This is a genomic window from Segatella salivae DSM 15606 (assembly GCF_000185845.1).
Taxonomy (GTDB): Bacteria; Bacteroidota; Bacteroidia; order Bacteroidales; family Bacteroidaceae; genus Prevotella; species Prevotella salivae.
The window spans coordinates 2296071-2353741 of sequence record NZ_GL629647.1 but is presented as its reverse complement, the minus strand read 5'-3'; the positions used below and the strand labels follow the sequence as shown (position 1 = coordinate 2353741).

The window sequence follows — 57671 nt, the reverse complement described above, 5'->3', positions numbered from 1 at the left end:
CCAATGTCATTCATCCTTGGTGTCAATCTAAACTTCTAACTTTAAGAATTGTATGAAAAAATATTTCAAAACTATACTTCCGGCAGCAACTCTTTTGCTGTCAATGGGATTAAGTTCATGTATAGGTGACCTCGACGTTACACCCATAGATCCAAACAAGAACACTAATCCTAAATCAGATCAGCTATTTACTAAGTGCTACGCTGACCTCGCATTGGCTGGTCAAAGCGGTCCCGATGGAGACTGTGATATCGATGGTTTAGACGGCGGTACGACTGGTTTCGTGCGCCAACTATTCAATACCAACGAGCTGCCTACAGACGAAGCAATCTGTAACTGGGGTGATCCTGGCATTGCAGAGTTTAATTATATCAGCTTCGACTCTAACCATCCTATGGCTAAAGGCTTTTATTATCGCCTGTACTTTGGTGTTACTATCTGCAATCAATACCTTGCAACATTTGCTGATGTAGATGAAACAAAGACTGCAGAAGTGCGTTTCTTGCGCGCATTGAACTATTATCACCTGATGGATCTCTATGGAAACGTTCCATTTACTGAGCAAGTTTCTGCCAAAGCAGCACCTCAATATACACGCAAACAGATGTATGATTTCCTTGAAAAAGAGTTGCTTGAGATTGAGCCTAAGCTCTCTGCAGCCACTCCAAAGAAATCAACCGACGCTGGTTATGGCCGTGTTGACAAAGCTGCTGCATGGATGTTACTTTCTCGTTTGTATCTCAATGCTCAGGTTTATACAGGAACTCCGCAGTGGCAAAAGGCTGCTGAATACGCTAAAAAGGTAATGGATTCCAACTATAAGCTTTATACTGGCGCAACCAAGAATGGCTGGACAGCTTATCAACAGCTTTTCATGGGCGACAATGGAGAGAATGGTGCCTCTGTAGAAGCAGTCTTCCCTATACTCCAAGATGGTAAGAAGACAGCCTCATGGGGTTCAACTTTATTCCTGATAGCAAGTACTTTTGATGCAGGAGTCACTGTAAATCCCAACGGAGTAGCTGGAAACAACACATCAGAGAACTGGGCTGGTAACCGCGCTCGCAAGAGTTTAATTGATAAATTCTTCCCAAATAACAACGCACCTTACGTACATGCCAACCAAATGGCAGCCGCTGCAGGTGATGACCGCGCACTCTTCGATGCCTTACAAGCCGATGGAAACAAGCGCAACATAGACCAAGCAAACGCTGATCAGATAGGCGTCTTCTCAAATGGCTTTGCAGTTGCCAAGTTCACTAACTTCCATTCGGATGGTACTGCAGGTCATGATGCTAAATTTTCTGATACAGATTTGTTCCTCATGCGTGTTGCAGAAGCTTATCTTACCTATGCAGAAGCAACGGCACGCCTTAATGGTGGACACACAACGACTGAGGGAACAGCTGCTATTAACGCTCTACGCAGACGTGCACATGCCCAAGAACGTACTACCGGTAGCTACACTTTAGACGACATTCTCGATGAATGGAGCCGTGAATTCTACTTTGAAGGACGTCGTCGTAGCGACCTTATTCGCTTCGGACGCTTTGGTGGTAACACCAATTATACATGGCCTTGGAAGGGTGGCGTGCATGAAGGTACGCAAGTTCCTGCTACAAAGAACATCTATGCTATACCGACAAGTGACGCCATTGTCAATCCAAACATCAAACAGAATCCTGGTTATTAATTCAGCATTTTAGGAAAGGAGACTCGCTCTCCCTTCCTATTCGAACAATTTATAAAATTGAATCACAATGAAAAATATATTGAAGTCTACTTTGTTACTCATGTGTGGAGCCTTCATTTTGGCCTCATGTGCAGACGACAACGACTCTAATCCTGTGCTGCAAAAGCCTACTTCGTTCGTCCTGAACACTCCCGCTTTGGCAACAAATGGTACATACGACCTTGCAAACTCTACGTCAGTAGAACTTACTTGCACGCAACCTAACTACGGGTTTCCTATCACAACAAATTATACTATCGAGGTAGCGACCAAGGCAGATATGTCGAACGCTACGAAGATGAGCACGAGTTTCAAGACTGCAAAGATTGATGTTGATGCGGCAGAAATGGCTGCTGCACTGACCGAGCAGGCTCTTAAGGAAGGTAAAACAGAAGCCGATTTCCCCATAGACATCCCTGTTTACATCCGTGCTAAGGCTACTCCAATCACTGCAATGGGTTCAGAAATCGACAGTTTGAAACATAGTTATGCGATTGAGTCAAATATTATCACGCTCAAACACGTTCATCTGGCTTTCTCATTACCTCCTGTAAATCTTCCCGAACATATCTATATTACGGGTAATTTCAATAATTGGTCTTGGGATAATCCATTGGATATGGTTATGGTTAATGGCTCTACCCACGTTTATTGGCATCTTGTTTACATTGATGATAGCGGTATCAAGTTCAACACTACAAAGAAATGGGATGGCAACGAAAAAGGCTTTGCCGGCATAACTGTAAATGCTTCCAGTGAATTGGGTAGCGAAATCAAGAGCCACGATGGTAATATTGCTTCGTCAAATCCTGGTTGGTATCTCATGATTGTAGATGCAAAGGTAGAAGGACGCGATATTAAGTATGATGTCACCTTCAACAAACCACAGGTTTATTTGATAGGAACTGCGACATCAGGAGACTGGACTGAGAATCAAGCCGACCAGCTATTTACAGTCCCAACAACAAAAGAAGGTCAGTTCGTTTCACCTGCTTTCGCTAAGAATACGACTGGAGATGGCGGCCTACGTGCCTATGTTAAGCTCCCCGGAACCGACTGGTGGAAGACCGAATTCATGGTATTCGACAAGAAGATCAAGTATCGTGGCACTGGTGGTGACCAAGAACGTATCAATGCTACGGCTGGACAGAAGCTCTATTTGAACTTCGGTAATGAAACGGGAGAAATCAAATAATCACCTAACAGATAAACAATAACACAATGAAAAAGTTTTCATTATATATCACAATCGCACTTGCAAGCCTCTTCTTTGGGTCTTGCAGTGACGATTATACAGACTGGGCAAACCCTCAATCGTATGCACAGGAAGACGCAATCAACCTACCTGGCTTCAAGGCTACAGCCACAAATGCTATCGATTTGAATCAACCTGGGGCACAGGTAAAGGCATTTACACTCAACGAAGCAACCCTTCCCGAAGGCTATAAGCTTGAGAACGCTCGCATAGAACTAACTGCCGACGGGGTAACTGATGCCAAAACAACAAGCGTTAAGGCCTCTGTTGCAGGCTTAGTTGACAGCACTTCTATCCAAAAAATAGTTGCCGATGCTTTCGGACTACGCCCTACTCCACGCACACTTAATGCCCATGTGTTTGTCAATGCCGTTAAAAACGGACAGGCAGCTTATATTGATGCAGGCACAACTAAAGTTGTTGTAACTCCTAAAGCGCCAAAGATTGACACCGAATATTACTTGACTGGTAATATCAATAACTGGAAAAACGATAACGATTCCTATCCCGTTAAGAACAGCGGTGCCGATGTTTACACTGATCCTGTATTCAGTATTACACTCACAGAGGCACAAGTTGCAACCTTAGATAAGGTGGAATTCAAACTCACTCCAAAGTCAAAGATAGGCACAGGCGACTGGTCTGAGTGCATCGCTGCAGCCAAAGAAGAGGGCAAACTCTCTGCAAACAACGCAGGCGGCAACTTGAGTTTCGACATTGTTCCTGGTGCAAAGGTCTATAAACTCACTTTCAACTTGCTTGATCAGACATGGAGTTGCACCCCACTTAGCTTCGATGACTATCTCTATATGGCTGGAAATGCAAATGGTTGGAAGCATATTGACTACCTCTATGGTAAGGAACATGACGGCAAATACACTGGTTTCATGTATCTGGATCAGCAAGGTTTCAAGTTCTGTACACAGCCTTCATGGAATGGTGACAACTATGGCGCAGGCCTTTCTACTACAGGTGGCAACATCATCATAAGCGAACCAGAAGGCTACTACAAAGTAGATGTCGACCTTGCCAACTCTACGATGAGCCTCACTGCTATCACTCGCATCGGTGTTATCGGTGATGCTACTGTAGGAGGTTGGGGAAGTGACCAGGCAATGACTTACAATAAGACCGACCGTGCATGGGAGATTAACAACATAGTACTATCGAATGGTAGCATAAAATTCCGTGCAAACAACGGCTGGGACATTAATTGGGGCGGCACCGTTAATAAGTTAACTACAGACAACGGAGCTAACATCGCCGTTACAGCAGGTACATACAACATCAAGTTCTATGCCTGGGCTGATGGTAAAGGCAAGTGCGAAATCACACCTGTTGCCCCTGCTAAGCGTCGTAAATAAAAGAAAGAATTACCTGTTTTACAGGATTTTCATGAATTAAAGAATGAAGATGGCCCTTGGATGTGATATCCGGGGGCCTCTTTTTTATGCTCCCTTCATGCCTAATCACATACGAATGAAAAACCTATTACACTCCTCTTGTCGTAAATTTTCATTCATAGCGGATGATAACATAAATCGTTTGACCAAAACCCACACTGTATTTTCACTTCCATATAGACATAAATCGTTCCTCCTTTTATATTGGAAAGTGCCTCCATTAAGATAAAATCAATCCATGAAAACTATCTTCTTGTAATACAATCACTTACAAACAGCCTATCAAAACCATGCAAACAACCTCACAATTGCAGGCAAATTACCACACGCTTTGCATCACTTTATCACGTGTTTTGACGCAAATCATTTTATCATTACTCATGGGTTAAATAATAATGTAGATAGAAACGCAATACCATAGCACACAATTTGATTGCAAACAAAACTCACAGTGGTACATATCGCCGTAGGTATTGCGCCGGTATCCCAATGGATGTATTTGGCATTGCGAATGTTGTAACGACGCAACTCGGTACGAGTTGTGCTTTTGATAGCCCGGGGTTGGCGAGGAACGAGCCTACCCCGGGTGAGCGTTTGCATTGGGATTCAACGCCATAGGTGTTGAGCTTTTTCCAAGAAAGCATGGCTATAGTGATGGAATTAATGGTGGATTACGCTTAGAAAGCGTAACACCTATGGCGTTGTTCCCCACACACAACACCTCAACCTTGGGTAGCCTGCGCTATCGTTTGGCACCCCCGGGGAAGCATCCGCAAGGAGATTCAATGCTGTATGCATTGAGATTATTAGGAGAACACATCGTTTTCGTCTCCTCATATGTTTCTATTTTAGGGCCGACTCCATAATTTTATTTGCGTTATCAATGCGCTCTTGTGTCGGAGGTTCAACGCCTTTGAGGGGATAATCAAGGTGAAGTTCGTCGTATTTATACGTACCTAAGGTGTGATAAGGCAAGATATCAATGCGCTCAATGTTATGAAGCGTGTTGAGAAAAGCGGCAAGTTCGTGCAGATATTCATCGTTGTCAGTGATTCCCGGAATAAGAACGTGACGTATCCAAACAGGCTTTTGAATCTCAGAAAGATAGCGGGCACAATCAAGGATGTTATGGTTTGTGAACTTTGTTAGCTTGCGGTGTTCCTCATCTCGAATGTGTTTGATGTCTAATAGCACTGTATCGGTGACCTTCATCAGGCGTTCAAACTTCGTGAACCATAAGCCATTGCGTGTAAATGGCTGGGCCGATGTGTCAAGACAAGTATTGATTTGTCGTGCGTGGGCTTTCTCTAAAAGCTCTATTAAGAAGTCTATTTGCAGCAAAGCCTCGCCTCCGCTGATCGTAATTCCACCCTTTTCGCCCCAATAAGTGCGATAACGTTCGGCCTGATCCAATAGTTCATCGGCCGTCATGGGCTTTACTTTGTTTTGTTTCCACGTATCAGGATTGTGACAAAACAGGCAGCGCATGGGGCAGCCTTGCAGGAAAATGATATATCGAATGCCTGGACCATCGACAGAACCAAAGGTCTCTATGGAGTGAACATAACCCACATGACCTTGTGAAGAGCGTGTTGACGAGCCTTGAAGTGCATTATCCTTGTTCATGATTTCAAAATGTTTATGTCCTAATTTGAAAGGACGCCCTCCGTCACTCCCTTTGAACAGAAAGGACAGAGGGCGCATATAGTAACCCTATTGAGAAGTTTTGGTCTATAGTCTGCCGTGAGCCTGGCGTGCAATCACATCGAGTTGTTGCTCTCTTGTGAGGTCAATGAACTTCACAGCATAGCCACTTACGCGGATAGTAAAGTTCTGATATTCTTCCTTTTCGGGGTGTTCCATCGCGTCTTTCAACTTATCTACGCCGAAGACATTAACGTTTAGATGGTGTGCTCCCTGGTCAAAATATCCGTCCATCACGCCAACTAACGTGCGAGAACGCTCCTCATCATCGTGTCCTAAGGCATCGGGTGAGATGGTTTGTGTATTAGATATACCATCAAGAGCATACTCATAAGGAAGCTTAGCCACAGAGTTCAGCGAAGCTAACAAGCCATTTTGTTCTGCGCCATAAGACGGATTAGCTCCTGGTGCCAATGGAGTTTCGGCACGACGACCATCGGGCATGTTACCAGTATACTTGCCATATACGACATTAGAAGTAATGGTTAGGATGCTGGTTGTAGGCTCAGAGTTGCGATAAGTGTGGTATTTCTTAATCTTGTTCATAAAGGTTTTCAACAGCCATACAGCGATTTCGTCAGCTCGTTCGTCATCATTTCCATAACGAGGGAAGTCACCTTCTGTCTTATAGTCCTTGGCAAAACCCGACTCATCGCGTATAACATGCACCTTAGCATACTTGATTGCGCTGATAGAATCAACCACATGACTAAAGCCTGCGATACCCGTTGCGAAGGTACGGCGTACATCTGTGTCGATAAGTGCCATCTCTGCAGCCTCATAGAAGTACTTATCGTGCATGTAATGGATAAGATTTAACGTCTTAACATAAATGCCAGCAAGCCAGTCTAACATATCATCGAAGCGGGGAAGGAACTCATCATACGAGATGATGTCACTTGTAATGGGTCGGTAAGCAGGCCCAACTTGTTCGCGTGTTCGACCGTCTACGCCTCCATTTATGGCATAAAGCAGCGCCTTAGCAAGGTTAGCACGCGCACCGAAGAACTGCATTTCCTTACCTGTTTGCGTAGCACTTACACAGCAACATATCGAGTAATCGTCTCCCCAAATGGGTCGCATCACATCGTCATTCTCATATTGTATCGAACTGGTTTTAACCGAAATCTTCGCTGCATAAAGGCGGAATGCCTTAGGAAGTCGGCTGCTATACAACACCGTAAGGTTCGGTTCAGGTGATGGTCCCATGTTTTCGAGGGTGTGAAGGAAGCGGAAGTCACTCTTTGTTACCATCGAACGACCATCTATTCCCATACCAGCCACTTCGAGAGTAGCCCAAACTGGGTCTCCAGAGAACAGCTGATTATAAGACGGAATGCGTGCAAACTTGACCATTCTAAACTTCATCACGAGATGATCGATAAGTTCTTGTGCCTCCTCTTCAGTCAGTTTACCCTCCCGAATGTCTCGTTCCATGTATATATCAAGGAAAGTTGAGATGCGACCAACGGACATTGCCGCGCCGTTTTGAGTCTTAACAGCGCCAAGATAACCGAAATAGAGCCATTGAACGGCTTGAATTGCGTCATTAGCAGGCTGAGAAATATCGAAGCCATATATGGAAGCCATCTCCTTTAAGCCTTGTAATGCACGGATTTGCATGGCTACTTCCTCGCGAAGACGAATCACTTCATCAATCATTTCGCGGTCACCCATGTTCTGAAGGTCGCGCTTTTTCTCTGCAATCAAATAGTCGATACCATACAAAGCAACACGACGATAGTCGCCAACAATGCGTCCTCGTCCGTACGTATCAGGCAAACCAGTAAGTATATGGTTATGACGCACGTGCTTCATCTCATCAGTATACGCGTCAAAGACACCGTCATTGTGGGTCTTTACGTATTGAGAGAAGATGTGATGTAGCTTTTCTGACGGCTGATATCCATAGGTAGTACAAGCTTGTTCGGCCATTTTTATCCCCCCATAAGGCATGAAAGCACGCTTCAATGGCTTATCCGTTTGCAAACCAACTACGCGTTCTAAGTCCTTCGTTTCAGGGTCAATGTAACCTGGTCCGTAAGTCGTGAGCCCAGAAACTACTTCAGTTTCCATGTCAAGAACTCCGCCTTTGGCCCGCTCTTCCTTTTGAAGTGCGCGTAGTTTCTGCCACAATGTCTCAGTAGCATGGGTCGGTCCTGCTAAGAAAGTCTCATCCCCTTCATAGCTGGTATAGTTATTCTGAATGAAATCTCGTATGTTAACTTCAGATAACCACTTGTTTCCTTTGAAACCTCTCCATTCTTTTCTCATCTTAAAATCCTTTTAGTTTATATCTTGAAAACTTTATATTACGGCGTCTGTCAATGCAGAAAGCAAGACAAAACGCCGTTCCTCCCTTCATCATTCGTTTATCCGCGAATCATGGTTATCATCATCTTAAAGCGCTCTTCAGCTTTAACCGAGTGATGAGCACCACTTGGAATGATGAATGTTTCACCCGCTTTGATGTTGAAAACCTGTCCTTCTACGTTCAGTTGCATTACTCCTTCAATGACTTGTATAAGCGCATCGAAGGGTGCAGTGTGTTCCGATAGTCCCTGACCAGCATCAAAACTAAACAAGGTTACAGTGCCGGCGTTACTATGAATGAACTCCTTACTGACCACACCACCATTAGTATAATCGATAACTTCTGCTGCTTTAAATACTTTTCCTTTTTCAATTGTAGCCATAATAAATTTACTTTAATAGATAAATACTTTGTTTTCATGACCTCGTTGAGGTCATTTCCTTTTCTCATATATGTCTTCAGCAATTATAATGCCGATGATTTTACAGTAACAAATGTGACGATATTCCCACATTTTAATGTCAGTTCATGACTTCAGTTGTTGCAAACCACACCGCTATATGCCGCCCAACACGCCATCATACCATGGATATCAGAATGGGGCCTGACACTCAAAGTGTAATCTTTTGCCTGTTTTTGGATGGTCAAATGCCAGTTCTTCCGCATGAAGAAAAAGCCTTTGCGCCCCAGTTCCATAGAGTTCATCACCTCGAATGGGGTTGTTGAGCCCCTCAGCATGTGCACAATGCATGCGAAGTTGATGCGTCCTACCCGTTCGCGGATATAACTTCACACGACAATCATCCATAAATTGATAGTCAGTTACCGCCTCTTTGCCATGCACTTTATCGACAATTTGCCGTGGACGGTCAGTCAAATCAGGACGCAACGGCAAACAAATCTGTCCATGCTTTGCCCCTTTGTGTGGCACCGATAGCAAGGCAACATATTGTTTTTCCACGTGATGTTGCTTGAACTGTTGTTGCAGATTAACATACGATTCAACATTAAGTGCCACAACAAGTAGCCCACTTGTGGCCATGTCGAGACGGTGAACAATCAGTGGACCCGTTGCTTCGGGATGACGATGCAACACAAGCGAGCGCACACTTTCACGCTGATTTTTCCCTGGAACGCTTAACATCCCCGCGGGTTTACACACAACTGCGATGTCATTATCCTCGTAAATCCATTCCAAAGTCTGATGCGTCTCTTGCTCTAATGGGTTGGTTTCGACTTCAATTCCATGCAACATCCACCGCAATATCGGTTTACATTTGCCGTTACATGCCGGATAATATTGCAAATGATGACGTATTTCTTCCCGTGGACTGGCTCCCCACCAGAACATAGCCATACTGATTGGCTGCATCTGATGACGGAAAGCATATTGCAAAAGCTTTGGTTCACAACATTCACCACTACCTGCAGGCGGCACCATTGGATAGAAAATATCGAGTAAGTTCTTTTGATTTCCTTTGTCATCAAACATCAGAAAATGACTGAAAAGCCATCGTTGCAGTGCATCACTCCGTTGATGTCGTTCCGTCTTTAGGGCGTTGATATCGGCTTCTATGGCTTCAACCATAGCGCTCTTTGCTGCAATTTGTTGAGCGAACTGCTTTTTCTTTCGATGCAATTCGGCTTTTAGGAACTGCGAACGCCTTATCATTTCGGGTGTCAACACTTGTGGTCTGCCCTCTTTTTCACGTTTAATCTCCACCTTAAAAGCCTCAATCTCCCTTTCTGCCTCATCCACTTCGTCGTGCCATTGCTGCCTTGCCACTTCCAATTCACGGCTATTTTCAAGGGCATTAATACGCTCGTTGAGTGCTGAAATCATAGCTTCGTGCTGCTTGAAATAGCCATTTGGCTGCAAATAGTCAAACACTGCTGGCACAAATCCGGGCCAATCGCTTCGGCCATTAATCTGTCCGCTGTAGCCCGAGAGATAGCCAATGTCGCGCCCTTTCTTTACAATCAGCACGCCAAACATCTTTCCTTGGTCTATTTCGGCTTTGAATTCAGGTGCCGATGCTACTATTTTGCGCTGCACTTCGCTTGCTGCTGCACGACAAAGCGCATCTGGTTTATAGTAGAACGGATTGTTCATGCGTTCCGGAAGCACATGCGTTGAGGCATCAAGTGGATGGAATATCATTTCAAACGGCTTCGATCTATTATCTCAATTGTCTTTCCATCTACGCGAATAACACCCTCTTTCTCAAATTCACTGAGTACTCTTAGGAGCGAAAACTTCTGTATTCCAAACGAGTCGGCTATCTCTTGACGACTTCGAGTAAGGCGAATGGTGTTGGAGTTTTGCTCTCCTGCACGCTCAAGTAGCAGGTAAGCAACCTTTTCTCTGACTGTAAACAGACTCAGAACCTTCATCTTATGCGTCAAGAACACATCGATATTCGACAACGAACGAATATAGTTCATGCGAATATCTGCGTCATCATCAATAAGCTTTTTCAGTGTTTGGGGAGTCATTCTCAGTAGTGTCACCTCGGAATCTGTCTCTACACTCACGGGCATACTATTGTTTTTAGCAAAGATAAAGGCTGGTGCAATGAGGTTACCCGGCCGAAGTCGTGTCACCTCCACTTGCTTTCCACTGAGTGAAACCATACGGCAGATGAGACTTCCGCTAAGTACTATGTCGGCAAACCTACAGGGCATACCAGCCAAAGTGTACACATCGCGCGGTGCAAAGTTTATGATTTGGTAGCTGATATTGCCCAATGCGAGGTCTATACTGAGTGTACTCATGCCCGCAAAGAGTGGACATTTCTGCAAGACTTGCATCATTTGGTCGTTTGTCATGCTTTGGATTGCGATTTGTTATAATAGTGCAAATTTAGTAATAAAAAGCCTATTAATGATTCACTACACCGAAAAAAGCTATAACTTTACCGAGAAATAAGTATTGATTTATGATGAAAAGAACAATTATTGGTTGGTTATTCATGTGTTTTGCGATAGCAATGAGCGCACAAAACCTAAAGTTTAAGGATGGAAAATTCAAGATAATACAGTTTACGGACTTACATTATAAGTTAGGAAATCCTGCATCTCGTCAGGCAACTGATTGCCTTTATGAGATTGTAAAGGCTGAACAGCCCGACTTAATCGTCCTTACTGGCGACGTAATCTATTCCAAACCGGGAGACATGTGCCTACAACAAATCCTCAATATCATGTCTGATTTAAAGGTTCCTTTCTGTTATCTCTTGGGCAATCATGACCCAGAACAGGGCACGCCTGTAAGCCAATTGTATGACCAAGCGCAACAAAACACTTACTGTGTACAGCCAAAACGCAATGGAAACGCACTTGACTTCGCGTTGCCAATCAAGTCGTCTGACGGCGCAAAGACAGCCGCTGTGATTTATGGAATGGATACACATGAGTATTGTAAGATGCCTGGTGTGGGTGGATATCAATGGCTTACGTGGAATCAAATCGGTCGTTATCGCAACTGGGCTGCCTCATTCAAGCGTGAGAATGGAGGCAAACCTATACCTGCTTTGATGTTTATGCACTATCCATTACCCGAATATAACGATGCCGTTGCCAACACTCAAGTGACTCTTATCGGTACAAGAATGGAACGAGCTTACGCACCTAATCTCAATAGTGGTATGTTTTCAGCCCTCAGATCAATGGGCGATGTGATGGGAGTCTTTTGTGGTCATGACCATGATAACGACTACTCACTGATGTATTACCATGTACTCTTGGCGCATGGCCGCTTTTCTGGTGGTAACACGGAGTACAATCATCTTCGTAATGGCGCACGCATCATCGTGCTTTATGAAGGCCAACGCAAGTTCGATACCTACATTCGTGAGCGTGGAGGGCAAGTGCTCTATCCTACAACCTACCCAAATAGCTATGAGAAAGACGACTGGAAGAAACGTGACGGCACGCGATAAATGACATCAAAAGCTGTGATTTTCCATGCGATTTATAAAAGAATATAACATATATGTGGCTTGTTTATGACACGTTATCATTGATATTCCAATGAAACGCGCCACAAATAATGATTTAATGTGATTTTCCCAATGCCATAGGTGTTGTAGTTTTTTGACGCAATCCAGCATAAATTTTAGCGTGAAAAAACGACAATCATGATATAAAAAGAACGTTTCAACGCTGTAAGTGTTGCGCTTTCTAAGCGCAATCCGCTATGAATGCTCTCGCTATAACCATGCCTTCATAGAAAAAGCTCAACACCGATGGCGTTGAATCCCCTTGCGAATACTCACCCGGGGTAGGCTCGTTCCTCGCCAACCCCAGGCTATCAAAAGAACAACTCGTACCGAGTTGCGAGATGAGAACATTCGTAGTGATAGATGTGTTCATTGGAATAATAACACAATACCTACGGCGTTACATGGCCGCAACATTCACTATAACAAATACATTCATTGCCAAAACATAACAACACAAATGATATTGGTGACTAATGAAATTTACCTTGTTGAAGGGTTAATTGGGAATAACAAACCTGTTGATATTAAACTGGAAAATGATATGACGCAAACGACCGGGTGATTTGACGCATTTCAGGCGATGAAATGACGGAGATTACACGATAAAATGAGGCATATCGCGGTGTGAACCAATCACTATCCCGCCATGGAATTACACAAAATAGCTGATGAAGGATTTGATTCTGTGCTGTTGGCATAGTGGATTATCATTGCACTTCGCCAAAAATCCTTTCATTTTCGCCCTGCACTTACCTAAACATTTCAAGGCTTAAAACGCACTAAGAAAGGCTTTTGATGAATAAAAGTAACGCGCGTCATTGTGCAACAGAACTCATAATAAAGCAACAGACATGAGGTTTTATGCGTAAATTTACCTACATTTGCACTACAATTAACAAAGAAGTGTAATCTAAATCGTAACTAAAAAATGACTCATTATATTATTTCAGCCATTATTTTTGCCTTGGCCCTCATCACAACGCTTTGCAGTCTGTTCATTGAAGACAAAAAAATTGAAGACGAAGAAAAGCGGAAAAAGAAGATAATAAAAGATGCTATATTAGCTATAGTATGGACTTTTTTGCTGATATCCCACATCATTTACATCATGCATGAGCGTTAAACATAGCACAAGATTCGTTTCCTCACACAAGGTTTTGTATGGAGGAAACGAATCATATGTATTGTTATTCTGCGAATTTCTTTAGTTCATACAAGGCAGGTGTAGCCTCTCCACTCTCACTATCGAATAGAGGTGCATTGTACCAATTGCTCATTTGTGTATTAAACGCATTAAATTCAGGCCACCACCAGAATAAACCTGTCACATGTTTATGGCCCTTTAGCATAGTGATGAGGTCTGAAGTGAAACGTTGTTGGCCTTGAAGTGAGTAAGGATATTGGCTAGAATAGTCGAAAGTTGAACCTCCAACACCCCACTTATAAGGGTAACCCGTTTCAACAAGCATAATGTTTTTGTTCGCAAAAGCCTGCTCTAAGCGCGATATAGCAGCGTCGAGTTCGTTCATTGAACCATGGAAATAAGGATAATAACTCAAGCCAATGACGTCGTAATCTATCTTGGCTAACTGCATCTGTTGATAGAAATTCATCAATGCTTGATAATTAGCGTTGTCGTGTTGTTGGGAAGTTGACACGCGCTCGGTATGCAAAATGATTTTTGCTTTGGGGCAAACCTCTCTACAAGCTGTGGTTGCTGCCCGCAAGAGTTGTGTGAAACGAGCCCAATTTTCCTGTGGAGATGTGGGGTAACAAACCTTTGCTGATGCCTTGTTTACTCCCCAAAGCATTCCATAACTGATTTCATTTCCCGTCTGAATCAACTCTGGTGAAACGCCGTTTTCATTCATTTTCTTCAACACCTCCGCTGTATAGGTCTTGATTTTTGCAGCTAATTGTGCATCATTTAGACTTGCCCAAGCCTTCGGAGTCCATTGTTTTCCGGGGTCAGCCCACGTGTCAGAGTAATGAAAATCGAGTAGAATCTTGAAGCCAGCAGCCTTGATTTGTTTCGCCAAAGGCAAGATATAAGCGAGATCTTGGCATGCGTTTGCATCGCGATCTTCACCTTGATAGTCGGCAGGATTTACGAAAAGACGAAGTCGCATGGTGTTCCAGCTAGCCTTCTTAAATAGTGCAAGCGGACTCGTTGGCGTTCCTTTGTCTTTATAAATGGCATGCGCTTGTTCATATTTCGGTAGCAGTGAGATGTCACCCCCTACGTATTTCACCCCTTCTTCGATAGGCGTTGTGTTGGGTTTCTGTGTTGGTTTCTTCTCTGGTGCAATTTCATTACTGCCACAAGCAGTAGTAATGGTTAGCAATGTAAATGCTAAAAGGACAGTTGTTCGTATCAGTTTTTTCATTATTTTGTTTGTTTTTTTCGGATGCAAAGATACAAAAAAACTGATAAAAGCCTTAGAAATTCGGAAATCTTTCATCGTGGTTAGCCTTCACTGCCATACATTCCATCTCAATAAGCCAGCCTGGTCGGCACACGGGAGCATGGAGAAGGACATAAGGAGTATGAGGGAATTGCTCATGAAACATCGTAGAAACCACTGCATAATCAGCTGGGTCACGCAGATAAACGAGGGCAAAGGCGATATCATCAAAGTGCATTTCGGCCTCATCGAGTATGGCATCAACATTCTCCCACATGCGTTTTACCTGACGTTTGATATCATGCGGATAGACCACCTGTCCCTTATTGTCTATACTTGCAGTGCCCGACACGAAGACATGTCGGCGATCTCCGTAGTCGATTTGCGTCGCTCTTTCGAAGCTTACGCCATATTCGCTCGTGCGATTCATGTGATCAAGCGCGTAGAGAAAAGTCATTTGGTTGGGCAAAAGACCTTTAATGGCGTAGGCATCCATACATACTGACACCTTCGAATCAGCCACTCTACCTCCTATTCCAGTACTCGATATGTAGTGTGTATTGGCAGTTAGGTCTTGAGTTACAAACACTTCATTGCGTGCTTTCACGACACCTTCATAGTTGTTATCAATGTCGTTGACGAAAAACCAGGTGCGAACACAGTTGTCTTTCAACGTACATTCGTTCTCTATCAGACGCATCACATAGTCTTCAAGCAATCGAGTTGTTTGATATTTTGAGTTGGATGAAGAGATGGTTTCACCTGCAATCCAAAGATATTCGTATGCTCCGTGCGTCACACGAGACACCCCTTGGGCGCAGTTTTGATTCTTTATGCCTTTTAAAACATATACCCATAGCGCCACTTTTGTACCATCTAATGGTGGCTGTTGAATCACAGAGAGCGCACAATCACATTCATCGGTGGCATAAACCTCGTCTTCTTGATTGGCAGCATCACTGAGAAAGTAACGTTTCATGACGGCTTCAGCGCCGGGCATCAACTGATTTCTCAGTTCATTATAACGCGAAATGACTTCTTGAAGCTGTGTCGTGAAGGCAGCATTTGGGTCGGATGCATGGATGATAAAAGAGGCTTCATCATTTATCTTGGTGCGAAAGGCCTCGCTTGGACCCTCAGAAATGAGCATAGGCAGGCTTGAAGTGCGTGGAGAAGTGAGGTTAGAATACTCCTCTTGAGTATTTTTCTGTATCATAAGCTATTATTAATTATTCTCTATTTGGTTTGTATTCTCATTATCACGCAAGTGCTTTCACCCTTAATTTTGCCTCATCTCTTCGTAAGAAAAAGGCGAAAAGGCCTCATTTAAGCATAGCTGTGCATGCCTCCCAACACATAGTTTACGCCGAAATATGTTATGACTATCGTCAAGAAAGCTATCGTTGTATAGATGTGATAGTATTTAGGCGTGCGCAAAGCAGGTACACTTTGCAAGTGAAGAAGCACCGCATAAACCATAAAAGTGATAAGCGCCCACGTCTCTTTTGGGTCCCATGACCAGTAGTTTCCCCAGCTAATGTTGGCCCAAATGGCACCAATGAAGATGCCAAGTCCCAGCGTTGTCATGGCAGGATAAAGGAAAATGCGACTCAAAGTCATTAAAGCCGTAGACTGTTCCAGTCCTGTTTGGGGACAACCACGCATGCGTTGTAACGCGGAAAGAATCAAAGCAGTGAGTCCGCAGATAAAGGTTAGGGCCAAAAGTGCGTAACTCATCATGATGATACTCACGTGAATACTCAGTAATGGGCTATTCAACACGGGCATAATATGGCCGATTGCGGGGTCCATTTGACCGATATGGCTCACCAAAAGAAAGAAACCACTGAGTAAAAAGCCAAAGGTGATGATGAGAAGTCGCAGAGAACGCATAGCAAAAGCCATCACTATAGTGATCAACATGCTAAACCACGCAACGGAAAGCATGGACTCATAGCCATTGCTTAAAGGGATATTGTCGCTTATTATCCATCGTAAGGCCAGCGCAAATGTTAGCACTGAGAATGAGATGACAAGCAAAAGGATGAGCAATCCGTGAAGTATTGACGGACGAAGCCCAAGAAGTTGCGTCTTGGAGGAAGTCAATCGGCGAATCACTAAGCCCATAGTGAAGAATCCAAGACATAGGTTTAAGATGAAAAGTAGAGTGGAAAAAGGAATGTTATTGTAGCATTTCTCTGCCTTAAACTGCATGTCAGTAGGGAGCGATTCGCCTGCATTGTGCTGCTGATAGCTACGAAGTTGCTCAATGAGTTGAATAGCATTGGCCTCATCATTCGCTGCAACGGCTTGGTAGAGTGCAGGAAAGTAGCTCTTGATTAACAGGATATCATTCTTCGGAAGCTGCTTAGGATACTGCTCAAATGGCGAGAACCATTGCGTCTTTCCATGTCGAAACGTGTGCGGAAATAGGGCAAGTGGCGTTCCCTTTTGCAGCGACATGATGACTTGAAGCTTATTATCCATGTCATAACAAGCCTTGTGTAGTGCGTCCTGTTGACCTTGTTGATAGTCATAAGCATATTGACCCAGGACGTATTCTCCATTTTGAAAGAATGCCTTTACATTCGTATATTCGGGTAATCCGAATGTTTCGCGCATCTCTTTACTCTTGATTTGCACGATAGGTTCACGATTCCACGCATCGCCAAAGAATATCCAACTCATCAAGATTTGAGTGGCATCAGCGCCTTTATAGCTTCGTTTGCCATAGATTTTCTTCACAAAATCTAAGGCGAAAGTCTGCAAAGGACAGATTCGTTCGTTATAGTTGATATAGAGATCTCCAAACTTTTCGGCTACGGGTTGAGCCACTACAGGGGCTGAAATAGATTCTTCGGCCGCATGAATGGCTGTTGAAAATCCAAAGATTAGCAACAAAGTGGCTAATGATTTCTTAAGCACCGGACTGCGAAGCAACTTTCTAAATGTTCCTTTTGCATCGACAAGAAGCCATAAAAGCGAAAAGAACAGCAGACCATAACCCGTATATGTGACCGGAAGTCCATAGGGATCACTATTCACACTGAGGTAACTTCCGCGGTTATCTGTGTCATAACTCGCTTGGTAGAAACGTGTACCATGGTAGTAAAATACCTTATTCATCGACACGGTTGCACGTGTAATTGTCTCGCCATCTGTTATGACAAAGTGAGTCATATAATCCGAAGCAGCTTGTGTTCCGTCGTGATATTGTATGTCGAAATGGTCCAAACGAACCGAAAAAGGCAGTCGATGTGTACGCGATTCTGACATGGAAACCATTTCTGTATAGACGTTAGTTGGCTGGTCACCCCTTAGGTGTATCATCCCCTTAAAACCTGTTGTATGGGTTAAAAAGGCTCCAACAAGGATGACTATCATCGACAAATGAAGTAATAAAAGATTCCATTTCCGGAGATGAGATTTGGCAATATAGACCACACCTACAGCCACAAGAAGAGCCCAAAGCAGGCTAAACCACCACGCACCATATATATATTGCGAAACAAAGGGCGTCGAATTAAGATGCTCAATAATGGTGGCCGCTGCCATCACTACAATCAAAACTACATAGAAAACGAATGTTATTTTCTTAATCATTATGTTGTTGTATAAAGTCGTTTGCTTGTTCAAGCTGTTTACTTAGATTGTCTAAAGCCGCTATAGCCTGTTTAATGGTCGGGTCATTATAATGCTTTACAAATGGTTCGGGCACAGCATTGATGGCTTGAAGCGTTTTATCGAACGCCTCTCTCACGGCTTTTGAGATTGCCGGATTACGCACATTAAACCATGCATCGAAGGCATTGTTGTCATTACCAAACCATAAACTACGAATGCTTTGCAAGTTATCGCGAAGGTCTTCCAATGAAGTGTGACTATAAGGTGACTCAATATAGTCGGCATCTTGATGTTCAAACGGGTCGCCAAACTTAGTCCTTGCCATCTCATCCGATAGCCCCATCATGCCATTATCGCCTGTAAGTATGACCTGAGCTGCCCGTTGTGGCGTGTAAACGGCAAGGAAATAGTCGCGATAATCGGCTCCTTTTGGCGCACGATAGGATAGGTTTGCAGCATCAAGAATGGCTGTAAACTCGGTACCGGCACTGGCATTCCATCCGCAATAAAGCTGGTAACAACGCAGTCGAAGATTGGCAGATAAGGTCTTGGCATACTTGAGTTCACGAGCCGTTATGTCTGCAACAGGGCGTGGTTTTCCGTCTCTAAAGATAACATATTCAATGCCATGCCAGCCCACAATGCCTGAAGCCCAACGCTCACTATCGTCAAGTGGGTCATTGCTTTGCATGAGTTGTTGGAACCGAACGCGGTCTAACGGCCACGAGTTAATGTCAGCATCCACCGTGAAGTGGGCGTTGGCACCAAAAAAGAAGGCTTCGCTCTTCTCATAATCTCCACGAGCTTTGAGAAATAGTTGGCACACTTTCTCCAACTGCTCTTGCGTCATTGTCGACGTTTCAAGTGCAGATAGAGCCTCATAAAAGGTTGAAGTGTTCGTTGCCAACACTTTATATTGCGCGCGAATGACACCATCTATATCGTTCGTTATTACCTGTTCGAGGGATAGTTTGTTGCTTTGCTGACCATCATCTCCACCCTTTTCGCTACACGAAGAGAGGATAATGGAAAGAAATAACAATGCAAATGTGAGAGGTTTGAAATGTAGTTGAATCATGAAGAAAAACAGATTAATGTATAATACCTATGAGATAAGAATCTAAAATGTGTCACTTTACAACGCGAAATGGTGCATATTACAGGATAAAATGACGCATTTAGCACTGCAAAATGGCACATTTCAGAATCTTGTTTATAACGAGTTGACAGCTAATGAATTATGTATTGCATCACCATTAGCTCTACTCCACTCGCCCTCCCCACCCTTGGGGAGGAGTCGAGTGTGGGTAATATTAAATTGCATTGATGAAAGCTACGACAGCATCTCTATCGGCTTTCTTCAATTTATAGAACTTTTCAGCGGCAAAGTAGGCATCACTCTGCTTGCTATATGCATGCCACATGATAGCCTCTATTACGTTATGAGCGCGACAATCGTGTAATCTTGAGCCCTCACCTGTCTCTTGTGTCGACAAGCCGCGACCCCAAAGAGGTGTTGTTCTGCACCATCCTGTGCGGATATCATTAACCATGAAGAGGCGATGTTGTACCAAATCGGTGTATGGCCAGATAGTAGTGCCACTATAATCTGGTAGGCCATGGCCTATAGAAGCATATCTACGGCTGATAGGATCTACCCAACTGTTGTCTTTTTTGATAGTCCATGAAGGACGATGGCAGGCAGTACAGCCCATTTGATAGAACAGTTCTTTTCCTCGTTGCACCTCTTTTGAGTCGAGGTTACGGGCCTGTGGCACACCAAGTCCCTTATGCCATACCGAAAAAGCATAGTAATCTTCGTCTTGCATCTCGTCTTGTCCGTTCCAAGGTGCCATATCTACGAAGTATTGTTTATACTTTTGTTTGTTTGCTTCGGTAGGAGTGTTGAGACTTAACAAGTCATTTACCAACTTCTTTATACCTGCTTTGGTGCCATCTCCATAGTAAGGATGAAGCAAAGATGACGGATTTTGGCCCTGCTCTTGTATCTCTTTGATAACACTTTCGTCTTCACTCATGGCCTTAGCCCATGCAGGTGTGGTGTAGAGATAGCGGCGATCACTGCGTGTTACGTTGGTAATGTTCCAAATAGCATTGACACCTGGGCCGTCAAGTAGAGCCGCACGAGTCATCGCATAGGTAAACTTCTTGATGCGTTTTGTGCCATCTGCCAGCTTATACCATGCTGAAGCGGCCCAATCTTGGGCTGCAGTGTCCCACATACCAGGGTTGAGTTTCACGTGGGGATTGGCTGCTTCACGTGCATACTGCACCTTCATTGAGTCTTGATCAATGGCATCAAGCAAGCCAGAACCATACATACCAATCGTAGATTCAAGGCGTACCTCATAGTTGGTAGGCTTAGGATTGGTGTTGAAAGCACTCTGTTCGATGGTTACTTCAGGATAAGATAACTCAAATTTCTCGCCATCAGGGAATTGAGTTGCAGACAAACCAGAAGGCATAGTGCCTGAAAGCGTCTTCCATTGCATGTGGATTCCACGCTCATCAACAGGTGCTTTGAATGGATACATTGCCTTAGTTTGTGGCATACCCGTTACCTGACGGATGTATGAATTGGCTGCATATTGCACCCCATCAGGGTCGGTTCCTGCCGTTGGATGATAGATAACAAGCAGATATCCGTTACCCATTTGGTCGGCATTATACTTGTTTTGGCGCTTGCCATGACCGTAAGAAGGGTGACAATACTCACAACCTGAACGCACATAAGCAGGACCTAAGCCCGCATAAGGACGTGTAAAGTAGGTGTAATTGTGCTCAAAGAAGGTTTCACCGCGCTTGAAAGTCTGGGATAATCCAGCTTCTTCTATCTCGGGAGATGGGTTACTATAACAGCCCTCTTCATTCGAAGTAGTTCCCTTTTCGCCTCCAGGATACCACTCAGCTGAAGTAAAGTTGCCTATATTTTTACCGACATTATCATTTGGGTTGTAAGGCTTAGCACTATCATCTTCGCTACAAGCCGTTACCGCTAAAGCCATTGTGCCAAGCAGAAAAAGCCTTCCGAAATTCATTTTCATTATCATAAATATTTTTGTTTTACGCATATTACGTTATAAAGCGATAAACACGGGCATGAAGAAAAGGCTCCTTCATGTCCATATTACTTAGCGTCTGCCTCGGCAGAACTATCGTTTACTTATTGTTTTTGCCTATAAAGTCAGAGGCAGCAGTAAGTGCATCGTTCAGTTCTTGACATGCTTTGATTGCATTTGCGCACTGAGGATCCTTGATATTCTTAACGAATGGTGCCTTGATTGCAGCGATTTGCTTCAATGCATTGGTTATAGCGTCTTCAACACGCTTACCAGTTGCTGCATCATACTTCTTGAAATAGTTGCTGAAACTATATTCACTGCGCTTGCCTTGTACGCCACCATACCATACGTTTTCAATGCTATGGATGTTGTTTTGGAAGTCAGTTAGAGAGTTATAGCTATAAGGTGACTCGATATAACTTTCGTCTTTACCAGAGAATGGGTTATTAATCTTGGTATTACCAACCTCATCTGCAATACCAGCAGCACTGTGATCACCACTCAATACTGAGCTAACAGCGATTTTAACTGTTGCATATTGGCTGTTAACTGGGTCGCCGGCATGCTTCATTTCATAGCCATACGAGTTGCCTTTATCGGTAGTATAGCTCGTTTCCAACTCGTCAAGAACATCCTTATGTGCCTTAGTTGCATCCTCATTCCATGAGCATTCAAGACGATAAACGCTATTACGTAGGTCTTCAGCTACGGCTTTTGCATACTCAAGTTCTTGCGCTCCAGTGAAGATAGTGAAGTTGTTTGTACCAGCATTATAGGTATCATGTCCATTCAATTCAGCTGCTTTACGAGGTTGTCCATCGCGGAAGAGGATGAATTCTATGCCATGGAAGCCGAGAATACTTTGGTCATCGATCTTGTATTTCTTATCAGCCTTGATATAGTTATAAAGTGATTGCAAATCGAGAGGCCATGAATCGATGTGTGGGTCGATAAGGAAGTGAGAAGCAGCACCAAGCAAGAAGGCCTCACTACGCTCGTAGTTACCACGTGCTTCGAGGAAAGTCTTGCACACATCATTTACTTGTTGCTGTGTGATTGAACCCGGTTGAAGGGCTTCTAACTCTTTATAGAGCTTCTCACTCTCGTCAGCTAACGCCTTATATGTAGGGTTTACGGTGTTGTCTACATAGCTACTGAGTACTTGTTGAAGGTACTTGTCGCCCGCACTAAGCTCTCCTGACGGTTTAACATCATCGTCACTACTGCATGAAGTCATGCTCGTAGTCAGTGAACAAGCCATGGCAAATAGCATGGCATACTTGAAAATTTTCTTCATTTGTTTTTATTTTAAGTTAAGATTCCTTGTTATTCTTATTTAAATAGGTATATACCTACTTTATGATTCTTATCTTTTCTCATCCTTAAAGGAAGAAACCTTCGTAGGCAACTCCAAGAGAAACCGATGGCTCATTATTGTAAGCACTCTTCAAGAAGCGGTGAGAGTATTCGCCTTTCACTACGATTTGTTTGATTGGATAATAGTTGAAACCAAATGCTATGCGATTCTTTTCGGTATAAGGATATCTCAGTTGTGTGCCACTTGCCTTGTAAGAATTGTAATATTCGTAACGACCGAAGAGGTAAAAGTGCTGTTGATCTTGACGAAGTTTAGCGATTTGAGAGAACAAATCCCAACCGGCTTCAATACCAGTAGCCATAGCTGTCTTGCTAACGGGGTCTGGATTGAATGGAGAAATCTTGGTTTGTCTTCCTGGAAGTAGCTGTACATGTTCTGCATCTCCTAAGTGTCCATAGTCAAAACTACCACGAACTATCCAATTGAAACGATTGAATGTGAAGTCAATAGAGCCGATAGAAACGGCACCTTTGAGTTTAGATGCTTTACCATTTGCATCGCGACCCAATGAGTTATCAATGCTATGACCATAATATCCGCTTACACCGAGGCGCAAACCTGGTATAGAATAGTTGTCAATACGTAGGGCAACAGCATATTTATTGGCTGGTTCAAACTCGAAAGCAGAGCTTGCTCCCTTCTGAATCCAATTGTCACGACTAAAACTTAAGGCATTCAATCCAGCCAAGAATTGTAGTTGATACTTCCAATCCCGACCTACATGACCCCACAAACTAATACCCGTCTGGTGCCAAGTACAAGGAAGTATTGTTGCTTCTCCCTCTGGACGATAAACTGTAAAGAAGTTAAGTGGCTCATGATAAGCATTAGTCAAGCCAATAGGTACAACGATATGGCCGGCACGTAGATTGAACATGCGAGAGAAACTCTTTTGAATCCAAAACTGTTCTAACTCTACTTCTCCGCCTTTCTCTACCTCGTGTTCCCATTCTCCACTTTCTTCGTACTCCTTTTCATAGGCACTTCCGCTGCCACCATGCTCAAATTCAATCTCTGTTCCCATAGTCCAGCCCTTGCCAAAGTCGTAACCTAAGTAGATTACTGCATGGGGAATATCAAACTTTCCATGACTCGGATCCTTCTTATATTTAGCAGCTTGGCTGTATTTATAAGGGTTATCACTGAAGAACTCGCGTGTATAGCCTACCTCACCATAGCCTCCTACGCTTAGCTTGTTACCTTTTACGTGGTTCATTACGGAATCAATGGCGTTGACTTGTGCATGGGATTGCAATGTTAATCCTGCTAAAAGCACACCTGCCATTAGTCGAAACTTACAACTTTTCATTTATCTTCTATTAATGTTTCTGTTCCTTTTATAATGAAAAGTGCAGACTATCTAATTGTGAACCCAGTCTCAAGAATCAGAAAAATGCCGAAAAACGGAATTCTCTTCTTTATGAATAATCCGGGAAAACAATTACCACTGCACTTATTCGACTGCAAAGTTATGAAATAATACGAGTGTATTCAATACCTAAAAATAGTGAAAATATCAAATCGTGTTTTTCATTCTTTTTAGGTATTGCATGGCATTCAAAAAGCAATTACTTTTGCAACCGAAACATATTAAACTCAAAAATGCTCTCGGGCATAATCAAAGAAAGGAATTAAAAATGAATAAAACTTGTGTGATTTACGGTTCATCAACCGGTACATGCCAAGACCTGGCTTCTCGTATTGCTTCTAAACTCGGTGTAGACAGCGCTGACGTATTTGATGTTTCTAAAGTATCTGCTGATCAGCTTGGTGCTTATCAAAACTTCATTCTTGGCACTTCAACTTGGGGAGCAGGTGATATGCAGGACGATTGGTTTGATGGTGTGAAGACAATAAAAGAGGCAGGACTCAGTGGAAAGACTGTAGCCATCTTTGGTTGTGGTGATTCTGAGAGCTACAGTGATACCTTCTGTAGCGGTATGAACGAGCTTTTCAATGCCGTAAAAGAGGCAGGTGCCAAGGTCGTTGGCCAGGTTTCTACAGATGGTTACACCTATGATGACTCTGAAGCTGTTGTTGATGATCACTTCGTTGGACTCGCTCTTGATGAGGTAAATGAGGATGATAAGACCGACGAAAGAATCGATGCATGGGTTAAAGAGATTCAACCTGAACTTTAATTCAACAGAAAATGCTACAGACTGAGGCTGTACCGACTGACTTAAGAGTGCTTTCTGAGCACATCTATCAATATAAGAAAGGTGTTAGAAACATGGTTCTTTACACCTTTCCTGAACGCTATCAACAGCAAGCAATCGGTAAACTTGAGCGCCAAGGGATTGATTATCTCATCCAGCCTGTAGGCAATAGACGCATTAATCTGTTCTTCGGAAGGAAGGAATGTATGGATGCTTTGCGAACGTTTGCAGGCCGTCCACTCAATAAACTCACGCCCGAAGAGGACTTCATTCTCGGCACATTGCTCGGTTATGACCTATGCAGTCAGTGCGAACGCTATTGCAAACGCAAGGCCTAAGCGCCTTGTTTATTTCAAAAGACTATAGTAACGATAGCGCTTGTCAACTTGAGAAAGCCCGACAAGGCCGTCATACAAGATATTAATTACCATTATCAATAAGAATAATCTTGTTCGCTACATAGATTTCATAATGTTTTTGTATAAAAGTAAAAGGGTTGTCGCGAGACAACTCTTTTTTCGTTTTATAATGCCAAATGAAAGGAAGTAAGGGGAAAAATGAATTATCATATAATTCAACAAAGCTGAAAAAATAACGGCGATAAAATCAAATTGTTTTATGCTTTGATGGAAATACGCGCATATTTTGCATCTTTCATAGTGCTATGACTACCAATATCTTATGACGCTTTGGGGTTCATTAGCCTCCTTTTTTCATAATTTTCCACTGTGATATGACGCAAACAAAAGGCTAAAATGACGCAGATTACAAGGTGATATGGGGCAAATGCTGCTGAGTTTTGATAGGTTTCGTGATGCAAAATGTGCTATCTGGCATTATTAACTGCTGTTTTTCATGTGTTAACAAGCTTTTTCTTAACTTATTTCCTCCCACAAACGGCTCTCTTTTCTCTATTTGGTGAGGTCGTGAAGTGTTAAAAAACGGGATATAAAGTTTACAAAATAATAGTGTTTTCCATATCATCTGTTTTCCCACCGGAGCTTACATCATGTTATGTTTCCTATGAGATGAAGGCTTCAGAAGCTAAGATTCATGTTGAGATTCACACTTTCTAATAAACGAAAAAGAGTAAAAGGAGCCCGCTTTTACCAAAGCATCGGCCTCCTTTTACTCTTTTATTTTTTTGTGTAATTACCGGCTCATAGGTAACTTATAACCTAATGTAATCTGGAATACGCTGTTCTTTGTGTTAACACCTTTGGCAATATTTGTTACACCGAAGTTGTAACGACCATCAAGAACGAAGTCCTTGTACTCGTAAGATAAACCAACTGGGATAGAAAGATCAAAGGTATTTGCTTTTAATTTGTCTTTAGCAACGCAGAAACCTGGCTGAACACCGAGCTTAACTGCAAGGTTTTTAACTACATAAACGTTAGCAACTACAGGAATGTTCAAGTAGCTTGGCGCCCAAGTTACAGAAGCTTTACCTAAAACAGGCAAGTCAACTGTCTGCTTATTACCCTGACTTGAGTAGAGAAGTCCTACTGCAATAGAGTAGATATCGCCTAATTGATATTCAGCTTCTGCACCAGCTGCCAAACCAATTCTTGTGTCACCATGCGTCTTTGTGACGTTAGAAATGTTGAAACCTACCTTAGGTTGGATAGTCAGTGAACCAACGTCTTGTTGTGCAAACATAGAAACAGATGAGAGCAACATAACAGCTGCCAATACAATCTTCTTCATAATTTTACCTTTTTAAATTTATATTTGATAATCTTTTCACTGTAAAAGCAGTGAGTTTTTTAATATTTTAGTCCTGATTACGTTTGCAAAGATATGGTTTAAAAACATAACTTCAAAGTTTTTTTCACTTATTTTTCATTATGCTCTCATTTTCTTTACTTTATGAGTTCTATTTCGTTCATAAATGATACGTATTTGGTGATGAAATCATAACAACGATATGCGCTTCGTTTTCCATTCTTTTTGTAATCTTTTCTCACACAAAGTTTTTTATCTTATCCATGAAAGCATCTTTCTTATCCCTATTGTTTATGAGCAAAAGTGTATTACATTCTTCCCTTTTATGCCTTGAAGGCTTGCGCATAAAGCCTCTCATAACCTTCACGCATGCTACACATTGAAAAATGTTTTTCAGCAAATTGTCGTGCGATTGTCTGTAGTTCATGTCGATTGATGACGGGCAACACATCGTTAAACAGGTGCAAATAGGTGTTTAAATCGTTATGTTCCACACGCAGAGGCCAGTCATTTGGCAGTGTTTCATGCAGTCCCGGACACGCATTTATGATAGCGGGCAGTCCGTTGAAATTAGCTTCCAATGCAAGAATACTTAACCCTTCATGGCGCGAAGGCATAAGAAGGAAGTCGAAAGAAGCCAGATATGAGGCCAAATTAAATAGGGGTTCGCGAATCGAAACATGAGTAAACCCACCCAATTCGGCCGTTAACAATGACGCCAATGAGCCTCCGCCAATGACATGAAAATGATAGATGGCACTGTCTTTTTGGCTTTTTATAATCTCAATCAGCGTGTCAATGCCCTTTTGTTCCTCAAATCTTCCGGCGAAAAGAATATTGATTTTCCCGGTTTTTAGCTGGGAATAAGGTTGCTGTTTGACGGGAGCCACACCATTATATATAATAGGTGGGCTGTCATGATAATGCGCTTGATAATTTGATTTGACGGCTTCTGAAATAGCAATATTGGCATTTTGCCGAATGAAAAAGGCTTCTATGCGCCGTCCTGTGCGTTGCATGCCCGTCCAAAGTCGGGTGTTATGAATCGTTCTTACAATCTTACAACGCTTTAATGCCCATGGAAACAAACAGAAAAAACAATAGATTGACAGGTCGGGCATCTCGGTATGACTGTGTAAAACCTGTGGTTTATATTTCAAAAAGAGCCATAAGAACCACAACGGAAAGGTCAAAGCAGCCAGTCGTTCGAATAGATAGTGGAAATGAATCTCAGGAATCCAGCCCCTATGATAAGTGATATTGTGGTCTCGAAGCTCCTTTATGAGCACGTCTGTAAAGTCACTATGCGCCCTAATGAGTTCCACAACATGATACGTTATGCCTTCCGTTGGCGACTCAGCGATATTGATTGCAACCCGTTCTGCGCCTCCAACATCGAGGTGAGAGATAATATGAAAGACTATCTTTCGATGCATATTGCAAAATTAATGCTTTTCTTTTGAACTTCAATCAAATAGTCGTAATTTTGCGATTAAAACGAAATTAAAATGGCAGAGAACTTGAAAGAGAAGACCATTAAAGGGCTTTTCTGGGGTGCAATGAATAGTGGCACGACGCAATTACTTAACTTAGTCATTGGAATCTCACTCGGACGACTCATCGGTCCAGCTGAATATGGCATTGTTGGCGTGCTAAACATCTTCACGTTGATAGCAGGTAACCTGCAAAGCAGTGGCTTTTCACAAGGCTTAGTGAATCTAAAGTCGCCGCAAGCCAGCGATTATAATTCTGTCTTTTGGTTCAATATTCTCTCCAGTTTCGGCATTTACGCGGTGCTTTTCTTTGCTTCTCCGCTCATCGCGACATACGTTCATGACCCTAATATGACAAAGCTTGCGCGCTTTGTCTTCTTGAGTTTCGTCATATCTTCATTCGGAATAGCCCACAATGCCTATATGACGAAGAACATGATGAATAGAGAACTCGCCATCGTTGGCGCCATAGCGCTCGTTTGTTCGGGTGGAGTTTCCATCACGTTAGCCTTTTTAGGCTTCTCCTATTGGAGCTTGGCATGGCAACAAATCATTTATATTGCGGTGTTGAATCTTGGTCGTTATTACTTCGTTTCATGGCATCCATCCTTCCATTTCACGTTCGAGCCCGTCAAACGCATGTTTAACTTCAGTGTGAAAGTACTCATTACAAACATCGTTAACACTGTAAGCAATAACATATTAACCTTGATTTTCGGTGGACTTTACCCCTTAAAGGTCGTCGGAGACTATTCCCAAGCCAACAAATGGAACACAATGGCCAACTCGTTTGTAGCCAATGCAGTCGGTCAAGTGGCTCAACCCGTGTTGGCTTCTGTAAATGAAGAGCGCGGAAGAGAAGTCAGAGTGTTTCGCAAGATGATGCGTTTCACGGCCTTTTTATCGTTCCCTGCCATGTTCGGCTTAGCCATTGTGTCACGCGAATTCATTCTCATCACCATCAAAGAAAAATGGATTGACGCCATTCCTCTATTGCAAATGCTTTGCATTGGCGGTGCTTTCGTGCCGTTTTATACCATGTATCAGAATGTAGCTTTAAGCAATGGACGCTCTGATATATATATGCGTTGCAACGTGATTCAAATCATCTTGCAACTTGCAATCATTGCTTTCTGCTATCGTTTAGGAATCAATGCCATGGTGATGTTCTATACATTGTTCACGATTGTATGGCTTTTGGTGTGGCAATATGCCGCTCATCGCATCATCGGAATACGCTTATGGGAAGTCATCAAGGATGTAGTGCCAACGATGTTTGTAGCTGCTGGCGTAATGATTCTCACCTATTTTGCCACTGCTTTCATTTCTTCCTTACTCTTGTTACTGCTTACTCGCATCGTCGTTGCCACCTTATTATATATAGGAGTGACTAAGATGTTACACATGGAAATATTGGAAGAGACTATCGTCTGGCTGAAAAAGAAACGCAAATAACCGCTATCATGCCTTTCAAATCAAAAGAAACGATAGGCTAAACATACATTATTGAAGTTTCGTTTGCCATAAAACAGGAGTAGATGTGCATCATCCTATGATGAGAAATCATCGTCTTCAATCGGTCATTTCCTTAACACCACTCCCACATCTTTCTGTAAACGCGATACAATATGTCGCTAATCTTCAAGGGAAGCCATGTGGTCATGGCCTGTAAAAACATTCTGTTTCTACGCTTCAATGGCTTGAAAGAGCAGTAGGTTGCTATCTCGTTGGCCCGCATTCCATTTCTCATTGCATCACGATACATGTTTAACAAGCCCATGTCGAGGGCCTGATGATAGCGTCCTTCCACATCATTTCGTCTGTAGAAGTCAATCACAACAGCATTTGCTTTGACCATAGAGATGAGACTACGACGTGAGATTTGGTGGGTGTAGGAAGTGATATTGTCTATCCGATAGCCATAAACGGGGACATCAGTTGTCGTGAAACGAGCTGTAAAAAAGGCACGGGCGATGACCGTATAGTCCTCACAATAGTTGATGCCCGACTTGAAATCAATGCCTTGTTCCAATAAAAAAGCACGACGATATAGGCGTGCCCACAGGTTGTTTTTCACCTTATTTTGACACAACAACAGGCTAACATAACGCTCACGAGGCATAGTTGGGGGAAGATTTACAGCCCCTTCACTATGGTTTTCATACGTGGTATATGCGCCAGTTACTATGTCATAGTTTCCTGTTTGCATGGTTTCGACAAGAGCAGACACGGCATGTGACGGCATGATATCATCACTATCGGCGTGCATAATGGCTTCACCTGTGGCATGCTCAAATGCAGTTTGCCGCGCAGCCCCTACCCCTTTGTTCTGTTCGTGGCGTACAATCTTCACCTGATTTGCCCGCTCTGGGAATGCAGTCAGCACCGCTTTCAACACCGAAATGCTATTATCGGGCGAACAATCATCTACAAAAATATACTCTAAATCACGATAATCCTGCCCAAAAAGTGACTGTGCACATTCGGCGATATAGGCCTCAACAGCATAAACAGGAACGAGAATTGAAACTTTCATAGGCTGTTAGTGTAACATGAAATGAATGAAAAGCTGCCCATTATGAACCAACATGAAGACGCAAATCAATAGGAGCAGAACGCGCAAAGCCCTTTGTAGAGAAGGCCATTGCAGGCGTTTCAGCAGATAGGCTGCGGCAATAGGCAAGATGAAAGCCCAGTGGGCAGCCATGATATAGACTTCGTTCAGTCCAAAACCAAGCACTAAGTGCAACACCATATCAAGCCCAAACCACGATAAACAGAGTTGCATGAAGCGCAACCGAAAGGCCGTGACAAGGCCACCTGCAAGGAACAACATCATCACTACACTGACAACATAACACCATTTGTTATGATAGGTCACGAAAATAGGGCGTTCTTTATTGACATCTTGCAGCAAATGGTCTTCGTGAAGCATGAAAGACTCGCCAAAAAGGTTTTCAATGATGCTGTGACCACGTGATAATTGTGTGTCAGTCCAACGGAAAGAGTCTCCCTTAGTGATAGCATTGGCTTGAAGATGTCTGTTCTTTTCGGCCTGCTCTGCATAGGTTTTACGAAACGTTGCATCTTTTTTCAGTCGCTCATTCACCGTGTGTGTGCGTCGCTGTTGTTCGGGTTTCTGCACCCATTCGTTAAAAGCCATGTAGGAAATGCCCAATAACAACATCGGCAACACTATGGAAATGGCAAACGATTTAGGGCTAAAAAAACGCTTTCCATTGGCAAACCACGCTGCAAGTCCTATCTTTACGCAGTTGGTTGTTGTCACTCCAGTGGATAAAAAGAGCAAAATGGCGGTTTTCCATGCCGCTAATGGTCGACGCTCACACATCGCTTTACCGGCAACATAGAGTGTAAACAGCAAGAAAAACAACGATAAAGCAAAGTGATCGGGCGCCACAACAGCGACCATAATGTGTGCAAACGTTAGAAAGAATGCCGTGAGTAACAAGCTATCTCGATAGCCAATGCCCACTATTTCGCGTAAGATTCTGAATAGAAATAATGTGGAATAAAGCGATAAAATGATGAGTACGGCTGCCCAAATAAACACGGCACAGTTCATGCCTGTTAGCCCCATGAGCCATTGATTGACTTGTGTGAGGGGATAGATGAAGGCAGAAAGCAACGGATGTCGCTCCAAACTATAAAGTGGACGCCATTCAGAGAGCGTGATATATGTAAAGGGATCGTAGCCCGAAAGGCCGAAATCCTTCATAAAATGCATATAATATCCGCCCTTAAGTGCATGAGTAAACGCCTCAAAGTGCTGTGAAATAGCAAGGGCGTTTAAGCCAATCAAATAGAGAAAGACGACCAAAGCAGGCCATCGTTCGTCTTTTCTGATGCTGAATAGGCATAGTGGATTTCTCATCGTTTGCGGTTGTTATAACTGCAAATGTACGCATAATTTATCATATTTCGGCATGATAGGTGGACAAAACGCAGCCTCATCATAAAGCAGATAGAGTGATAAGCAATTGTCAGTAAAATGGATGAATGACATAAAATGCGAGGAGAGCTTTTGTCATCCCAAGAATACCATTCCATGATTTGCCCCATTTCGTCGCGTAATCTCCGTCATTTCACCGCGTGAAATGCGTCAAATTACCCGGTCGTTTGCGTCAAATCATTGGGTGAAATGATGCAAATGATGAGGTGAGGTGATTTCTCCCACCTTATTCTTCCGTGATAAAGGCAGGAGAATGGGGCACGAAATGTATCTTGATGTCTATTAGAATGACCTGTAAAGTATTGATTAGCAGGCGACAAACCATATAAAAACATCCCTTCTAATCATTCTTTTTTGGAGCTGACAATGGCCTGTTCTATTCATACACAAAACCATTCCACCGGCAGTATCGCTTTTATTCGTCTCCTAAAATCTCACCATCTTTCATGTGAATGGTGCGGTCTGTGATTGCCGCTAAGCCCTCATCATGGGTTACAATGACGAAAGTTTGGCCGAATTTATCACGTAAATCGAAGAAAAGTTGATGCAGTTCAGCCTTGTTTTTGCTATCAAGACTGCCCGAAGGTTCGTCAGCTAAGATGACAGCGGGCTTGTTAACGAGAGCTCGAGCCACAGCAACGCGCTGCTTTTCTCCACCAGAAAGTTCGGCAGGTTTATGGTTTGCACGGTCTGAAAGCCCCATAAACTCAAGCAATTCCAAGGCACGTTGTTTCGCCTCACTATTGCTTTTACCGGCGATATAGGCTGGAATCATGATATTTTCTAAGGCAGTAAACTCAGGAAGAAGCTGGTGAAATTGGAACACAAAGCCTATATGTTGGTTGCGAAAATCGCTGAGTTTGCGCGTTGATAGCTTGTTTACATCGATTCCATCAAGGCAGATTGTACCAGAATCCGGTTTATCCAAGGTGCCAATAATCTGCAGAAGAGTCGTTTTTCCGGCTCCCGATGGTCCGACAATACTAACGACTTCGCCTTTGTTAATATGCAAGTTGATGTCTTTTAGCACTTGAAGATTACCGAAACTCTTTGTGATATTTTTGATGTCAATCATTGTTTTATTTGTTTTTAGATAACATTTTGCGACGCTTGTCAATCCATCTTGCGAGCGATTCCCATGCACTTCGTTCCTCCGTATGTTGCGATTGAGAGTATGTCATGACTTCTTGATCGCCGTATTGATCGGGGAAAATGATGACCAAGTTCTTGCCATTGAAATAGCGTTGGACTTCATCGGGCAGATATTCTAATGCATTTTTGTAAGAAACGGTACCCTTTCGAGCAGTCACAATGACGAAAAGATGGTCGTCGGCCACATCATTTGCCAGCTTAGGAAGCTCGTTCCAATGGTCCATATTGCTGTAATCGGCACGCACTTGCGGGTGTCGATTCTTGATATATTCATTCACTAAGGAAAGCGTTTCGGTGCGTCCGTGGAACTGAATGCGGCACTCTAAGTTACCCGCTATACGCGACAAGCGTTCTAACCAGCGGTAGAATCCGGGCTCAAATTCAGCGCGTGAGGGCACCGCTACTTGGATTCTGCGAATCGTGTTGAGTGGTTGTGCGAGACGAGCCATCGTGATTTGTTGGTTCAATCCGTTAAATAAGCTCTGATGAAACTCGCCCCAAAACTTCGTGGATACTTCCTTATGAGTGTGCATTCCGATAAGAATCTCGGTGGCTTGGAACTCTTTAAAGGCATGTTTAATGCCGTTAGCGATGTTGGCAGCAATGCGAGTTTGCGTTTGAATCTGTATGTCAGAACCAGCACAATACTGTGTCATCTGTTCGAGAAGTCGGTTTCCTTGTTCCATGTTTCGGTGCATATGCTCTCCATCATAGACTACATTCAGGGCGACAAGCCCTCGTGTTTGCTTTCGGTTTAGCATGAGAATAGCCATGTTCATGAGTCGTTCTGCGTACTCAGGATACTTCACTGGGACGAGTATTCGCTGGTCGTTTGCCTTACGATGTGCCTCTACCGGCAACTCTTTATCACGTAGAATGATGCGCTGAGCAGACTGTTCTGTGATGACACTTGATATGATACAAGTGAACAAAATCATAACAATGACGGCATTAAGCATTTGTGCACTGACCAAAGGGGCGCCGTCTTCGCCTAACAAATTCATGCCAACCATCACCATAGCAATGGCTCCTGCCGCATGAGCCGACGTCATTCCAAACATCATGTGGCCTGAACTTATTGGCATTCTAAAGCCAAAACATGCTGCGTATGCCGCGATTGCTTTTCCCAATGTGCCAAAAAGCGTGATACAGATAACGGCCCAAAGGATGCCACCGCCAGTGAAAAGGAGTCGCACGTTGATAAGCATTCCGACACCAATCAAGAAGTATGGGATGAAAACGGCATTGCCAATAAACTCCAATCTGTTCTTTAATGGTGAGACAGAAGGGATGTATCGGTTGAGGATTAAGCCTGAAAGAAAGGCGCCAAAGATGCCTTCTAATCCGATGGCAGCACTCAAAGCAGCGCACAAAAAGAGTGAAGCCAGGACGAAAATAAACTGCATTACGGCGTCACTATAACGTCGAAGAAACCATCGAGTGAGGCGAGGCAGCAGGAAAATAGCAGCTGCACAATAGATAACGAACTTTGAAACAAAGAACAACCAAAAGCCAATGCTTCCCTCACCTTTATTAGATGCGACGATGGCTGCTAACATAATAAGGGAGAAAATCAATGAAATGATGCTCGAACCCACACTTAATGTGACGCTGGGTTTACGCTGAAGACCATACCGACTGACGATAGGGTAAGCGACAAGTGTATTACTTGCCATGATACAACCTAACAAAAGAGAAGCTGTAATGCCGTAATTGAGCAGATGAATCCCCATAAAGTAGGTCAGCAGTAAAGGCACGGTGAAAGTCAATAAGGCAAAAATGAGCAAACGATTCCTATTCTTTCGGATGCTCTCCATATCCATTTCGAGGGCTGCAAGGAACATAATGTAGTAGAGACCTACACGTCCAAAGAGCTCAAAAGAGTTATCCCTTACGAGAATGTTTAAGCCATATTTGCCGACAACTACCCCCGCAAGTACCATCCCAATGATATGAGGGATGCGCAGTTTTCCCATGATAATCGGTGCAAGAAGGATTATCAGTAACACCACAAAGAATGTAAGTGTGGGGTCAGTAATGGGAAAGTATTGGGCAAGGTGTATCATATTCTTGGGCAAAGTTACACAAAAAAAAGAAAAATACCACACTTGATATCGGGTAAAGTGAGTTTTATGCGCTCATAAGTTAAATGTAGTCTCATCATGTTCTCAGGCTTTCCATGCTGTAATCAACCTTTTCTACTTTTTTATTCTCATCCTTTTTTGCTTTTCACAAATATGTGTTAACTTTGCAATATGATGTTTGTTAACTCATAATTTCATGTTACAGTTAGATCAATTTTATAAGGCTCGTTACGTATTAAGCACTGTTTTGCGTAAGACAGAGCTTGTACATGCCAAGAAAATCAACCCAGATGTCGACGTATATCTAAAGCCAGAATGTCTTCAACTGACTGGTTCTTTCAAACTTCGCGGTGCATATTTCAAGATTTCTCAACTTTCAGAAGAAGAGAAAGCAAAAGGAGTCATCGCCTGTTCTGCAGGCAATCACGCCCAAGGTGTAGCCTTAGGAGCTACTGCAATGGGTGTAAAGAGTCTTATTTGTCTACCCGAAGGAGCGCCTATTTCGAAAGTAGAAGCGACACGAAAGCTTGGTGCTGATGTGATGCTTGTACCCGGAGTATACGATGACGCCTATCAAATGGCGTTGCAATTACGCGATGAACGAGGTTACAGTTTCGTGCATCCCTTCGATGATGAGAACGTGATTGCAGGGCAAGGAACGATAGGACTTGAACTCTTGGAACAGCTTCCTGACCTCGACGCTGTAGTCGTTCCAGTCGGTGGAGGAGGTCTAATCTCGGGCGTAGCCTTTGCTATTAAGAGCCTAAATCCACATGTAAAGATCTATGGAGTACAGGCAGAAGGCGCTCCAAGTATGGTCAATAGTATACATGATCACACGATAGAACGTCTTACGAATGTATCGACTATAGCCGATGGAATCGCTGTAAAGGAGCCGGGAAAACTAACGTTTGACACCTGTTCTTCCTATGTAGATGAGATTGTAACTGTTACAGAAGACGAGATTTGTGCAGCCATTTTAAAACTTATCGAAAGTGAAAAGATGGTGGCAGAAGGTGCTGGTGCTACGAGTGTTGCAGCCGTAATGTTTAACAAAGTGCCTGTAAAGGGAAAGAAAACGGTATGCATTGTCAGTGGTGGAAACATTGATGTGACCATCTTAAATCGCGTGATTAACCGTGGACTTGTTAAGAGTGGACGCCTTTGTACGCTTGATCTTGAGTTGGATGATCAGCCTGGTAAGCTCCTCGATGTATGCACTGTGATTGCTCAGAAGGGGGCAAATGTGACGGGAGTGCACCATGATCGTTCGGCCAACCGCAAGAAAGTGAACGCTTGTTTGTTGCGTGTGACGATGGAAACTAAGAACCAACAGCACATAGAATCAATCATAAAGGCGTTAGAAGACAAAGGATTTGCAATATTTAATAACCCAAACTTAAAATAATTTATATGAAAACGATTCACACAAACAACGCTCCTGCGGCTATAGGTCCATATAGCCAAGCTATCGAAGTCAATGGTTTTATCTTTGCATCCGGCCAGATTCCTATCGACCCTTCGACGGGAAACTTCGTTGAAGGCGATATTAAAGAGCAGACAAAGCAGGCCATTACCAATGCTAAAAACATTCTTGAAGAGGCCGGAACTGACCTTGCGCACGTGGTAAAAACCACTGTTTATTTGGCAAACATGGCTGATTTCGCTGCAATGAATGAGGTATATGCCACCTTCTTCCAGCAGCCTTTCCCAGCTCGTTCGGCTGTTGCTGTGAAAGATTTACCTAAGGGTGCTCTCGTCGAAGTAGAGGTTTTAGCATATAAAGGCTAAGAAGAGAAGAAACCGAACAGGTTGAAAAATACCATAACAACTAAAGGGTAAGAAAGTCAAAAGACGCTCCTTGAATAATAACTCAAGTGTAGTCTTTTGCCATTCTTACCCTTTTTCTGTCGTATTTCTCTATTATTTTTTCGATTTTACCAGGTATTCTGCAATCTGAACAGCGTTTAATGCAGCGCCTTTTCTAATCTGATCGCCTGTCAACCATAAGGTGTTGCCATTGTCATCTGCCAAGTCTTTGCGCACACGACCAACGAAAATATTATCTTTTCCAGCACTTTCTAATGGCATAGGATATACATAATGTTGCGGATCGTCTACCAAAGTAACTCCTGGAGCGGCTGCCAACGCTTTGCGAATCTCGTCAACCGACAATGGCTTTTCAGTCTCAAACCACACACTTTCAGAGTGAGAACGAAGCGAACTCACACGTACACACGTTGCACTTGTACGCACATCGCTGTGCATTATCTTACGCGTTTCGTTGAACATCTTCATCTCTTCCTTTGTATAGTCATTCGAAGTCATCTTGTCTATCTGTGGAATGACGTTGTAAGCCAACTGATGTGGAAACTTATCTATAGTCTTAACAGCACCTTCTTCGATAAGTTCTTTATACTGTTTCTCAAGTTCTTGCATCGCAGCTGCACCTGCTCCGCTCGCACTTTGATAGCTGGCGATATGTATTTTGCGTATATGACTGAGCTGATCTATGGGTTTCAACACCACAACCATCATGATAGTAGTGCAATTTGGATTAGCAATGATGCGACGGGGGCAGTCTAACGCGTCCGCAGCATTCACCTCAGGAACGACCAAAGGCACATCATCGCACATACGAAATGCACTCGAATTGTCTATCATTACAGCGCCATATTTCGTTATTGTGTCTGCAAACTCCTCCGAAGTACTACCACCTGCCGAGGTAAAGGCTATGTCAACATCTTTGAAATCATCATTATGCTGCAGCAGTTTTACCTCATATTCCTTCCCCTTGAAGGTGTATTTGCGACCTGCACTGCGTGTAGAACCAAACAAAACCAAGTCATCCATCGGGAAGTTTCTTTCTGCAAGGATGCGTAAAAACTCTTGTCCCACAGCACCACTTGCGCCAACTATTGCTACTTTCATTTACGATTTATAATTTAATTCAATATACTATGTTGCAAATTTACATAATAATTTTCTAATTTAGCCTACAATATGATGATTTAATTTGGCTCTTTGTGTGAAATTGTAGCTAAAGTAACATCCTCTCATCTAATAGTATAATCCTCGTGAAACAAGTCAACCCGTCTTCCATATCTGGGTATAAGCGTTGATAAAATGATATGCAAAACAAACCATTTTGTAAAGTTTATTAGCGTGATTTGGCATTTATTCATGCGTGCATTGCCGTTCACAATAATATAAAATAAATGTTTCAACACCATAGGTGTTACGCTTTCTAAGCGTAATCCGATATTAATTACCTCACTATAACCATGCTTTTACAGAAAAAGCTCAACACCTACGGCGTTGAATCTCCTTGCGAATACTCACCCGGGGTAGGCTCGTTCCTCGCCAACCCCCGGGCTATCAAAGACACAACTCGTACCGAGTTGCGAGATGAAATAATTGTGAGGGTAGCGTTGTTGATAATTAAAGGTAATATAGTGTAAAGCAAACAAAGCCTCTCCCCCAGCCCCTCCCCGAAGAGGGAGGGGAGTAGTTACTCTTTGAAATGGAGGAAGTTATTTTGGGATTATTTTGGGGTGGTGATGTTATTGCTCATTAATGGTAAAACAATTTGCGTCATTTCATCGTGTAAAATACGGCAAATCATGCGACAATTTGACGCTAATCACGCGGTCGTTTGCCTCAAATCATTTTACTATCTACGCCACATCATCATATAAAAAGCACCGATGCACATCACTAATGCGCATCGGTGGTTTATTTTTTCCTTTGAAATGTTGAGCGGAAGTAGTTTATTAGAAGGTCCACTTTGCGGCAACTGTCGGCAAAGCATAAAAGCGATTGTGCTCTCCTCGCTTGTTCCACACAAAATTGTTACTAAGTTCTACCTCGCTTCCGAGACTCAAGTTGACACCTTGCATGCCTTTCAACGTGTTTAGATTGAACCAGAACTGCGGCTCACTCAATAGGATAAGTTTGCCATTTACATTGGGATTATACCACAAATCGCAAAAACCGCTGAAGGTACATAAGCCTTTTGCAAACGTCGTACTCCACACTTCGGTCAACTGAAAGCCACTAAATGGGTGGGCACCATAGTGTTTATTCTTGAAATAATACTTGTACATAGCTTGCACAGAGAAGGTCTTTGAGAAATCAGCACTATGCCAATTCCATGCACCTCCAAACAAAACGGCGTGCTGAAAGCGGTTAGCTTGCCAGGTATCTTCGTCAGAAGACAAGCCGCCATTATACTCAATATGAGCTGCCCACTGCTTGTTTTTGGTGAGATTAAACTCGCGTGATATCTCCCAATAAGCCCCAGCAACGCCTTCTCTCTGATAGTCTATGTCGGTAAACATAAAGGTTGAGCCCCACTTATCAGGCTTAAACATTTCTACAGTGGTAGTAACTGACGGACGATTGGTAAGATCTTTGTAAAGCGAATGACCCAAGTCGTAGTGCAATTGCACGTTTTGTGCTGTTACTCCTAAGGTTAAAAGCAACAACAAAAGCATAATAAAAGATTTCTTCATTGTGATAGTTTATGATATGAAAGATATGTATTAAAGTTGTTCCTCCAATTGTTTCACAGCGCTTTTCATGTCATCTGCAAAAGAAGAATGCGTCAACAGAAAGCCTTCTTTGCCTTGTGCAAGGGCCTCATAGAGTGCAGGACTCATCTCGTTGACATACTCACTGATGGCATATTCGATGTCATCTTTCTGACGTTCACTATTAGAAAAGGCATAGACCTGCCATTTCTGATGAAAGAAACAATAGGCTGCCTCGATGCTGTCTTTGGTAAATTGCGTTTTGTTCATAGGCTTAATACCACTGCACGGCATTGCTGTAACCGCTCCGTTTGTCATATTTCAACGCGTCGGTCAAGGTGCTTGCATTACAGCGGAAAGTGAAATTATAGCTTGTATAGGGTGCCAATACGACCTGACAACTCATGTTAAAGCAGTGAAGATCACGCTGCAAACTGGCTGTTGTCATACTCATGGCGTGATGATCAAAGTCATATCCAGATGAGAAACTAATGTTCCAACCGTCACTTATGCGTATGTTTCCACTGAAGTTCAAGGTTTGTGTGAACATATATGGATAGCGCATGGTGTGATAATTGAACTTTCTGATGTCGGTATTCTCACGCATTGTGATGCCATAACCAAAGGTAATAGACCATGGCATGTTGAAAGTCATGTAACCATCATCATCGGTTTTCGCCTTGTTATTACCTCGTTTACTGCGTGCATTGCGTTGACCTTCAATCATATCATCGTCAACATTCGACTCAATATTGGTGTCAATACCTTCTGCATTGGGGTCGTTGCGCTTGCCTTTTGAGTTGTTCTCGTCACTGCCTCCACCGAAAAGCTTCTTTATTTTCTCAGGGGTGAGCGTGTAAGAGATATTTTGTGACATGCCTTGGAAACGTCCAATCTTTCCCATTCCCCAATAGGTGTGGTTGCCAACATAAGGCCTTCCATGACTATCGAGCTCGTAAGCATAAGATGCAAAGACTGCATTGAGGTTGAAAGTATAGTTTTTCCACCACTTCAAACGCAAGTCGACACTGAGGTCACTCCATGGTTTCTCTTTGGCAGCCATGTTATATGACATTCTGAAACCAAGGTTATCAATGATGCTTAACTTGCGAATGCCCGTAGAATCTTTGTCAGATTTAATCTTCATCTCAACGTTGTTGTCAAACGAGAAGCTAACACTTCCCATCTTACCACGGCCAGGAACGCCATAAAGTCCATTCGAATAAGGCGAGTAGTCAACGAGATCCACACTGCCATCAGGGTTGGTACGTTGGTAGGAACTATAGTATCCATAGCGTGATGCACCGAAATCGGGGGCATAACTAAAACTTACCGACGGCGTGATGACATGGCGAATGGCTTGAATTTTGTCGCCAAAGAGCTTGCGATTAGGAATAAACATTCCATAAAGTTTAGTGCTTGCACTGATGCTAAAGTCCCAGTTGTAGATGTTATGGAAGCCATATGTGGTGTCAGCAACCTCCTTTTGAGTGGTTGTATTCCATGACCTTGTCACCTTATTGGTGTACATGCGGTCGGTGAAATTAAACGAAGGATTTACATTAATATAATTAAACAGCGTGAAACTCCCGCTGATTGGGATGCGGTGTTGCATGCCATTGCGCCAGTTTTTGATGAGATTTGAATGGAAAAGTCGGTCTTCTTTCGTGTTGATAGAATTGCTAATTTGTCCTGTATAGCTTACCGCAATCTTCTCATACCAGCGTTCTGCCCCGACAGCATGACGTCGTTTGAACGGATAAAAACGGCTCAAACTGATGTTCAAGTCAGGCAAAGTGAGGGCTATACTCGAATCACTCATATTCTGATTCAAGTTGGCTGTGGCACTGAGTGATAGTCCAATGCTTGAGAAATTGGTGCCCCAGCTAACCGAAGATGTACGAGTTGTCTGCGAGAGTGTTTGCGGATTATAAAGACTATTGAGGTTATTGCGCTCATAACTTGACGTAGCAAAGTTTACGCTTGCAGCCAAAGAGCTGTATGGGTTGGCTTTAGGATCCTGGCGATGGCTCCATTGTATCTTGAAGCTTTGCTGCCGACTGAAGTCTGGCATGCCTTTATCTCCGGTCTTAGTATCTTGATAACTGCCATAGAAACTGCCACTATAACGATAGCGTTTGCGGTAGTTTGTGGCCGCACTCAAGCCCCATGAGCCTTTAGTATATATCTCTCCAAGGAGTTTTAAGTCCCATTTGTCGTTGATAGCAAAGTAATATCCCCCATCACGTAGGTAGAAACCACGTGTACTTTCGTCACCATAAGTAGGCATGATAAAGCCGCTTGAATACTTCTTTGAGAATGGAAAGAAGCCATAAGGAATGGCAAGTGGCAGAGGAACATCAGCCACAACAAGATATGCCGGACCAAAAACGACATCCTTACCTGGGCGTACTTTCGCTCTCGAAAGCGCTATATAGAAGTCTGGATGCTCTTTATCGCAAGTGGTATATCGGCCATGTTTCAAGAAAATCTCACCGTCAGCATTACGCTTGGAGAGTTCACTTGAGAGATAACCTTCTTCTTGTTGTGTCTTAACATTATCGATAAGACCTTTCTTAGTCTTAAAGTTGAATGCCATAGTATCACTCTCATAGTTGTCTGATCCCAATGTAAAGACCGGCGTACCTGTTAGTCCTTTTGTCGCCGTATCACGCACTCCGGTGGCATGAACAAGGCTACTGTCCATGTTTAGTCTAATGCGTTCGCTCTTAAGGTCCATGTTTTCATACTTCACACTCGATGTACCATAGAGGAAAGCTGTCTTATTTTGTGCGTCGTATACCATAGAATCATTGGCCGAAAAGTTCACAGGAGCGTCTATTCCGTTCTTCTTTTGCCGGTTCAATGAGTCAAGTCGGATGGAGTCGTCAATGAGTTTGTTGTGATGATAGATAGCCAACTGCAACGAATCCATCTGAGTTGTGTCGATGGGTTGACGGTTGGCAGAGTCTGTTTTCAGGGTTTTGTTTATAGCAACACTATCGTTAGAAGCACTCTTATGCCTCTTTCGGAACTGATAGTCGACATTGGCCATCACAAAAAGGACGGCACATAGCAACATGACTATAAACGAATATCTTCTCATTTAGTGTGCAAAGATAGTGATAAATCACTGAAACACGCTTGTTTACAGCGTTAAAAGTTATTTTTATTCGAATAGCTTCTCCCACAATTTGAATCGTTCTACGCCATCTTCTCCAAAGCGTTTAAGACTCCGTTCGGCTTGTTCTATGGTCTTTTCTACTTCTGGATGTGTTTTAGAATAAAACTTATCAGCGTAGCAAATGACTTTCTCTTCCATGGTTTCGGGTAGGAAATCTTCGTGAGGAAGAGGCAGATTGAGTTTTATTATCTCTTCTTTTGTGATGCCAGCTCCCGTGTGTCTCTCACATACTCTGGCGTGTTTTGGGAAACCTTCTGCCCGTAACAACTCCGCACCTATACGTCCGTGGATGAGATAAGGCTCGCTTCCGAAGCAATAAATACCTGGTGCATCACATTTGAAGATACCGATATCATGGAGCATTGCCGCTTCAATGACAAACTGACGATCAAGAGAAAGCTCAGGATGTAGGTCGCAAATGCGCACAGCACGCTTAGTAACAAGCGTGCTGTGTGTCATGAATATATACCGAAGTTGATTGTCTTCGGGATAGTATTTGTCAATAATCTGCTGATAATCCATGGCTTATTCTGCCGTGGGACGTTGGATATAAGCTATCACATCGCCTTTATTTACCTTGTCACCTTGCTTTGCTTTAATCTCAACGAGCTTGCCTCCGAGTGCTGCTGGGATAGCTTCGAACTCGCCCCAAGACGTGCAAATATAACAGAAAGTGTCGCCTTCTTTGTACTCTTTACCAATGAATGGTTCAACAGCGGGAGTTGCTTCACCGTCTCCTTGGAACTCCCAGAAGATCTGACCTTTAACAGGTGATACGATAGCATCAGCCATTGCATGCTTGAATGCGGTTGCTTCTTCAAGACTAACCTTTGCTCCAAGCTTTGCATCTTTAGCCTTTTGAAGATCTTCTAAGAAGTTCTTCTTGGCCTGACCACTCTTATAATTGCGATACTGTTCAGGGTGCATAGCCAGTTCAAAGAGTTCTTCATCGTCCTGACCATAGTCCCATCCATTCTCGTCCATTTCCTTTTTAAAGTCTTCCAAGGCATCCGTTAGGAGCGTACGAGGGTCAACATCCGTAAACTCTCGACCTTGTTTCTTTGCCAATTCAACAAGAACGGGGTCAATCTTTCCTGGTACTTTTCCGCTCTTTCCAAGGATCATACCCCACATAGATTCGTCCATCATGACAAAACGACCCTTTCCTTGCTCCATTGTTAGCAAGTTCATGAGTGCTATATTCTTAGTATATTGGCTGAAAGGTGTTACCAATGGTGGATAACCTACACGTGGCCAAACATACTCAACCTCATTGAACAACTTCACAAGCATATCGTCCATAGAGAGTTCTTCCTCACCCTTCTTCTTACGAAGGTTATTGATTGTCTGACGGATTCCACCGAGATCGGCCATCATTGAGCCCATCATTCCACCAGGAAGTCCGCAACCTAACAACAAGGAAGACATGATTTTGTTCGATGGATTGATAAAGTATCCGAGCCATTCATCAATGAATTCCTGAGTAAGTGCACGTGCCTTCATGTAGGCATTCATATTGATTTCTGGCACATCGAAGCCCTCATTACGCAACATACTCAATACAGATATGATATCGGGATGAACCTTTCCCCAAGACAAAGGCTCTATAGCTGTGTCGATAATATCGGCACCATTCTTACAAACTTCAAGGATAGAAGCCATCGAAAGGCCTGGACCTGAGTGGCCATGATACTCAATTAATATGTCAGGATGCTTAGTCTTTATGGCCTTAGTCAGCTTACCTAAGAAGGCAGGTTGACCGATTCCAGCCATGTCTTTGAGGCAAATCTCTTCAGCACCAGCTTCAATCAATTCGTCAGCAAGGTTCGTATAGTATTCCAAAGTGTGTACAGGCGATGTTGTAATACATAGTGCCGTCTGTGCAGTCATACCTGCTTCTTTTGCCCATTTGATTGAAGGCTTGATATTTCGAACGTCATTTAAGCCGTCAAAAATACGAGTAATGTCTGTTCCTTGCGCATGTTTTACACGATACATCATTGCGCGAACATCGTCTGGAACAGGGTACATACGGAGAGCATTTAAGCCTCGATCCAACATGTGTGTTTTGATTCCGGCCTCCTTTAAGGGTTTACAGAAAGCACGAACAGCCTCATTTGGGTTCTCACCGGCAAGGAGATTGACTTGCTCAAAGGCACCACCATTGGTCTCAACTCGTGCAAAACAGCCCATCTCTACAAATAAAGGAGCGATGCGTTCCAATTGATCTTTGCGTGGTTGGAACTTGCCAGAACTCTGCCACATGTCTCGATATACGAGACTGAATTGAATTTTCTTTCCCATTATGTAACTATAAATTGTATTTGATATCCTTAAAATAAAACTGGTCCTTGCCTGTAGTCTACTTATGATTACAATGCTATCAGAACCTATCGGCCTGCAAAATTAGGTAAAAAATCCCAAAAACGACATTACAATATGTATTTTTTGCAATTATTGCTTTATATTTGCACAAAATTAAACTCAAATGAAAGCAAAGACAATTCTCTTTTTTTTCTGTCTCACTTGGCTTGTAGTGGCGTGCGAAGAAAAGGCAAAAGATAACGCGAAACCAAAGGAATCGCAGACAACATCATACAAACTCAAGGGCGATAGCACAGTATATGGCTTGGCATGTGAGGGTTGTAATGATTCCACTATAGTGCTTTTACCGATGGACGGCAGTGATCCTGTGCGCTATGATGTCATAGATGCACACCGCAACGGGCGTGTAGTGGGAGACATTCAGATAGGAGATTGGATTGGTGTTGTAGCCAACAAACAAGATAAACACACGGCAGATGAGGTCATCAATCTCGACGAAATAAAAGGCATTTGGTGTTATGTTGTCATGCCGCAAATGCGCGATTACGAGAAAATGAGCAAAAGATTGCAGAAGAAAATGATGCGAGATATACCCGATTCTATAAAGCAAACCTATCTCATTCCACGCGAATATGGCTTTTGGTTGCGTCGACAATGGACGGCACAAAGTGTTGGTTATGTCAGCGAACAATCTTCTTTAGAGCAAGAAAGTCCTGTAGTTTATCCGCAATTAGGCTTCTTTACGGGCTGGCATATATGGAATGGGAAGCTCGTTATAGAAAGCGCCACACCACGATATAATGCAGATAACACCATCACTATAACCAATCCGGTTAAAGACACGTGTATAATCGTCTATTTAGGAAAGGATTCTCTCGTGCTCAGTGACGGCATTGAGTCGCGCAGTTACTACCGAAAGAAGAATATTAATGACGTGAATGTAAAAGCTCGTTACATTGCGGATAAACTCAAAAAAGAGGCATTAAAGAAAACTATGCAACAGCAATAATAACACAACACAAGTGTCATTGACCGCTAACACGATTTTCATTTATAAACCATCCCCATGTTGTGGCGGTTCATTGTCACCGATTCCATTTCTCCAATACCAACAGACAACATAACCATCTGATAATAAACCCATTACAATTCACCTCATTTTACGTAGTGATTTGGTTCATATCGCCGTGTGATCTCCGTCATTTCACCGCGCGAAATGCCTCAAATCATTTTCTTATCTAATATAAACTATACCATCATCCCCTATCAACCCATTTGCTGTTACAAATATCCTAATATGCAATGCCGTAAGTATTGCGTCAAAATTCCAATGGATGTATTTGGCAATATAAATGCCCTCATGGTGCAACTCGGTACGAGTTGTTCTTTTGATAGCCCGGGGTTGGCGAGGAACGAGCCTACCCCGGGTAATCGAAACAAGTTTCATCTACCCACATTGACATTCAAAGAGGAACTTCAATACACGCGTTACACCTTGTGCTTTTATGAAAAAAATATGTATATTTGCACCAAACAATTCATCAAGATATGAGCAACGAGTGGGAAAAGATGCTGAATGGAGAGCCTTATGACGCCGCAAACACGGAGTTTATCGACCGGCTTTTTAAGACGAAAGACATCATTTGGGAGTATAACCAACTACGACCAATCGACAAAGAAGCACGTGAAGCCGTCATCAGACAACTCTTTGGACACTGTGGTAAGCGGCCAACCGTCAACTCACCCTTTTATTGTGACTACGGCTGTAATACCTATGTGGGTGATGATTTCTTTTCAAACTTCAACCTAACAATACTTGATGAGGGCAAAGTTACCATTGGAAACCATGTCTTTATAGGTCCAAACGTAAGCCTATATACGGCTTGTCATCCTACAGACCCCATCGAACGACGCAAAGGAACAGAATGGACTAAGCCCATAACCATAGGGAATGATGTATGGATTGGAGGCAATGTGACCATTCTTCCAGGGGTAACGATTGGGAGTGGGAGTACAATTGGCGCGGGCTCGGTAGTCATTCGAGACATCCCCGAGGGTTCCATTGCCGTGGGAAATCCTTGTCGTGTGGTGAAAACCATTGTTTATTCGGCAAACGAAGTCCCTGAACATGACCACAAAACAGACTTGAACCAATACGAAAAATAAAACTCATAAACTTTCAAAAACAAATAAAACATGAAACTAAAGAACTTTTGTTTACTCGCACTTTGTTTGCTATGTGCAAATCATCGGGCTTTCGCCGACGATAAAGATGAACCTGTTCAGCGTTGGGCTATACAGGCAGGATTCGGTGGAACGACGCTCTATGATAACACACCAGACGGACAAGACTTCTATATGGGTGATGAAGAAGGAAACTATTTCTCGCTTTCGGCCGACTATTTTCTAAATGATCGTCTTGCACTGACTGGCGGTTTATACTATGCACAAGAAGGAATTGCCACCTATCTTGCCTCGGGGATTGGCCTGAAAAAAAGTCAACATGCTGGGTGTTGAAGGGGGAATCAAGTGGTATTTCTTCCCCAAAAAGTGGATTGTTCAACCGCATATTGGTGCCTTGTTACAAACCAATTGTTTGAACCTTGGACGCATGCGAGGCAGTGAACGCCATGAGCTTAGCTCGGCATATCCAGGGAGTCATGTGCAAATGGACTATGATGTGCAGTGTCCTGCCTTAGCTTTCAAGCCACGTATTGGCGCAGACATACACCTGTTTAGTACGGTTTCACTCTGTGTTGCCTATGATCTCAGCTTCGGTTTTTGGGGACATCATCGTGCAGACATGCGCTTTCTCGACCTTCCTATGACGGGACAAGTGTGCCATTATAAGACAGACAACATGCGCTCTACTATCAGTTTGGGCGTGAAAGTCGACTTCCCGACAAAGTCAATCAGCCCAAAAACCTTCAACAACCTGCTTTACATCTTGAGCACTTGGATTGAATCGAAGGCACGTCATTAAGCTTTTTATCCGCATGTCTCACTTTGATTCCGACACGTTTCGACAGGAAGTCATCGACATCGTGCGTCAGATTCCGCGCGGACGAGTGCTTACCTATGGACTGATTGCACGCCTTGCAGGCTATCCTTTGCATGCCCGTCATGTGGGAAAAGCCTTGCATCGGGTTGAAGATAAAGCCATTCCGTGTCATCGTGTGGTGAACAGTGTGGGAAGAACTACACCAGATTGGCCCGAACAACGACTGCTCCTTGAAAAAGAAGGAGTGCATTTCAAGTCGAATGGCAACGTTGATTTACGACACACTTTGTGGGAGATTGCGTCACACTTAGAAGCATAACATGGCGTTTTATTTTGCTTGTTTCGCATTTTTTTGTAGCTTTGTAGCAATAAACTTAAAAGGAAAAGAGAGATATGGATAACCCTTATAGTAAGCAATTTCCTTCATTGATGAAGGGGAAAAAAGTGATGTATGTGCATGGTTTCCTTTCTTCGGCACAGAGCGGAACCGTTAAAATGCTGCAAGAACTTATGCCTTCAGCAACTATTTTGGCTGAAGATATCCCTGTACATCCCACAGATGCCATGACAATGTTACACAAAATGGCTGATGAAGAGCAACCCAATCTCATCATAGGTACGTCAATGGGGGGCATGTATACAGAGATGTTACATGGTTTCGACCGTATACTTGTGAACCCAGCCTTTGCAATGGGCGACACAATGAGCAGCATGACAGGACATCAAGTGTTTCAAAACCCTCGCAAAGATGGCGTTCAAGAACTGATGGTTACAAAGGGGTTGATTAAAGAATACAAGGATATCACAACGCAATGTTTTGCCAATGTTGACGCCGAAGAACGTAAACGGGTCTATGGTCTCTTTGGAGATAATGACCCGGTAGTGCATACTTTCGACCTGTTTCAACAGCATTATCCCAATGCTATCTATTTCCATGGCGAACATCGACTAATAGATAAGGTGGCACTTCATTATCTTATACCCGTCATTCGATGGATAGATGATCAGCAGAATGGCACAGAACGCCCGATAGTTTACCTGCACTATGACGCTTTACACGATAGTTTTGGTAAGCCGTTAAGCAGTATGCACAAGGCATACGAACTACTATTAGAGAACTATCAGGTTTATATTGTTGCGCCAGCACCTACAAACAACCACGCTTTTACAGACGAAGTGCAACGTTGGGCAGAGGAGTTCTTCTCAGCACCTGCCTATAATCACCTCATCTTTACCAATCAAAAGAATCTCCTTTATGGTGATTATTTCATTGATCCGCAGCCAAATCCCGACTTCATGGGTACGACAATAGCCTTTGGAAGCGATGAGTTTAAGACGTGGGAAGAGGTGATTACCTTCTTTGAACGATTGGGAGGACAGTAAAAAGGGACTTTTTTCATCTCTTCTACCACGCGATAAAATAGGCTGAAGAAAGGCTGATGAGACGGTTATCTGATGCGATTAATGCACAAAAATTATTGAAAACGTTTGCTTTTGCAACATTAAATACGTATTTTTGTCGCAGATTTTGCGACGATATTCAGTGTATAATGTCGCATCTTCTATGATTATTTACACTCAAAACAGCTATCATGTATATTCACGAAAGAGAGAACTGGACTGATTTTCACTGGGAAAATAGTGCTATAGATGCACTGATTGAGCTGGCAAGTCGTAAGATTGGATTGCTTTATGGCAGGCTAAATAACCTTGGTTTCGATAATAAACTACGAGCCATGGCAGAGAATCTTACTCATGATGTAGTGCAATCATCAGAGATAGAAGGAATTAGTTTGAACACAGAAGAGGTCCGTTCATCCATTGCACGCCATTTAGGTATCGACAACTTAAAGTACACTGCACCTTCACACTATGTTGAATCAGTAGTTAAAGTGATGCTTGATGCGATAGAACACTATATGCAACCACTGACAAAAGAGACGCTATGTAGATGGCAAAGTGCTTTCTTTCCAACGGGATTTAGTGATGGTTTTCCTATCGAAGTGGGCTGTTATCGAACGCATGAAGAGCACATTGTGTCGGGAATATTCGGCAAAGAACGTATTCACTACATTGCACCTGCACCACAACTTGTAGAGAACGAAATGGCAAACTTCATTCAATGGTTCAATCAACCACCGTCAACATCCAGCATAGTTCAATCGGGAATAGCACACCTTTGGTTTGTTTCTATTCATCCATTTGAAGATGGAAACGGACGATTAGCACGCATATTGTCTGATATTCTCTTGGCAAAAAGCGACAAAAATGAGTTTCGTTTCTATAACATTTCAGCAGAAATCAATCGTAATAAGAAACAATATTACAGCATTCTTGAGCAAACTCAACACGGAAATGGTGACATTACACCATGGCTAACATGGTATATCAAAACACTAATAGCTTCAGTTGAAGACGCAGAAACAAGCGTTAATAGCATCCTTAACAAGAGTTTCTTCTGGCAAAGAAATGCAAGTGTAATCATGACAGACCGCCAAACACAGATTATAAACATGTTTCTTGATGGCTATGAAGCCAAGATTACCTCGAAGACATGGGCCGCATTAGGTAATTGTTCAAAAGATACTGCCATACGAGATATACAGGATTTGGTGGCAAAAGGGGTGCTACGTGAGGAATTTCCAGGGGCAAAAAGACCTTGTTATGCCATTGTTTACGATCCCAAAGACCTCACTTCATGGTTTTCTGACACCCAAATAGAAGAGGAAAATGGCACATTCTATCTGCTGACTACATACAAAGGCAAGCAGAAAGTGCGCAATAGACTTCTCCGACTTGACGCAGAACGCTATATGAAAGGTGACCTTTCACAGCAGTCTTTACTGAATAAATATTGCGCATATCTTATGGATGTTTCGAAATAACAAGGCAGATTAGACAACAAAAAGAAATATCAGACACTACAATGGCAAACGAAATAGTATATGGTTTCGCTGAAACTCCGTTTGGAACAATCATCGTTGCACGCACGATTGATGGCATTTGTGACCTCCAATTCTTAGGATGGAATCGCATGGAAGTTATCCATGAGCTTGCAAGTTATTGGGGAGTATACACTCCAACGACACAAAACGATGTGATGGCTGACACAGTTAAGCGCGTAATCTTTGACAACTACGACCACCATTTGAAACTCGACATGCAGGGAACTGACTTTCAAAAGCGTGTATGGAATGAGTTATTGAAGACTAAAAAAGGCGAAACGCTCTCTTATCAAGAGTTGGCTGAGCGCGTTGGTCAACCCAAAGCAGTGCGTGCTGTGGCTTCAGCGGTGGCCGAAAATCGTATTGCTATGCTCATCCCTTGCCACAGAATTATCCATAAAGACGGTACAACGGGTGAGTATCATTGGGGCCGTGAGCTCAAGAAACAACTCTTGGAATGGGAAAAAGAATAATCAACCATGCCTAATTTCATCTCTGCTGACGACCTTTTTCAACGCATTTCATATATCATTGAGGCTGAAAACACAGCCCCAGTTAACAAGCTTTTGCATGAAACTTTGGTGCTAACTTGCACGGAAGGACTGGCAGGAAGTAACCTCGTTTTCGGCAACTTGTTTGCTCAAGTGGACTTCCTTTGCAAGAAAAACCGTGTGAATGGTAATGACATAAGAGCCATTCAACACATGAGAAGAGCCAGTAACAGAGCCGAAAGTATGGCACATGACGAGCTGATGTATGCTTGCAGAGCACTTGCTTTGTTTGTTTCTGCGGTCTTTAATGTCGACATTCCATCTTATCTTGTGGGGCAAATCCCAGTGGAAGATAAGCCACAACAGGAGTTCAAACACATCGACTACCGATATATTAGAGGCCTTGTCACCGAATGTTCTGACGATACTTTTACTGTCAATATCGACCAAGATGCAACCGAAAAGCAGTTAACTCTCCACTTCAAACCTCATCAAACATATCTCAAAACATTACTCAAGAAAGGCTCACAAGTAAACCTTCTCGACGTTGATTCAGCCAAAGAAGCTGGTGTTATCGTGCTCGAGCCCGACTATCTTGTGGACATCAGTGGCATTGCTCGATGCTTTTCAGACTATGGTCACCACCCTTTTACCTACCTTGTTAACGCCATGTCACCGACTGCTAACAGTCAAGCCATCTTGCTTGGAAACTTTGCTGGCACAGCATTGGACGACATAATTAAGGGCAACGGGCATTATAACTGGCAAGAAACGCTTAAAAAGAATTTTAAGGATAAAGCCTTGGAATACTGCACTTGCAGTGACTTGAACCGCAAAGAAGACTTTCGTGTGGCGGCTATTCGACAGACACAGAACATCCAACAGATTGTTGCCGAACTCTTCGGAGACTTTCATTGCGACCTCATGCAACCGCAAACCAACGTCACTTTCAGTCGAGAGAAAGCCATTCTTGAACCATCTTTCGTCTGCGAACAATTAGGATTGCAAGGTCGAGTCGACCTTATGACGACGGATTTCAAGTTACTTGTTGAGCAGAAGTCAGGCAGTAACTTCAACATTCAAAGGCAAATGCCCAACGAATATGGTAGCTTTCAGAAGGAAGAACACTATGTACAGTTGTTGCTTTATTATGGAGTTCTGCGGCAGAACTTCAACATTTCAAGTAGCAAAATCGATATGCGTTTGCTCTATTCTAAATACCCATTGCCGGGCGGATTGGTTGTAGTTAATTTCTATCAAAAGCTCTTTCATGAGGCCATTAGCCTGCGCAACCGCATCGTTGCCAATGAATTTAGCTTCGCAATTGACGGATTTGACAACATAACGGATGTGCTTTCTGTCGACACAATCAACGAGAATCAGCTCAACACCCCATTCTTTTTTAAATATATTCAGCCACGACTTGAGGAAATCATCCAGCCACTTCATCATCTCACTCCACTTGAAAAGGCCTACTATGAACGTATGATGACGTTTGTTTTTCGTGAGCAGTTGGCTGCCAAAGTAGGTGGAAAAGAGGGCTTAAACAACTGTACTGCCGACCTATGGAATATGCCGTTGGCAAGTAAAAAGGAGGCAGGCAACATCTATACTGACCTTACCATCAGTGCAAAAGCAAAGAGTAAAGATATCAATGGTTATGATATCATTACGCTAAATATACCTGATCAGGGAGAGGAATTCCTGCCAAACTTCCGTTTAGGCGACTTAGTTTATCTCTATTCTTACGCTCCCGAAGAGGAACCGGATGTCAGAAAGTCATTGCTTTTCAAAGGAAACATCATCAAACTACATACTAACAGTATCATAATAAAGACCGTAAATCCGATTCCTAACGAGGGAACGATGTGGGCAATAGAGCATAGTGGCAGCGACATTGGAGGCACTTCAGCCATTCGTTCGCTGCATCAGTTCATCACTTCTTCCCCAAAATGCAGGCAATTGCTACTCGCACAACGCGCTCCCGAGCGTGACCTCACACTGCAACTGACTCAAAGTTATCACCCCACTTACGACCCATTGTTGCTGAAAGCCTTTCAAGCCAAAGACTACTTTCTTTTGGTTGGTCCACCGGGAACAGGCAAAACGAGTATGGCTTTGCAATATATGGTGCGCGAAGCATTAGCAAAAGGCGAGTCAATATTACTCATGAGTTACACCAATCGCGCTGTAGATGAGATCTGTGGAATGCTTTCTGACAATGCAATCGACTATATTCGCATTGGTAACGAATATAGTTGTGACGAGCGATATCGCTCTCATTTACTTAGCGAATATATCGAAAACAATCCTAAACTCACTGCTATTCGCGAACGAATCATGGGTACTCACGTCATTGTTGGTACGACAAGTACGCTTCAAAGCAAGTCTTATTTGTTTGAACTCAAGTCATTCTCCATGGCCATTATTGACGAAGCGAGTCAGATTCTCGAGCCAAACCTTGTGGGATTGCTGTCTAAACTGTCGAAATTTATTCTCATTGGAGACCACAAACAGCTACCAGCTGTAGTACAACAAGAGGTTAACGACTCTGCAGTGCACGACAAAAGATTGCATGAGATCAAACTAACAAATTGTAGAAACTCGTTGTTTGAAAGACTCATCCGTGTGGAAGAAGCGGCTAAACGAACAGACTTTGTGGGGGTATTACGCGTGCAAGGACGCATGCATCCGGCTGTTGCTGCATTCCCAAATCGCATGTTTTATTTCAAAGAATGCCTGAAACCAGTGCCTCTTTCGCATCAAAAAGAAACGCGACTTCACTATGAACTGCCCTCTCAAGACACGCTCGATGACGCATTAAAAACCAATCGAATGCTCTTCATTCCTTCCAAAACATGCCGTCATTCGCAGCTATCTGACAAGGTAAATCCCGATGAAGCCCACATCGTTGCTATCCTCTTGGGACGCATCTACCGTTTTTATGGCAACTCATTTGATGCAGACAAGACCATCGGTGTAATCGTTCCTTATCGCAATCAGATAGCCATGATTCGTAAAGAGATAGAGAAACTCGGCATCAAAGCACTCGAAAAGATTAGCATTGACACTGTAGAACGCTATCAAGGAAGCCAACGTGATGTCATCATTTATTCCTTTACGGTGCAACATCGCTATCAGTTGGACTTCCTAACAGCGAATTGTTTTGAGGAAAACGGCCACATTATTGACCGCAAACTCAATGTAGCCGTCACGCGAGCAAGGAAACAAATGATTATCACGGGTAACGAAATGGTGTTAAATCAAGACCCAATCTTCAAGGAACTCATAGCAAGTTGCGAATTAGGACATTTGTAATGGTAAAAGGGTTGATTGGGAATACCGACATGGTTTATATTAAATGGAAAAATGAGTTGACGCAAACGACCGGATAATTTGACGCATTTTAGGCGGTGAAATGACGGAGATTAGGCGATAAAATGATAGAAATTACTTCGGAGGTAGACGTGATTTTAGGCGGCTTTCCATAAGAAACGTATAATCATTTGATATACAATGGTTTGCATATCGAATATATTTGAAATATATCTACAATAAAAAGGTGGAGCATTTCAAGTTTGTGTATTTATCGAAAGCAATTATAAGGCTATTTAAAACACAAATCCCCACACCTTAACGCTAAAAGATGTGGGGAGAGCATTAAAAGTTTTCGTATTGCAAGATGCACTAACTCGTAAACCAAAGTCTTTATTTCTTCATGATGCTGATAGCGAAACCACCACTTGGAGCCAAATGGATTGGCAGCACAGTTGTGTGGTCTATCGTCATCTGATCTATCACCATAGGGTATGGATTGCCTTTGTATGTAGCGTCAGGTCCATCGCGATAGATGATGGCATGATATTTAACATCCTTATCAAGGAAGTCAAATCGCATCGTCAAATCACGCGCATCAGCGTCTGTCATGCCTCCAACAAACCAGTTTTCACTATCCCGATCTTTGCGAGCTGTAACGATATATTTTCCAATCTCAGCCTGTAAGACGTGTGACTCCTGCCAGTTTGTGGGCACTTGTTCTATGAATGCGAATGCAGGTTGGCCTTTATAGTTCTCTATTTCGTCTGCCGCCATCTGCCAAGGCGCATAAAGCGTGACATAAGTAGCCAGTTGTTTGGCGAGTGTTGTTTGTGGATGAGTTTGTGGATGCACTCTACCTTCGATGCGGAAGATGCCCGGTGTGAAGTCAAGTGGGCCTGCTAAGACACGTGTAAAAGGTAAGATGCAGAGATGATATGGTGGATTTCCTCCGTCTTCTGACCATGCATTATACTCTTGTCCGCGTGCTCCTTCGCCCGAAACCAAGTTCGGATAGGTGCGTTGTAGCCCTGTTGGCATCGCTGGTTCGTGGTTAATGATCATGAGATGATACTTTGCTGCGGTCTCAATTACCTTGCGATAATGACGCACTCCATATTGAGAGTGTTGCAGTTCCTTGTTATCTAATTTTGCATTTACATATCCCGTTTTAACCACACGGATACCTAATCGCTCGTAAAGTGCAAAGGCACTATCGAGTTGTTGCTCATAGTTTGCTGCGGCACCACCTGTTTCATTGTGGGCAATCATACGCACTCCTTTCGATAATGCGTATCTTTGTAGTCCCTCAAAATCATAGTCAGGATAAGGTTTTGTGAATGAAAACTTGTCGCCTTCACGCCCCCAATCGTTATCCCATCCATAGTTCCAACCTTCCACAAGCACTCCTTTCATGCCGTGATCTGCTGCAAAGTCGATGTAACGTCGAGTGTTTTCAGTCGTTGCTCCGTGTTTCTTTCCTTGCGACCAAGTCATGTCATTCATGTGCATTCCCCACCATATTCCAACATACTTCCCCGTCTCTAACCATGAGGTATCTTTGATTTTGCAAGGTTCATTGAGGTTAAGCATCAAACGAGATGCCGCAAGATCGGCAGGTTTATGCCCTACAATGATTGTTCGCCAAGGTGAAACAAATGGTGCTTTCGCAAAGACCAGTTCACCCGTTGACCATGGAACAAGTTCTGCTTTAACGGTTGTTGTTCCCTTTGCTGCAGCAATCGGCTTAAGATTTAGTGAAGAATAATCCGTCAGATTGGCTTCGTGTACGACAAGATAAAGGTCATTGTCAACCTCCATTGTTATGGGAGTAGACACCTCTGGCTTGCGACTGAGTGGGTTGGCTGTCCATAATGCCTCATAATAATTAGTGCCTTCGGTCGGCATAGCCCAAGTTTTTGCATCAAAAGGAAAAGCAAACTGCGTCTCTTCATCCATGATAGCGAAGTCAGAAAGATGCGGTTGACGCGGGAATTCATAGCGAAATCCGAGTCCATCATTAAACAATCGGAAAACAATCGTCAGCAAACGGCCTTGTGCACCGCGTTGTTGCAGCCGCATGGTGAGTTCATTATAATGGTTGCGCACACTCGTTTCTTCACCCCATGGCTGTTGCCACGTTTCATCTTTTGTACCCGAAGAGAAACCAACTATACGGAAATCCTTATCCAAACTGCCATCCCGGAGCTTCATTCCAAGCAATGATGGACATAAGATGGCACGCTTGCCACGCCACAACTCATAATAAGGCTGCCCCTTTTCATTAACACCTACAGACAAAGTGAGCGTCCCATCAGGGGACGCTACCTTTTGTTTCTGCTTGCCGTTCACAAAAGAGGTGAACAACAAGGCACACAGGGGATAGG

Annotated in this window: 46 protein-coding genes and 1 pseudogene (1 of these 47 only partly in view); 21 read left to right on the top strand and 26 right to left on the bottom strand. The window is 43.1% G+C overall.

Annotated features, from left to right (window positions below; all coding sequences use genetic code 11):
• The 5 genes and pseudogenes from HMPREF9420_RS14760 to HMPREF9420_RS13580 all read left to right on the top strand — a co-directional run.
• Window positions 1-39 (top strand): annotated as a pseudogene (locus HMPREF9420_RS14760) (SusC/RagA family protein) (its annotated part extends 755 nt beyond the left edge of the window); the annotation flags it as partial.
• A 13-nt stretch (window positions 40-52) separates the two neighbouring features.
• Window positions 53-1693, top strand: a complete 1641-nt coding sequence (locus HMPREF9420_RS09310) for a RagB/SusD family nutrient uptake outer membrane protein (RefSeq protein ID WP_007135387.1) — start codon at window positions 53-55, stop codon at window positions 1691-1693.
• A gap of 67 nt (window positions 1694-1760) precedes the next feature.
• Window positions 1761-2927, top strand: coding sequence for a SusF/SusE family outer membrane protein (locus tag HMPREF9420_RS09305; protein WP_007135386.1), 1167 nt, complete (start codon window positions 1761-1763; stop codon window positions 2925-2927).
• Window positions 2928-2953: 26 nt separating this feature from the next.
• A complete protein-coding gene (locus HMPREF9420_RS09300; protein ID WP_007135385.1) occupies window positions 2954-4351 on the top strand; it encodes an Outer membrane protein SusF domain-containing protein in 1398 nt (465 codons plus the stop codon).
• Window positions 4352-4819: 468 nt separating this feature from the next.
• Complete coding sequence (locus tag HMPREF9420_RS13580) at window positions 4820-5008, top strand: hypothetical protein (RefSeq protein WP_147625661.1); 189 nt, start codon at window positions 4820-4822, stop codon at window positions 5006-5008.
• 225 nt (window positions 5009-5233) lie between these two features.
• On the opposite strand, the gene pflA is transcribed toward HMPREF9420_RS13580, so the two are convergent.
• From pflA to HMPREF9420_RS09275, 5 genes are all read right to left on the bottom strand, one after another.
• Window positions 5234-6016 (bottom strand): pyruvate formate-lyase-activating protein, encoded by a 783-nt coding sequence (gene pflA / locus HMPREF9420_RS09295; RefSeq protein ID WP_044078900.1) that lies wholly within the window; start codon window positions 6014-6016, stop codon window positions 5234-5236.
• 105 nt (window positions 6017-6121) lie between these two features.
• Window positions 6122-8368, bottom strand: a complete 2247-nt coding sequence (gene pflB / locus HMPREF9420_RS09290; RefSeq protein ID WP_007135382.1) for a formate C-acetyltransferase — start codon at window positions 8366-8368, stop codon at window positions 6122-6124.
• 98 nt (window positions 8369-8466) lie between these two features.
• Window positions 8467-8790, bottom strand: coding sequence for a cupin domain-containing protein (locus HMPREF9420_RS09285; protein WP_007135381.1), 324 nt, complete (start codon window positions 8788-8790; stop codon window positions 8467-8469).
• 210 nt (window positions 8791-9000) lie between these two features.
• Entirely contained in the window at window positions 9001-10569 is a 1569-nt protein-coding gene (locus HMPREF9420_RS09280) for an RluA family pseudouridine synthase (RefSeq protein ID WP_007135380.1), read from the bottom strand.
• On the bottom strand, window positions 10566-11237 hold the full coding sequence (locus HMPREF9420_RS09275; RefSeq protein WP_007135379.1) for a Crp/Fnr family transcriptional regulator: 672 nt from the start codon (window positions 11235-11237) through the stop codon (window positions 10566-10568). Before HMPREF9420_RS09275 ends, HMPREF9420_RS09280 begins: the two co-directional genes overlap by 4 nt.
• A gap of 110 nt (window positions 11238-11347) precedes the next feature.
• On the opposite strand from HMPREF9420_RS09275, the gene HMPREF9420_RS09270 reads away from it, so the two are divergent.
• The gene (locus tag HMPREF9420_RS09270) at window positions 11348-12349 is read left to right on the top strand and encodes a metallophosphoesterase family protein (protein WP_007135378.1); all 1002 of its coding nucleotides are present in this window, start codon (window positions 11348-11350) and stop codon (window positions 12347-12349) included.
• Window positions 12350-12590: 241 nt separating this feature from the next.
• Here HMPREF9420_RS09270 and HMPREF9420_RS13575 read toward each other — a convergent pair whose 3' ends face one another.
• The 8 genes from HMPREF9420_RS13575 to HMPREF9420_RS09230 all read right to left on the bottom strand — a co-directional run bounded on the left by HMPREF9420_RS13575 (window position 12591) and on the right by HMPREF9420_RS09230 (window position 24211).
• Complete coding sequence (locus HMPREF9420_RS13575) at window positions 12591-12782, bottom strand: hypothetical protein (RefSeq protein WP_248628102.1); 192 nt, start codon at window positions 12780-12782, stop codon at window positions 12591-12593.
• An 817-nt stretch (window positions 12783-13599) separates the two neighbouring features.
• A complete protein-coding gene (locus HMPREF9420_RS09260; RefSeq protein WP_044078899.1) occupies window positions 13600-14799 on the bottom strand; it encodes a glycosyl hydrolase 53 family protein in 1200 nt (399 codons plus the stop codon).
• Between the two features lie 52 nt (window positions 14800-14851).
• Complete coding sequence (locus tag HMPREF9420_RS09255; RefSeq protein ID WP_007135375.1) at window positions 14852-16033, bottom strand: Rid family hydrolase; 1182 nt, start codon at window positions 16031-16033, stop codon at window positions 14852-14854.
• A 110-nt stretch (window positions 16034-16143) separates the two neighbouring features.
• Window positions 16144-18420, bottom strand: a complete 2277-nt coding sequence (locus HMPREF9420_RS09250; protein WP_007135374.1) for a cytochrome c biogenesis protein CcsA — start codon at window positions 18418-18420, stop codon at window positions 16144-16146.
• On the bottom strand, window positions 18413-19519 hold the full coding sequence (locus HMPREF9420_RS09245) for an imelysin family protein (RefSeq protein WP_007135373.1): 1107 nt from the start codon (window positions 19517-19519) through the stop codon (window positions 18413-18415). Before HMPREF9420_RS09245 ends, HMPREF9420_RS09250 begins: the two co-directional genes overlap by 8 nt.
• A 235-nt stretch (window positions 19520-19754) precedes the next feature.
• Window positions 19755-21512, bottom strand: a complete 1758-nt coding sequence (locus HMPREF9420_RS09240; RefSeq protein WP_081457508.1) for a di-heme oxidoredictase family protein — start codon at window positions 21510-21512, stop codon at window positions 19755-19757.
• A gap of 109 nt (window positions 21513-21621) precedes the next feature.
• The gene (locus HMPREF9420_RS09235) at window positions 21622-22821 is read right to left on the bottom strand and encodes an imelysin family protein (protein ID WP_007135371.1); all 1200 of its coding nucleotides are present in this window, start codon (window positions 22819-22821) and stop codon (window positions 21622-21624) included.
• 85 nt (window positions 22822-22906) lie between these two features.
• Window positions 22907-24211, bottom strand: coding sequence for a hypothetical protein (locus tag HMPREF9420_RS09230; protein ID WP_007135370.1), 1305 nt, complete (start codon window positions 24209-24211; stop codon window positions 22907-22909).
• Between the two features lie 328 nt (window positions 24212-24539).
• Between HMPREF9420_RS09230 and fldA the strand changes: the two genes are divergently transcribed.
• Complete coding sequence (gene fldA / locus HMPREF9420_RS09225) at window positions 24540-25043, top strand: flavodoxin FldA (protein ID WP_044079203.1); 504 nt, start codon at window positions 24540-24542, stop codon at window positions 25041-25043.
• 11 nt (window positions 25044-25054) lie between these two features.
• A complete protein-coding gene (locus HMPREF9420_RS09220; RefSeq protein ID WP_007135368.1) occupies window positions 25055-25399 on the top strand; it encodes a DUF2023 family protein in 345 nt (114 codons plus the stop codon).
• Between the two features lie 814 nt (window positions 25400-26213).
• Here HMPREF9420_RS09220 and HMPREF9420_RS09215 read toward each other — a convergent pair.
• Window positions 26214-26771: a porin family protein gene (locus tag HMPREF9420_RS09215; RefSeq protein WP_007135366.1), complete on the bottom strand. Its 558-nt coding sequence runs from the start codon at window positions 26769-26771 to the stop codon at window positions 26214-26216.
• 341 nt (window positions 26772-27112) lie between these two features.
• Window positions 27113-28225 carry a glycosyltransferase gene (locus HMPREF9420_RS09210; RefSeq protein WP_007135364.1) on the bottom strand — a complete coding sequence of 371 codons (1113 nt, stop codon included), beginning with the start codon at window positions 28223-28225 and terminating at the stop codon, window positions 27113-27115.
• Between the two features lie 72 nt (window positions 28226-28297).
• On the opposite strand from HMPREF9420_RS09210, the gene HMPREF9420_RS09205 reads away from it, so the two are divergent.
• On the top strand, window positions 28298-29737 hold the full coding sequence (locus HMPREF9420_RS09205) for a lipopolysaccharide biosynthesis protein (RefSeq protein WP_007135363.1): 1440 nt from the start codon (window positions 28298-28300) through the stop codon (window positions 29735-29737).
• 133 nt (window positions 29738-29870) lie between these two features.
• Here HMPREF9420_RS09205 and HMPREF9420_RS09200 read toward each other — a convergent pair whose 3' ends face one another.
• From HMPREF9420_RS09200 to HMPREF9420_RS09185, 4 genes are all read right to left on the bottom strand, one after another.
• Window positions 29871-30818: a glycosyltransferase family 2 protein gene (locus HMPREF9420_RS09200; protein WP_007135362.1), complete on the bottom strand. Its 948-nt coding sequence runs from the start codon at window positions 30816-30818 to the stop codon at window positions 29871-29873.
• A gap of 6 nt (window positions 30819-30824) precedes the next feature.
• Entirely contained in the window at window positions 30825-32177 is a 1353-nt protein-coding gene (locus tag HMPREF9420_RS09195) for a DUF6080 domain-containing protein (RefSeq protein ID WP_007135361.1), read from the bottom strand.
• Between the two features lie 493 nt (window positions 32178-32670).
• On the bottom strand, window positions 32671-33330 hold the full coding sequence (locus HMPREF9420_RS09190; RefSeq protein ID WP_007135360.1) for an ABC transporter ATP-binding protein: 660 nt from the start codon (window positions 33328-33330) through the stop codon (window positions 32671-32673).
• 4 nt (window positions 33331-33334) lie between these two features.
• Window positions 33335-35473, bottom strand: coding sequence for a cation:proton antiporter (locus HMPREF9420_RS09185; protein WP_007135359.1), 2139 nt, complete (start codon window positions 35471-35473; stop codon window positions 33335-33337).
• 214 nt (window positions 35474-35687) lie between these two features.
• On the opposite strand from HMPREF9420_RS09185, the gene ilvA reads away from it, so the two are divergent.
• Together ilvA and HMPREF9420_RS09175 are read left to right on the top strand one after the other, a co-directional pair.
• On the top strand, window positions 35688-36899 hold the full coding sequence (gene ilvA / locus HMPREF9420_RS09180) for a threonine ammonia-lyase (RefSeq protein WP_007135358.1): 1212 nt from the start codon (window positions 35688-35690) through the stop codon (window positions 36897-36899).
• Window positions 36900-36904: 5 nt separating this feature from the next.
• Complete coding sequence (locus HMPREF9420_RS09175; protein WP_007135357.1) at window positions 36905-37282, top strand: RidA family protein; 378 nt, start codon at window positions 36905-36907, stop codon at window positions 37280-37282.
• A gap of 132 nt (window positions 37283-37414) precedes the next feature.
• Here HMPREF9420_RS09175 and HMPREF9420_RS09170 read toward each other — a convergent pair whose 3' ends face one another.
• The 6 genes from HMPREF9420_RS09170 to HMPREF9420_RS09145 all read right to left on the bottom strand — a co-directional run bounded on the left by HMPREF9420_RS09170 (window position 37415) and on the right by HMPREF9420_RS09145 (window position 45511).
• Window positions 37415-38422 (bottom strand): aspartate-semialdehyde dehydrogenase, encoded by a 1008-nt coding sequence (locus HMPREF9420_RS09170; RefSeq protein ID WP_007135356.1) that lies wholly within the window; start codon window positions 38420-38422, stop codon window positions 37415-37417.
• A gap of 842 nt (window positions 38423-39264) precedes the next feature.
• The gene (locus HMPREF9420_RS09165) at window positions 39265-40005 is read right to left on the bottom strand and encodes a nucleoside-specific channel-forming Tsx family protein (RefSeq protein WP_007135354.1); all 741 of its coding nucleotides are present in this window, start codon (window positions 40003-40005) and stop codon (window positions 39265-39267) included.
• A gap of 30 nt (window positions 40006-40035) precedes the next feature.
• The gene (locus tag HMPREF9420_RS09160) at window positions 40036-40293 is read right to left on the bottom strand and encodes a hypothetical protein (RefSeq protein ID WP_044078898.1); all 258 of its coding nucleotides are present in this window, start codon (window positions 40291-40293) and stop codon (window positions 40036-40038) included.
• 4 nt (window positions 40294-40297) lie between these two features.
• Window positions 40298-43129 (bottom strand): putative LPS assembly protein LptD, encoded by a 2832-nt coding sequence (locus HMPREF9420_RS09155; RefSeq protein WP_007135352.1) that lies wholly within the window; start codon window positions 43127-43129, stop codon window positions 40298-40300.
• Between the two features lie 63 nt (window positions 43130-43192).
• Window positions 43193-43729 (bottom strand): HDIG domain-containing metalloprotein, encoded by a 537-nt coding sequence (locus HMPREF9420_RS09150; protein ID WP_007135351.1) that lies wholly within the window; start codon window positions 43727-43729, stop codon window positions 43193-43195.
• Window positions 43730-43732: 3 nt separating this feature from the next.
• On the bottom strand, window positions 43733-45511 hold the full coding sequence (locus tag HMPREF9420_RS09145) for a biotin/lipoyl-binding protein (protein ID WP_007135350.1): 1779 nt from the start codon (window positions 45509-45511) through the stop codon (window positions 43733-43735).
• Between the two features lie 184 nt (window positions 45512-45695).
• Here HMPREF9420_RS09145 and HMPREF9420_RS09140 point away from each other — a divergent pair, with 184 nt between their 5' ends.
• The 10 genes from HMPREF9420_RS09140 to HMPREF9420_RS09100 all read left to right on the top strand — a co-directional run bounded on the left by HMPREF9420_RS09140 (window position 45696) and on the right by HMPREF9420_RS09100 (window position 55287).
• Complete coding sequence (locus tag HMPREF9420_RS09140) at window positions 45696-46541, top strand: lipocalin-like domain-containing protein (protein WP_007135349.1); 846 nt, start codon at window positions 45696-45698, stop codon at window positions 46539-46541.
• A 207-nt stretch (window positions 46542-46748) separates the two neighbouring features.
• A complete protein-coding gene (locus HMPREF9420_RS13970) occupies window positions 46749-47084 on the top strand; it encodes a hypothetical protein (RefSeq protein WP_147625659.1) in 336 nt (111 codons plus the stop codon).
• The gene (locus HMPREF9420_RS09130) at window positions 47081-47698 is read left to right on the top strand and encodes a sugar O-acetyltransferase (RefSeq protein WP_007135347.1); all 618 of its coding nucleotides are present in this window, start codon (window positions 47081-47083) and stop codon (window positions 47696-47698) included. Before HMPREF9420_RS13970 ends, HMPREF9420_RS09130 begins: the two co-directional genes overlap by 4 nt.
• A 30-nt stretch (window positions 47699-47728) precedes the next feature.
• On the top strand, window positions 47729-48049 hold the full coding sequence (locus tag HMPREF9420_RS14755; protein ID WP_007135346.1) for a hypothetical protein: 321 nt from the start codon (window positions 47729-47731) through the stop codon (window positions 48047-48049).
• A complete protein-coding gene (locus HMPREF9420_RS14750) occupies window positions 48036-48515 on the top strand; it encodes a hypothetical protein (protein WP_007135345.1) in 480 nt (159 codons plus the stop codon). Before HMPREF9420_RS14755 ends, HMPREF9420_RS14750 begins: the two co-directional genes overlap by 14 nt.
• Before the next feature lie 13 nt (window positions 48516-48528).
• Complete coding sequence (locus HMPREF9420_RS09120) at window positions 48529-48852, top strand: MGMT family protein (RefSeq protein ID WP_007135344.1); 324 nt, start codon at window positions 48529-48531, stop codon at window positions 48850-48852.
• 74 nt (window positions 48853-48926) lie between these two features.
• Complete coding sequence (locus HMPREF9420_RS09115; RefSeq protein ID WP_007135343.1) at window positions 48927-49916, top strand: YqiA/YcfP family alpha/beta fold hydrolase; 990 nt, start codon at window positions 48927-48929, stop codon at window positions 49914-49916.
• A gap of 209 nt (window positions 49917-50125) precedes the next feature.
• Window positions 50126-51418, top strand: coding sequence for a Fic family protein (locus tag HMPREF9420_RS09110; protein ID WP_007135342.1), 1293 nt, complete (start codon window positions 50126-50128; stop codon window positions 51416-51418).
• 41 nt (window positions 51419-51459) lie between these two features.
• Window positions 51460-51951, top strand: coding sequence for a methylated-DNA--[protein]-cysteine S-methyltransferase (locus HMPREF9420_RS09105; RefSeq protein WP_007135341.1), 492 nt, complete (start codon window positions 51460-51462; stop codon window positions 51949-51951).
• Window positions 51952-51957: 6 nt separating this feature from the next.
• On the top strand, window positions 51958-55287 hold the full coding sequence (locus HMPREF9420_RS09100) for an AAA domain-containing protein (protein ID WP_007135340.1): 3330 nt from the start codon (window positions 51958-51960) through the stop codon (window positions 55285-55287).
• A 390-nt stretch (window positions 55288-55677) separates the two neighbouring features.
• Here the strand turns inward: HMPREF9420_RS09100 and HMPREF9420_RS15080 are convergent, their stop codons facing one another.
• The gene (locus tag HMPREF9420_RS15080; RefSeq protein WP_044079202.1) at window positions 55678-57663 is read right to left on the bottom strand and encodes a glycoside hydrolase family 97 protein; all 1986 of its coding nucleotides are present in this window, start codon (window positions 57661-57663) and stop codon (window positions 55678-55680) included.
• Window positions 57664-57671 lie beyond the last annotated feature (8 nt).

Bases quoted from the DNA above. Each gene is read 5' to 3' on its own strand.
- HMPREF9420_RS09245 (WP_007135373.1), bottom strand. From the start codon at position 19,519: ATGATTCAACTACATTTCAAACCTCTCACATTTGCATTGTTATTTCTT.
- HMPREF9420_RS09130 (WP_007135347.1), top strand. From the start codon at position 47,081: ATGAGCAACGAGTGGGAAAAGATGCTGAATGGAGAGCCTTATGACGCC.
- pflB (WP_007135382.1), bottom strand. From the start codon at position 8,368: ATGAGAAAAGAATGGAGAGGTTTCAAAGGAAACAAGTGGTTATCTGAA.
- HMPREF9420_RS09160 (WP_044078898.1), bottom strand. From the start codon at position 40,293: ATGAACAAAACGCAATTTACCAAAGACAGCATCGAGGCAGCCTATTGT.
- HMPREF9420_RS09205 (WP_007135363.1), top strand. From the start codon at position 28,298: ATGGCAGAGAACTTGAAAGAGAAGACCATTAAAGGGCTTTTCTGGGGT.
- HMPREF9420_RS09100 (WP_007135340.1), top strand. From the start codon at position 51,958: ATGCCTAATTTCATCTCTGCTGACGACCTTTTTCAACGCATTTCATAT.
- HMPREF9420_RS09240 (WP_081457508.1), bottom strand. From the start codon at position 21,512: ATGATAATGAAAATGAATTTCGGAAGGCTTTTTCTGCTTGGCACAATG.
- HMPREF9420_RS09120 (WP_007135344.1), top strand. From the start codon at position 48,529: ATGTCTCACTTTGATTCCGACACGTTTCGACAGGAAGTCATCGACATC.
- HMPREF9420_RS09105 (WP_007135341.1), top strand. From the start codon at position 51,460: ATGGCAAACGAAATAGTATATGGTTTCGCTGAAACTCCGTTTGGAACA.
- HMPREF9420_RS09150 (WP_007135351.1), bottom strand. From the start codon at position 43,729: ATGGATTATCAGCAGATTATTGACAAATACTATCCCGAAGACAATCAA.
- HMPREF9420_RS09280 (WP_007135380.1), bottom strand. From the start codon at position 10,569: ATGATATTCCATCCACTTGATGCCTCAACGCATGTGCTTCCGGAACGC.
- HMPREF9420_RS09140 (WP_007135349.1), top strand. From the start codon at position 45,696: ATGAAAGCAAAGACAATTCTCTTTTTTTTCTGTCTCACTTGGCTTGTA.
- HMPREF9420_RS09250 (WP_007135374.1), bottom strand. From the start codon at position 18,420: ATGATTAAGAAAATAACATTCGTTTTCTATGTAGTTTTGATTGTAGTG.
- HMPREF9420_RS09190 (WP_007135360.1), bottom strand. From the start codon at position 33,330: ATGATTGACATCAAAAATATCACAAAGAGTTTCGGTAATCTTCAAGTG.
- HMPREF9420_RS09210 (WP_007135364.1), bottom strand. From the start codon at position 28,225: ATGCATCGAAAGATAGTCTTTCATATTATCTCTCACCTCGATGTTGGA.
- HMPREF9420_RS14755 (WP_007135346.1), top strand. From the start codon at position 47,729: ATGAAACTAAAGAACTTTTGTTTACTCGCACTTTGTTTGCTATGTGCA.
- HMPREF9420_RS13970 (WP_147625659.1), top strand. From the start codon at position 46,749: ATGCCTCAAATCATTTTCTTATCTAATATAAACTATACCATCATCCCC.
- HMPREF9420_RS09230 (WP_007135370.1), bottom strand. From the start codon at position 24,211: ATGAAAAGTTGTAAGTTTCGACTAATGGCAGGTGTGCTTTTAGCAGGA.
- HMPREF9420_RS09310 (WP_007135387.1), top strand. From the start codon at position 53: ATGAAAAAATATTTCAAAACTATACTTCCGGCAGCAACTCTTTTGCTG.
- HMPREF9420_RS09260 (WP_044078899.1), bottom strand. From the start codon at position 14,799: ATGAAAAAACTGATACGAACAACTGTCCTTTTAGCATTTACATTGCTA.
- HMPREF9420_RS09145 (WP_007135350.1), bottom strand. From the start codon at position 45,511: ATGGGAAAGAAAATTCAATTCAGTCTCGTATATCGAGACATGTGGCAG.
- HMPREF9420_RS09110 (WP_007135342.1), top strand. From the start codon at position 50,126: ATGTATATTCACGAAAGAGAGAACTGGACTGATTTTCACTGGGAAAAT.
- HMPREF9420_RS13575 (WP_248628102.1), bottom strand. From the start codon at position 12,782: ATGAACACATCTATCACTACGAATGTTCTCATCTCGCAACTCGGTACG.
- HMPREF9420_RS14750 (WP_007135345.1), top strand. From the start codon at position 48,036: ATGCTGGGTGTTGAAGGGGGAATCAAGTGGTATTTCTTCCCCAAAAAG.
- HMPREF9420_RS09185 (WP_007135359.1), bottom strand. From the start codon at position 35,473: ATGATACACCTTGCCCAATACTTTCCCATTACTGACCCCACACTTACA.
- HMPREF9420_RS09270 (WP_007135378.1), top strand. From the start codon at position 11,348: ATGATGAAAAGAACAATTATTGGTTGGTTATTCATGTGTTTTGCGATA.
- HMPREF9420_RS09175 (WP_007135357.1), top strand. From the start codon at position 36,905: ATGAAAACGATTCACACAAACAACGCTCCTGCGGCTATAGGTCCATAT.
- fldA (WP_044079203.1), top strand. From the start codon at position 24,540: ATGAATAAAACTTGTGTGATTTACGGTTCATCAACCGGTACATGCCAA.
- ilvA (WP_007135358.1), top strand. From the start codon at position 35,688: ATGTTACAGTTAGATCAATTTTATAAGGCTCGTTACGTATTAAGCACT.
- HMPREF9420_RS09165 (WP_007135354.1), bottom strand. From the start codon at position 40,005: ATGAAGAAATCTTTTATTATGCTTTTGTTGTTGCTTTTAACCTTAGGA.
- HMPREF9420_RS09200 (WP_007135362.1), bottom strand. From the start codon at position 30,818: ATGAAAGTTTCAATTCTCGTTCCTGTTTATGCTGTTGAGGCCTATATC.
- HMPREF9420_RS09115 (WP_007135343.1), top strand. From the start codon at position 48,927: ATGGATAACCCTTATAGTAAGCAATTTCCTTCATTGATGAAGGGGAAA.
- HMPREF9420_RS09305 (WP_007135386.1), top strand. From the start codon at position 1,761: ATGAAAAATATATTGAAGTCTACTTTGTTACTCATGTGTGGAGCCTTC.
- HMPREF9420_RS09170 (WP_007135356.1), bottom strand. From the start codon at position 38,422: ATGAAAGTAGCAATAGTTGGCGCAAGTGGTGCTGTGGGACAAGAGTTT.
- HMPREF9420_RS09195 (WP_007135361.1), bottom strand. From the start codon at position 32,177: ATGAGAAATCCACTATGCCTATTCAGCATCAGAAAAGACGAACGATGG.
- HMPREF9420_RS09285 (WP_007135381.1), bottom strand. From the start codon at position 8,790: ATGGCTACAATTGAAAAAGGAAAAGTATTTAAAGCAGCAGAAGTTATC.
- HMPREF9420_RS09220 (WP_007135368.1), top strand. From the start codon at position 25,055: ATGCTACAGACTGAGGCTGTACCGACTGACTTAAGAGTGCTTTCTGAG.
- HMPREF9420_RS09215 (WP_007135366.1), bottom strand. From the start codon at position 26,771: ATGAAGAAGATTGTATTGGCAGCTGTTATGTTGCTCTCATCTGTTTCT.
- pflA (WP_044078900.1), bottom strand. From the start codon at position 6,016: ATGAACAAGGATAATGCACTTCAAGGCTCGTCAACACGCTCTTCACAA.
- HMPREF9420_RS09300 (WP_007135385.1), top strand. From the start codon at position 2,954: ATGAAAAAGTTTTCATTATATATCACAATCGCACTTGCAAGCCTCTTC.
- HMPREF9420_RS09235 (WP_007135371.1), bottom strand. From the start codon at position 22,821: ATGAAGAAAATTTTCAAGTATGCCATGCTATTTGCCATGGCTTGTTCA.
- HMPREF9420_RS09255 (WP_007135375.1), bottom strand. From the start codon at position 16,033: ATGATACAGAAAAATACTCAAGAGGAGTATTCTAACCTCACTTCTCCA.
- HMPREF9420_RS09275 (WP_007135379.1), bottom strand. From the start codon at position 11,237: ATGACAAACGACCAAATGATGCAAGTCTTGCAGAAATGTCCACTCTTT.
- HMPREF9420_RS09155 (WP_007135352.1), bottom strand. From the start codon at position 43,129: ATGAGAAGATATTCGTTTATAGTCATGTTGCTATGTGCCGTCCTTTTT.